At 43.8% G+C, this 57,671-nt stretch carries 47 protein-coding genes, 3 tRNA genes and 1 other RNA gene (1 of these 51 running past the window's edge); 29 read left to right on the forward strand and 22 right to left on the reverse strand.

What is annotated here, in order from left to right:
* Window positions 1–209 precede the first annotated feature (209 nt).
* The 6 genes from QVO99_RS05235 (at window position 210) to QVO99_RS05260 (ending at window position 7,818) form a co-directional block, all read left to right on the forward strand.
* Window positions 210–1,316 (forward strand): phosphatidylinositol-4-phosphate 5-kinase, encoded by a 1,107-nt coding sequence (locus QVO99_RS05235; RefSeq protein ID WP_022316550.1) that lies wholly within the window; start codon window positions 210–212, stop codon window positions 1,314–1,316.
* Window positions 1,317–1,526: 210 nt separating this feature from the next.
* The gene (locus QVO99_RS05240; protein WP_022316551.1) at window positions 1,527–1,970 is read left to right on the forward strand and encodes a YhcH/YjgK/YiaL family protein; all 444 of its coding nucleotides are present in this window, start codon (window positions 1,527–1,529) and stop codon (window positions 1,968–1,970) included.
* A 67-nt stretch (window positions 1,971–2,037) separates the two neighbouring features.
* The gene (locus tag QVO99_RS05245) at window positions 2,038–4,104 is read left to right on the forward strand and encodes an alpha amylase C-terminal domain-containing protein (protein WP_022316552.1); all 2,067 of its coding nucleotides are present in this window, start codon (window positions 2,038–2,040) and stop codon (window positions 4,102–4,104) included.
* A 1-nt stretch (window position 4,105) separates the two neighbouring features.
* Complete coding sequence (locus QVO99_RS05250) at window positions 4,106–5,260, forward strand: DUF6057 family protein (protein ID WP_022316553.1); 1,155 nt, start codon at window positions 4,106–4,108, stop codon at window positions 5,258–5,260.
* A gap of 170 nt (window positions 5,261–5,430) precedes the next feature.
* The gene (locus tag QVO99_RS05255; RefSeq protein ID WP_022316554.1) at window positions 5,431–5,997 is read left to right on the forward strand and encodes an L-threonylcarbamoyladenylate synthase; all 567 of its coding nucleotides are present in this window, start codon (window positions 5,431–5,433) and stop codon (window positions 5,995–5,997) included.
* A 27-nt stretch (window positions 5,998–6,024) separates the two neighbouring features.
* Window positions 6,025–7,818 (forward strand): chloride channel protein, encoded by a 1,794-nt coding sequence (locus QVO99_RS05260; protein WP_022316555.1) that lies wholly within the window; start codon window positions 6,025–6,027, stop codon window positions 7,816–7,818.
* Between the two features lie 242 nt (window positions 7,819–8,060).
* On the opposite strand, the gene fmt is transcribed toward QVO99_RS05260, so the two are convergent.
* From fmt to rfbA, 6 genes are all read right to left on the reverse strand, one after another.
* Window positions 8,061–9,038, reverse strand: coding sequence for a methionyl-tRNA formyltransferase (gene fmt, locus QVO99_RS05265; RefSeq protein ID WP_022316556.1), 978 nt, complete (start codon window positions 9,036–9,038; stop codon window positions 8,061–8,063).
* A gap of 4 nt (window positions 9,039–9,042) precedes the next feature.
* Window positions 9,043–10,893, reverse strand: a complete 1,851-nt coding sequence (glmS, locus tag QVO99_RS05270) for a glutamine--fructose-6-phosphate transaminase (isomerizing) (protein WP_022316557.1) — start codon at window positions 10,891–10,893, stop codon at window positions 9,043–9,045.
* A 170-nt stretch (window positions 10,894–11,063) separates the two neighbouring features.
* Entirely contained in the window at window positions 11,064–11,462 is a 399-nt protein-coding gene (locus QVO99_RS05275) for a GtrA family protein (RefSeq protein WP_316931792.1), read from the reverse strand.
* Window positions 11,463–11,537: 75 nt separating this feature from the next.
* Entirely contained in the window at window positions 11,538–11,972 is a 435-nt protein-coding gene (locus tag QVO99_RS05280) for a BT0820 family HAD-type phosphatase (protein ID WP_022316559.1), read from the reverse strand.
* On the reverse strand, window positions 11,972–14,482 hold the full coding sequence (locus QVO99_RS05285; protein WP_022316560.1) for a GumC family protein: 2,511 nt from the start codon (window positions 14,480–14,482) through the stop codon (window positions 11,972–11,974). The genes QVO99_RS05280 and QVO99_RS05285 overlap by 1 nt, the downstream gene beginning before the upstream one ends.
* Window positions 14,483–14,489: 7 nt before the next feature.
* Window positions 14,490–15,371 carry a glucose-1-phosphate thymidylyltransferase RfbA gene (gene rfbA / locus QVO99_RS05290; protein WP_022316561.1) on the reverse strand — a complete coding sequence of 294 codons (882 nt, stop codon included), beginning with the start codon at window positions 15,369–15,371 and terminating at the stop codon, window positions 14,490–14,492.
* A 204-nt stretch (window positions 15,372–15,575) separates the two neighbouring features.
* Here rfbA and QVO99_RS05295 point away from each other — a divergent pair, with 204 nt between their 5' ends.
* From QVO99_RS05295 to QVO99_RS05330, 8 genes are all read left to right on the forward strand, one after another.
* Window positions 15,576–16,199, forward strand: coding sequence for a hypothetical protein (locus tag QVO99_RS05295; RefSeq protein ID WP_022316562.1), 624 nt, complete (start codon window positions 15,576–15,578; stop codon window positions 16,197–16,199).
* A 72-nt stretch (window positions 16,200–16,271) separates the two neighbouring features.
* Complete coding sequence (locus QVO99_RS05300; protein ID WP_022316563.1) at window positions 16,272–16,565, forward strand: hypothetical protein; 294 nt, start codon at window positions 16,272–16,274, stop codon at window positions 16,563–16,565.
* 8 nt (window positions 16,566–16,573) lie between these two features.
* Window positions 16,574–16,870 (forward strand): cell division protein ZapA, encoded by a 297-nt coding sequence (locus QVO99_RS05305; RefSeq protein WP_042517564.1) that lies wholly within the window; start codon window positions 16,574–16,576, stop codon window positions 16,868–16,870.
* Between the two features lie 64 nt (window positions 16,871–16,934).
* Entirely contained in the window at window positions 16,935–18,467 is a 1,533-nt protein-coding gene (gene rny, locus QVO99_RS05310; protein WP_022316565.1) for a ribonuclease Y, read from the forward strand.
* Between the two features lie 253 nt (window positions 18,468–18,720).
* A complete protein-coding gene (gene metA / locus QVO99_RS05315) occupies window positions 18,721–19,638 on the forward strand; it encodes a homoserine O-acetyltransferase MetA (protein WP_022316566.1) in 918 nt (305 codons plus the stop codon).
* 9 nt (window positions 19,639–19,647) lie between these two features.
* Window positions 19,648–21,519: a peptidase U32 family protein gene (locus QVO99_RS05320; RefSeq protein WP_022316567.1), complete on the forward strand. Its 1,872-nt coding sequence runs from the start codon at window positions 19,648–19,650 to the stop codon at window positions 21,517–21,519.
* 301 nt (window positions 21,520–21,820) lie between these two features.
* Window positions 21,821–22,540: a zinc ribbon domain-containing protein gene (locus QVO99_RS05325; protein ID WP_353887829.1), complete on the forward strand. Its 720-nt coding sequence runs from the start codon at window positions 21,821–21,823 to the stop codon at window positions 22,538–22,540.
* Between the two features lie 120 nt (window positions 22,541–22,660).
* Window positions 22,661–25,099 carry a TonB-dependent receptor gene (locus tag QVO99_RS05330; RefSeq protein WP_022316569.1) on the forward strand — a complete coding sequence of 813 codons (2,439 nt, stop codon included), beginning with the start codon at window positions 22,661–22,663 and terminating at the stop codon, window positions 25,097–25,099.
* Between the two features lie 115 nt (window positions 25,100–25,214).
* Here QVO99_RS05330 and QVO99_RS05335 read toward each other — a convergent pair whose 3' ends face one another.
* Together QVO99_RS05335 and thrA are read right to left on the reverse strand one after the other, a co-directional pair.
* Window positions 25,215–26,492, reverse strand: coding sequence for a cofactor-independent phosphoglycerate mutase (locus QVO99_RS05335; RefSeq protein ID WP_022316570.1), 1,278 nt, complete (start codon window positions 26,490–26,492; stop codon window positions 25,215–25,217).
* Between the two features lie 59 nt (window positions 26,493–26,551).
* Window positions 26,552–28,981, reverse strand: a complete 2,430-nt coding sequence (thrA, locus tag QVO99_RS05340; RefSeq protein WP_022316571.1) for a bifunctional aspartate kinase/homoserine dehydrogenase I — start codon at window positions 28,979–28,981, stop codon at window positions 26,552–26,554.
* Window positions 28,982–29,249: 268 nt separating this feature from the next.
* On the opposite strand from thrA, the gene QVO99_RS05345 reads away from it, so the two are divergent.
* The 12 genes from QVO99_RS05345 (at window position 29,250) to QVO99_RS05400 (ending at window position 37,674) form a co-directional block, all read left to right on the forward strand.
* Window positions 29,250–29,624, forward strand: coding sequence for a RidA family protein (locus tag QVO99_RS05345; RefSeq protein ID WP_022316572.1), 375 nt, complete (start codon window positions 29,250–29,252; stop codon window positions 29,622–29,624).
* Between the two features lie 2 nt (window positions 29,625–29,626).
* Window positions 29,627–30,280, forward strand: a complete 654-nt coding sequence (gene queC / locus QVO99_RS05350; protein WP_022316573.1) for a 7-cyano-7-deazaguanine synthase QueC — start codon at window positions 29,627–29,629, stop codon at window positions 30,278–30,280.
* A gap of 635 nt (window positions 30,281–30,915) precedes the next feature.
* A complete protein-coding gene (locus QVO99_RS05355; RefSeq protein WP_022316574.1) occupies window positions 30,916–32,226 on the forward strand; it encodes an MFS transporter in 1,311 nt (436 codons plus the stop codon).
* 51 nt (window positions 32,227–32,277) lie between these two features.
* Window positions 32,278–32,826 (forward strand): bifunctional nuclease domain-containing protein, encoded by a 549-nt coding sequence (locus tag QVO99_RS05360; RefSeq protein ID WP_022316575.1) that lies wholly within the window; start codon window positions 32,278–32,280, stop codon window positions 32,824–32,826.
* A gap of 12 nt (window positions 32,827–32,838) precedes the next feature.
* Entirely contained in the window at window positions 32,839–33,573 is a 735-nt protein-coding gene (locus QVO99_RS05365; protein WP_022316576.1) for a 16S rRNA (uracil(1498)-N(3))-methyltransferase, read from the forward strand.
* 179 nt (window positions 33,574–33,752) lie between these two features.
* On the forward strand, window positions 33,753–34,988 hold the full coding sequence (locus QVO99_RS05370; protein ID WP_288176980.1) for a DUF4836 family protein: 1,236 nt from the start codon (window positions 33,753–33,755) through the stop codon (window positions 34,986–34,988).
* Between the two features lie 19 nt (window positions 34,989–35,007).
* Window positions 35,008–35,652 (forward strand): ATP-binding cassette domain-containing protein, encoded by a 645-nt coding sequence (locus QVO99_RS05375; protein WP_022316578.1) that lies wholly within the window; start codon window positions 35,008–35,010, stop codon window positions 35,650–35,652.
* Window positions 35,649–36,848, forward strand: a complete 1,200-nt coding sequence (locus QVO99_RS05380) for a hypothetical protein (protein WP_022316579.1) — start codon at window positions 35,649–35,651, stop codon at window positions 36,846–36,848. The genes QVO99_RS05375 and QVO99_RS05380 overlap by 4 nt, the downstream gene beginning before the upstream one ends.
* A 53-nt stretch (window positions 36,849–36,901) precedes the next feature.
* Entirely contained in the window at window positions 36,902–37,237 is a 336-nt protein-coding gene (locus QVO99_RS05385) for a cupin domain-containing protein (RefSeq protein ID WP_022316580.1), read from the forward strand.
* Between the two features lie 144 nt (window positions 37,238–37,381).
* Window positions 37,382–37,469: transfer RNA gene (locus QVO99_RS05390), tRNA-Ser, on the forward strand.
* A gap of 15 nt (window positions 37,470–37,484) precedes the next feature.
* Window positions 37,485–37,556, forward strand: a tRNA-Glu gene (locus QVO99_RS05395).
* Between the two features lie 43 nt (window positions 37,557–37,599).
* Window positions 37,600–37,674: transfer RNA gene (locus tag QVO99_RS05400), tRNA-Glu, on the forward strand.
* A 133-nt stretch (window positions 37,675–37,807) separates the two neighbouring features.
* On the opposite strand, the gene QVO99_RS05405 is transcribed toward QVO99_RS05400, so the two are convergent.
* Both QVO99_RS05405 and dnaB read right to left on the reverse strand, forming a co-directional pair.
* The gene (locus QVO99_RS05405) at window positions 37,808–39,145 is read right to left on the reverse strand and encodes a DEAD/DEAH box helicase (protein WP_022316581.1); all 1,338 of its coding nucleotides are present in this window, start codon (window positions 39,143–39,145) and stop codon (window positions 37,808–37,810) included.
* A 123-nt stretch (window positions 39,146–39,268) separates the two neighbouring features.
* Window positions 39,269–40,780 carry a replicative DNA helicase gene (dnaB, locus tag QVO99_RS05410; RefSeq protein WP_022316582.1) on the reverse strand — a complete coding sequence of 504 codons (1,512 nt, stop codon included), beginning with the start codon at window positions 40,778–40,780 and terminating at the stop codon, window positions 39,269–39,271.
* 437 nt (window positions 40,781–41,217) lie between these two features.
* Here dnaB and rnpB point away from each other — a divergent pair.
* From rnpB to QVO99_RS05425, 3 genes are all read left to right on the forward strand, one after another.
* An RNA gene (gene rnpB, locus QVO99_RS05415) (RNase P RNA component class A) lies at window positions 41,218–41,645 on the forward strand.
* A 175-nt stretch (window positions 41,646–41,820) separates the two neighbouring features.
* Complete coding sequence (locus QVO99_RS05420; RefSeq protein WP_022316583.1) at window positions 41,821–43,131, forward strand: YihY/virulence factor BrkB family protein; 1,311 nt, start codon at window positions 41,821–41,823, stop codon at window positions 43,129–43,131.
* Between the two features lie 160 nt (window positions 43,132–43,291).
* Complete coding sequence (locus QVO99_RS05425; RefSeq protein ID WP_022316585.1) at window positions 43,292–43,672, forward strand: YkvA family protein; 381 nt, start codon at window positions 43,292–43,294, stop codon at window positions 43,670–43,672.
* A gap of 297 nt (window positions 43,673–43,969) precedes the next feature.
* Here the strand turns inward: QVO99_RS05425 and QVO99_RS05430 are convergent, their stop codons facing one another.
* From QVO99_RS05430 to QVO99_RS05485, 12 genes are all read right to left on the reverse strand, one after another.
* Window positions 43,970–45,691 carry an AAA family ATPase gene (locus QVO99_RS05430; protein ID WP_022316586.1) on the reverse strand — a complete coding sequence of 574 codons (1,722 nt, stop codon included), beginning with the start codon at window positions 45,689–45,691 and terminating at the stop codon, window positions 43,970–43,972.
* A gap of 97 nt (window positions 45,692–45,788) precedes the next feature.
* Entirely contained in the window at window positions 45,789–48,296 is a 2,508-nt protein-coding gene (locus tag QVO99_RS05435) for a transglycosylase domain-containing protein (RefSeq protein ID WP_022316587.1), read from the reverse strand.
* Window positions 48,297–48,354: 58 nt separating this feature from the next.
* On the reverse strand, window positions 48,355–49,263 hold the full coding sequence (gene miaA / locus QVO99_RS05440) for a tRNA (adenosine(37)-N6)-dimethylallyltransferase MiaA (RefSeq protein WP_288176981.1): 909 nt from the start codon (window positions 49,261–49,263) through the stop codon (window positions 48,355–48,357).
* Window positions 49,264–49,397: 134 nt separating this feature from the next.
* Window positions 49,398–50,168: an acyl-ACP--UDP-N-acetylglucosamine O-acyltransferase gene (gene lpxA, locus QVO99_RS05445; RefSeq protein ID WP_022316589.1), complete on the reverse strand. Its 771-nt coding sequence runs from the start codon at window positions 50,166–50,168 to the stop codon at window positions 49,398–49,400.
* A gap of 16 nt (window positions 50,169–50,184) precedes the next feature.
* A complete protein-coding gene (locus QVO99_RS05450) occupies window positions 50,185–51,570 on the reverse strand; it encodes a bifunctional UDP-3-O-[3-hydroxymyristoyl] N-acetylglucosamine deacetylase/3-hydroxyacyl-ACP dehydratase (RefSeq protein WP_022316590.1) in 1,386 nt (461 codons plus the stop codon).
* A 30-nt stretch (window positions 51,571–51,600) separates the two neighbouring features.
* Window positions 51,601–52,641, reverse strand: a complete 1,041-nt coding sequence (gene lpxD, locus QVO99_RS05455; protein WP_022316591.1) for a UDP-3-O-(3-hydroxymyristoyl)glucosamine N-acyltransferase — start codon at window positions 52,639–52,641, stop codon at window positions 51,601–51,603.
* Window positions 52,642–53,125: 484 nt separating this feature from the next.
* On the reverse strand, window positions 53,126–53,728 hold the full coding sequence (gene rsxA / locus QVO99_RS05460; protein WP_022316593.1) for an electron transport complex subunit RsxA: 603 nt from the start codon (window positions 53,726–53,728) through the stop codon (window positions 53,126–53,128).
* Window positions 53,729–53,730: 2 nt separating this feature from the next.
* Entirely contained in the window at window positions 53,731–54,315 is a 585-nt protein-coding gene (gene rsxE, locus QVO99_RS05465) for an electron transport complex subunit RsxE (RefSeq protein WP_022316594.1), read from the reverse strand.
* Window positions 54,316–54,331: 16 nt separating this feature from the next.
* Entirely contained in the window at window positions 54,332–54,949 is a 618-nt protein-coding gene (locus QVO99_RS05470; protein WP_022316595.1) for an RnfABCDGE type electron transport complex subunit G, read from the reverse strand.
* A 1-nt stretch (window position 54,950) separates the two neighbouring features.
* Window positions 54,951–55,958, reverse strand: a complete 1,008-nt coding sequence (locus tag QVO99_RS05475) for an RnfABCDGE type electron transport complex subunit D (protein WP_022316596.1) — start codon at window positions 55,956–55,958, stop codon at window positions 54,951–54,953.
* Window positions 55,959–56,104: 146 nt separating this feature from the next.
* Window positions 56,105–57,457 (reverse strand): electron transport complex subunit RsxC, encoded by a 1,353-nt coding sequence (rsxC, locus tag QVO99_RS05480; RefSeq protein WP_022316597.1) that lies wholly within the window; start codon window positions 57,455–57,457, stop codon window positions 56,105–56,107.
* 3 nt (window positions 57,458–57,460) lie between these two features.
* Window positions 57,461–57,671, reverse strand: partial view of a Fe-S cluster domain-containing protein gene (locus tag QVO99_RS05485; RefSeq protein WP_022316598.1) — the 3' end only. The gene runs 692 nt beyond the window's last position; the window shows 211 of its 903 coding nt (coding positions 693–903); its start codon lies off the right edge, out of view; the stop codon is at window positions 57,461–57,463.

Genomic DNA, 57,671 nt, shown 5'->3' on the forward strand with positions numbered 1-57,671 from the left:
TTAACATAGAAAGCGATTTGGGTTAAAAGACAAACAAGATTCGTCCTTCCACAAGAGGAAGGCTTGTCGCTCCAAACCCCAAAGGCAGTCTGAAGCAAGGAGACGCAGCTCTAGTATCGACAGGACCGGCTATTATGAAAAAAGCTGAAAACATTTGGCTGTCTCGAAAATTATCATTACCTTTGTAGTAAATTTTAAAGCGACCTAAAGTGAAGAAAAAATTATACATACTACTGATATCCCTCATGCCGCTGGCAGGCTTCGCACAGAAGATAACGCTCGGCTCATGTGTGACCAAAGACGGAGGGCAATACAAAGGGGAGATGCTCGCGGGAAAACCCAACGGCAAAGGAAACGCCATATATAAGAACGGGGACACCTATGAAGGCGAATACGTGAAGGGAAGGCGCCAGGGATTCGGCGTGTACACATTCTCCGACGGAGAGAAATACGAAGGACAATGGTATCAGGACCAGCAGCACGGCAAGGGAACATACCACTTCATGAACAACAACAAATACGACGGACTCTGGTTCAGAGACTACCAGGAGGGGCATGGAGTGATGTACTACTACAACGGCGACAAATACGACGGAAACTGGTATCACGACAAACGTAACGGAAAAGGACGATACACCTACGCCAGCGGAGCATACTACGACGGACAATGGAAAGACGACAAGAAATGCGGCGAAGGGTTCTTCGACTGGGGTGACGGAACCACATACAAGGGAATGTGGCTCGACAACATGCGCTCGGGAAAGGGAGTGAACAAATACTCCGACGGAGACGTGTATGAAGGAGAATGGCTCGAAGACATGCAGAACGGCAAGGGAATATACAGATTCAGAAACGGAGACGTGTATGAAGGAGACTACCTGCACGGCAAACGCACAGGAGAAGGGATATTCAGATTCGCCAACGGAGACAAATACACAGGACACTTCAACGAAGGGAACATGGAAGGAAACGGCACCTTCGCATGGAAAAACGGAGACGTGTATGTGGGCTCATGGAAGCAAGACAAGCAGAACGGACACGGAAAGCTGACAAAGAAAAACGGCGACGTGTTTGAAGGCGAATTCAAAGACGGACTGCAGAACGGAACGATGATAATCCACTTTGCCGACGGAAGGAAATTCAAAGGAGTATACAAAAACGGAAAACGCAACGGAAACTCAATAGAAGTGGACAAAGACGGCAAAAGGACCGAAGGAGAATACAAGGACGACCTGAAAGACGGAAAGTTCATCATAAAAGACCGAAACGGAAACATCACCGCACAGGAGATGTACAGGATGGGCAGAAAGTCCTGACAATCAAAGAGCTGTAACAAAAAGGCACGGAAAACCGACTGCCGAAAGACTGAGTGACCAATGGCCGAAAGGAACAGGAAACCCAATGACTGGAAAGGCAAAGAGGCCGTCAGCCCGGAATGACGCAGCGCAAACGGAAAACGAACAACAACGGAGCCCCAAACACGGAGCGACGGACAAACGACAAATCTAATAAAAAAACAAAGCATCATGGTAATTGACACAATCGACAACCTGGAGAAGTACGCGACACTCAACCCGCTCTTCAAGGACGTGGTGGAATTCATCAAAGCAAACGACCTCAACACTCTCGAGGAAGGAAAGCACTTCATCAAGGACAAAGACCTCTTCGTCAACATACAGACCGCAAAGGGCAAGACAAAACAAGAGGCAAAGCTGGAGACACACAAGAGGATGATCGACATACAGATTCCGCTCTCGGCAGAAGAGACATTCGGATACACACCACTATGCAACCTGCCAGAAGAGGAATACAACGAAGAGAAAGATATCACGAAATACGCTATCCTCGCCGACACATATTTCACATGCAAGCCTGGGGAATTCGCAATATTCTTCCCGCAAGACGGCCATGCACCATGCGTGTCGGAAGAACCTCAGTTCAAGAAGGCTATATTCAAAGTGCTGGCATGACGCCTGCATACAGCGGAACAATGAGAGGAGGATAAACATCAACTAACGAAACAACTATCAGTAAATCATGGCAAGCAGAACAACGAAAGCCGATTCGCGGAAAACGGCAACGGCGAAAAAGGACCAGCCCAGACATATAGGCATCGTGCAGAAAGACCCGTATCTCGAACCATACGAAGACGCCATACGTGGCAGACACGAGCATGCGGAATGGAAAAAGAACCAGCTGACAAACAACGGAAAGAAGACGCTTGCCGCATTCGCCAGCGGACACGACTACTACGGACTACACAAGATGAAGCGCGGATGGGTGTTCAGAGAGTGGGCGCCGAACGCAACCGACATCTATCTCGTGGGCGACTTCAACAACTGGACGGAGGACGAAAGATACAGAGCCAGAAGAATAGAGGGAACGGGAAACTGGGAACTCAAACTCTCTGAAAAGGCGATGAAACACGGCGACCTCTACAAGATGCACGTGTATTGGCAAGGAGGCGACGGAGAGAGAATACCGGCATGGGCACAAAGAGTGGTGCAGGACGAAGAAACCAAGATATTCTCTGCACAGGTGTGGAACCCCGAACCTTATGTGTGGAAGAAAAACAAATTCGCCCCATGCAAATCGCCGCTACTCATATACGAATGCCACATCGGAATGGCACAGGATGCCGAAAAGGTGGGCACATACACGGAATTCAGAGACAACGTGCTGCCCAGAATACAGAAAGACGGATACAACTGCATTCAGATAATGGCAATACAGGAGCACCCGTATTACGGTTCCTTCGGCTACCACGTGAGCAGTTTCTTCGCACCGTCGAGCCGTTTCGGAACACCCGAAGAACTAAAGTCGCTCATCGACACGGCACACGGGATGGGAATTGCTGTGATAATGGACATCGTGCACAGCCACGCCGTGAAAAACGAAACCGAAGGGCTGGGAAACCTGGCTGGAGACCCCTGCCAATACTTCTACGGAGGCGACAGAAGGGAACACCCTGCATGGGACAGCCTGTGCTTCGACTACGGAAAAGACGACGTGGTGCACTTTCTGCTCAGCAACTGCAAATACTGGATGCAGGAATTCCGATTCGACGGATTCCGGTTCGACGGAGTGACCTCGATGCTGTACTACAGCCACGGACTGGGAGAGGCGTTCTGCAACTACGGCGACTACTACAATGGTCATGAAGACGACAACGCCATCTGCTATCTCACACTCGCCAACGAACTCATACACGAAATCAACCCCAAGGCTATAACAATAGCCGAAGAGGTGAGCGGAATGCCAGGACTGGCTGCCAAGGTAAAAGACGGAGGAATAGGATTCGACTACAGAATGGCGATGAACATCCCCGACTACTGGATAAAGACGATAAAGGAGAAAAGAGACGAAGACTGGAAGCCGAGCAGCATCTTCTGGGAGGTGAAGAACAGAAGGTCCGACGAGAAGACTATCAGCTACTGCGAAAGCCACGACCAGGCTCTCGTAGGCGACAAGACGATTATATTCAGACTCATCGACTCCGACATGTACTGGCACTTCAAGAAGGGCGACGAGAACGGAACCGTGGAAAGAGGAATAGCCCTGCACAAGATGATAAGACTCGTCACGGCAACGACCATAAACGGAGGATATCTCAACTTCATGGGCAACGAGTTCGGACACCCGGAATGGATTGACTTCCCACGCGAAGGCAACGGATGGAGCTATAAATACGCACGCAGACAATGGAACCTCGTAGACAACAAGGAACTGGACTACCACTATCTGGGCGACTTCGACAAGAGGATGCTCGAGACGATGAAGATGGTGAAGAACTTCCAGAACACCAGACTGCAGGAAGTCTGGCACAACGACGACGACCAGATACTGGCATACATGAGGGGTGACCTGCTCTTCGTGTTCAACTTCAACCCAGTGAAATCGTTCACAGGATACGGATTCCTCGTGCCGACAGGCTCCTACGACGTGGTGCTCAATACAGATGCAAAGGAATATGGGGGATTCGGGTTTGCCGACGACAGCATCACCCACCTCACAAATTACGACCAACTGTATGTGGACCAGCATAAAGAATGGCTGAAGCTATACATTCCGGCAAGATCTGCAGTAGTATTGAAGAAGAATTAAAATGACCAAAAGTATATTCACAAACAGAGGCAATGACACATGGATTGCAGAAATTGCATGTGCCATTGTCTTTTGCATTTTCACATTCGCCTACCTGTTTTTTTATCAGGCAGACCTCCTGACAATGGAGCAGCACGTATTGTCTGACGGACTGACAAAATACAACCGCACCATAGGAGCTGTCATCATCACGGCAATCCTGCTGCTGCTTCAGCAGGGAGTGGACGCGGCAACGAAGAGGACAATCAAGATGCCGGCACTCACCTACTTTCCCCCGGCGATGCTGCTGGCGATGCTCACCGACATCAGTCCGAGCATAGACCACGGCTACTCTATTGGCAAATGGGCATGGCTCGCCCCCCTGCTGCTCACGGCTTGGGGAGTAGCGGCGTATGTTTCGGCAAGACATAAAGACAGCGACAGCCCGAAGCAGAAAACCATAGTGCAGACTATATGGGAAAACATTCTGGCAATGTCAGCCCTATATATTTTCATAGGCGCCACGGCAAACACAGACAGAGTGTTCCACGAGAGGATGAAAATGGAAGTGATGGTGGCTGAAGGCAAATACAAGGATGCGCTCAACGTGAAGACAAGCAAGGCTGACAAAGACTCCACAATCACGATGCTAAGAGCCTACGCCCTGGCAAGAGAGGGCAAGATGGGCGAAAGACTGTTTGAATACAGAGTGTATGGAGGGTCGGAAGCACTGCTGCCAAACGGCACTACGGTGAAGAGTCTGCTACTGCCTAAATATGAAATATTCCGCTTCGTGGCAAAGCCGGCAGTAGAGAAGATGGGGGTGACACAGTATCTGAAATGGATGAAAAAACACAGATACGCCAAAAAGCCGCTCAGGGACTATCTGCTCTGCGCCTATCTTATGGACAGGAAGATTGACCTCTTCGTGAAAGAACTCGTGGACGACAAGGAAACGGAATTCGAAAAACTGCCGAAACACTACAGAGAGGCTCTGATATTATACAACCACATCAGGTCGAACCCCATGGTTTCTTACCACAACGACATCATGGACACCGACTACACAGACATGCAGAACATTCTGAGAAGCGTGACGAACAAGAAAGAGGCAATGTCGATGGCTGGAAAATCATACGGCAACACATACTGGTATTATTATTTCTCAGGAAAGTGAAGTGGAAAGACTGCATTTTCTTGAACAAAAATTTCAAGCATAAATAAATTTAGCTTAATTTTGCATATCTGCATCAGTAATGAATGTGTAGAGAAGAATGTTTAAACAACTAAGGAAGAACTGAAATATATAACGGAGGAAGGAAAGTAAAATATAACGGAGAAAAGACAATGAAAACGGAAGATGACATAAAGAAAGCAGTAGAAGTGATGAGAAACGGCGGGATTATATTATACCCCACCGACACGATATGGGGCATAGGCTGCGACGCCACAAACAGAGACGCCGTGGAAAGGATCTACAAGCTGAAGCGACGCGACGACCACAAGGCGATGATCTGCCTCGTAGACTCTGACGCAAGGCTGCAAAGATACGTGAGAAACGTGCCGGAAGTGGCATGGGACCTGCTTGAGCTGGCTGAAAAACCGACAACCGTGATATTGGACAATGCCGTAAACCTGGCAGACAACCTGATAGCCGACGACGGAAGCATAGCGATGAGAATTACCAAAGAACCGTTCTCCAAAGAATTATGCTACAGATTCCAGAAGCCGATAGTATCCACAAGCGCAAACATCAGCGGAGAACCCGCCGCACAGAATTACATGGACATCAGTGAAGAGATACTGAATGGCGTGGACTATGTGTGCTGGTCGAGAAGACAGGAGCACAAGCCCCACAATCCATCAAGCATCATAAAGCTGTCGGAGAACGGCGAGGTGAAAATCATCAGATAGAAAAGAGAAAGACTTGAGGAACAAATCATGCACGAAAAAATATCAGCGCTGCTGAACCAGGTCATTGAATGGCGCACAAGACACATTAACAACAAGCAGTTCACATTGATACTGAGCCTGGCTGTCGGTTTCCTTGCTGCAGTAGCAGCAAGCATACTACACACGCTCATCAAGCAGATACAGCATCTGCTCACGGTGGGATTCGACATCGACGGATTCAACTGGCTATATCTCATATATCCGGTGATAGGAATCTTCCTCACGTCGCTATTCGTAAGATACATCGTGAGAGACAACATCAGCCACGGAATAACACGCATCCTATACGCCATCAGCAGCAAGAAAAACAGACTTAAAGCCCACAACTGCTGGAGCTCCGTGATAGCGTCTGCCATCACCATCGGATGCGGAGGAAGCGTGGGAGCCGAGGCGCCTATCGTGCTAACTGGCTCAGCGATAGGAAGCAACCTGGGAAGGCTGTTCAAGATGGACAACCACACGCTGATGCTGCTCGTGGGATGTGGCGCGGCAGCTGCCATCGCAGGAATCTTCAAGGCGCCGATAGCCGGACTGGTATTCACGCTCGAGGTATTGATGATAGACCTGACGATGGCTTCACTCCTGCCAATACTCATAGCCAGCGTGACGGCAGCATGCTTCACATACATATTCTCGTCGGACGGAGTGCTATTCGATTTCCATGTTGACGGAACGTGGACTCTCTCAAGAGTGCCCGCATATATACTGATGGGAGTGGCTGGCGGAATAATAAGCCTGTATTTCATGCGCACGATGACAGCATGCGAGGGCGTGTTCGGAAAACTCAAGAACCATCCATACATAAAGCTGGCTCTCGGAGGAGCTATGCTAAGCACACTCATTGCCTTGTTCCCCGTGCTCTATGGCGAAGGATACCACAGCATCAACATTCTACTCAACGGAAGGACTCCGCAGGACTGGGACCAAATCCTCAACAACTCTCTCTTCTACGGACACAGCAACCTGCTCGTGGTGTATGTACTGCTTGTAATACTCACCAAAGTGTTTGCCACATCAGCTACCAACGGAGGAGGAGGATGCGGAGGAACATTCGCACCGTCATTGTTCATCGGAGCCTATGTGGGATTCTTGTTCGCAAGACTCTGGAACATGTATGAAATCGGAATTTACGTGCCTGAAAAGAATTTCGTGCTCCTGGGAATGGCTGCCGTAATGGCGGGAGTAATGCATGCTCCGCTCACGGGAATATTCCTTATAGCCGAAATAACAGGAGGCTACCAGATGTTCATTCCGCTGATGATTGTCAGCATCTGCTCATATCTTACAATCATCATCTTCGAACCGCACAGCATATACGGCATGCGACTGGCAAGGCAGGGAAAACTCATCACCCATCACACAGACAAGGCAATCCTCACGCTCATGAACATAGACAGCGTGATTGACAAGAACATCAGCCACGTGCCTGAGGACATGGACCTCGGAGCTCTCGTACACGCCATAAGCAGAAGCCACACCACCATCCTGCCCGTTCTAGACGAGGGCGGGAAGTTCATGGGAGAAATCGATATGTCGAAGATCAGGCACATAATATTCAGGACGGAACTTTACCACCACTTCAAGGTGAAGCAGCTAATATCCCAACCGCCATGTGTGCTCAGCGTGAACGACCCTATGGAGACAGTGATGAAGAATTTCGACCAAACAGACGCCGGAATGCTGCCTGTACTTGAAACCGACGGCACGTTGAGAGGCTACGTAAGCCGCTCGCATCTATATTCCACTTACAGGAAAATGGTGGCAGACATGTCGGCTGAATAACCGCAGAAACACACCTATAAGACAATAAAACCGCCGAATTGCTAACGCAAAACAAGCGACAAGCATACTACAAACAAGCGGTTGTCAGATGACAAACAACGATAAAAGCAAGCTAACGAGAAGACAAAACTTCTCTTAGCTTGCTTTTATCATTAAGACAAAAATGCGTTTATCCCAAAACGGTCATTAGGGCTTGCTATATATTACCAATCTGAGTCTACAGCTTAACCTAACAGACAGGTCTACAATTTCACTTTCCAACCCGAAACATCCTTACCATTAAGGAAATCGCGCGCCTCCATCCTCTTCTTGCCGCTAAGCTGGATGACTTCAAGCTGCAGCTTATAATCCGAAGCATTGACAAGCAGACGACCCTGGTCTACGGTAAACAGTCCTACCCCACCGTCGGAAGGGATTTCCGTCTTGGCAGCCTTATATATCTTGAGCACAGATTCCTTGCCCTTGTCGTCGAGCACGGCAGTCCATGCTCCTGGCACTGGTGAAAGACCACGAATGAAGTCATAAACCTTCTTTACAGGCTGATTCCAAGAAATATTACACGTATCCTTGAAAATCTTTGGGGCTGAATGCAAATCTGACGATGAAGCCACCATGTCGCTTTGAGCCATAGACTCAACATGGCCGTCGCCTTCCAACATCTTGTCGATAGTCTTCAGAGCGAGATTTGCTCCCAACTCCATCAGACCGTCATAAACATTCTCCACGTTGTAGTCGTCGTGGATGTCGAAGGTGTCTTGCATTATAATCCTGCCTGTGTCAATGTCGTGGTCGAGGAAGAAAGTGGTGACTCCTGTCTGTACCTCACCATTGATGACTGCCCAGTTTATAGGTGCTGCGCCACGATATTGCGGCAGCAAGGCGGCATGAACATTGAATGTGCCGAAACGCGGCATAGACCATACCACCTCCGGAAGCATGCGGAACGCCACTACCACCTGGAGGTCGGCATCATAGGCACGCAAGGCTTCAACAAACTCCGGGTCTTTCATCCTGACGGGCTGCAGAACAGGGATGTTCTTGCTCATCGCATATTGCTTTACAAGCGAAGGCTGGAGCGTGTCTTGATGACGGCCCACGGGTTTGTCGGGCTGGGTCACCACGGCAACGACGTTATAGCCACCCTCCACGAGTTTGCTCAACGTACCGACGGCAAACTCCGGAGTACCCATGAACACTATACGTAAATCTTTCTTTTCCATTTGATTATTCAACAGTAACTGATTTTGCGAGGTTTCTTGGCTGGTCCACATTAAGGCCCTTGAACACGGCTACATGATAGGCTATCAGCTGCAACGGCAAGACAGAGAGCAATGGTGCCACTACAGGCAAAGTGGCAGGAATCTCAATTGTGGCCTCGGCAATGTTTTTCACCGCTTCATCGCCTTCTGTGACAATTGCGATGATTCTGCCATTACGGGCTTTCACCTCCTGGATGTTGCTCAATATCTTCTTGTATAGCTGATGGTGGGTGGCGACGAAAACCACTGGCATATTCTCATCAACCAACGCAATCGGGCCATGCTTCATCTCTGCTGCCGGATAGCCCTCAGCATGGATATAACTGATTTCCTTAAGTTTCAGAGCTCCCTCAAGAGCTACAGGATAGTTGAAGCCACGACCCATATAAAGAGCATTGCGGGCATAGGTCAGAGTGCGCGAAATGTCTTTTGTCAAAGCATCCTGCTCCAACACCTTCTTCATCTTCTCTGGTATGAGAGACAACTCTGTAACGTATTTCTCAAACTCCATCTGGGAAATGCTGCCCAGTTCATGACCCAGAGCCAGGGCAAAGAGGGTAAGAACCATCACCTGACCGGTAAACGCCTTGGTTGAAGCAACACCAATCTCCGGACCGACATGAGTATAAATACCTGTATCGGAGGCACGGGCTATACTTGAACCTACTACATTCACGATACCGAAACACAGGGCACCTCTTTCTTTTGCCAATTCAAAGGCGGCAAGGGTATCTGCAGTCTCTCCACTCTGGGAAATGGCTATGACGACATCTCCTGGCTGAATGACAGGCTTGCGGTATCTGAACTCTGAGGCATACTCCACATCAACGGGAATCTTCGCCCATTGCTCTATCATCTGCTTGCCAATCAGACCAGCATGCCATGAAGTGCCACAGGCTACGATAATGAAACGGCTGGCACGCAAAAGCCTGTCGCGATGCTGGTTTATCGCACTGAGCACAATCTTCTTCTCATCTGCCAGCAATCTTCCTCTGATACAATCGGAGATACAGCGTGGCTGGTCATAAATCTCTTTGAGCATGAAATGTTCATAACCTCCCTTCTCAAGAGTATCGAGATTTACGTCCACTTCCTTGATCTTAGGGTCTACATCCTCATTGTCAAGTGTATGGATCTCCATTTTCTGTCCTACCTTCAGCAGAGCCACCTCTCCATCATTCAAATATACCATCTGCTTGGTGTATTCCACGATAGGCAGAGCGTCTGAAGCAAGGAAAAATTCCTTGTGGTCTTCACCAATTCCGACTACAAGCGGACTTGACTTTCTTGCCACTACGATTTTGTCTGGGTTCTCCTTGTCAACCACAGCAATGGCATATGCTCCCGTTACTCGACGCAAAGCCGAAACTACGGCACCTTCCAGATCCTTGCCGTACTCATCCTGTATGAACTGAATCAACTGAACAAGCACTTCGGTATCTGTAGAACTCTTGAAGGTAAAACCCTTGCCCTCAAGAAAAGTCTTCAGATTGGAGTAGTTCTCGATAATGCCGTTATGAACAAGGGCCAGTCTGCCATTTTGTGAGACGTGGGGATGAGCATTCAATGTAGAAGGCTCTCCATGTGTAGCCCAACGAGTATGGGCAATGCCGATATGGCCGGATATGTCTTTAGAGGCAGCAGACTCTTCCAGATTGCTGACCTTACCCTTATACTTATAAATGTTCATCTTATGATCGCCGGCAAGAAGAGCAACGCCTGCCGAGTCATAACCACGATATTCCAGACGATGCAAACCTTTTATCAAAATCGGATAAGCATCTCTATATCCTATATATCCTACTATACCACACATAATTTATCTAATTAAAAATTGTTGTTAAAAAACTAATCCGTATCGAATGATATTTGTACGCAAAGGTAACAAATAAAAATAAAACAATAGAAGATTTTCTATCTTTTATGTAATTGAGAACCAAGACTGGATTCCTATTCAATACATAATACCCAATGAAAGCAAGGACGTCATTTCACCTTATTGAACACGAACCTTACGATGATGAAATTGACTGGTATTGATATTGCATACGCAGGAATCGGCGCCAGAGCTTTATGAATTCCTAACCAGACAAAAAAATTGAGCAGGCTTACTTGCAGCATGAAATTTATACAATGAGCAATTATAAAGCCCATGCCATTACGCTTCGTGGTCTTCTTCTTGAACGTGAAATACGCCGACATCAAATAATTGAACACGAAACTCAAAAAATAGCCGACGGCAAAAGCCAATGACATATTGACCGACAGCAAAAGCAGTACAAAATATATACCATAATGCAACGCTGTAGCCAACCCGCCTGTTATTATAAAGCGGAAAACCTCTGATTGGGTGAACGATCTGATATTTGCCATTAAAATATTCATCACAAGAAATGTATCAAAAAGCCGGCCTCCCAAAAGGAAGACCGACTTCTTAAGAAATTGATCAGGATATTAAAATCATTTTCTTGACCACCAATGCTTTTTCTTTGGAGGTTCCTGATTCAAATCAGTCAACATACTCTCCTTCAACACTCTGCGGTAACTCTTGCCGCTACATATCATCTGATATATCAGCCCCCATTCCGGTAGACCGCCGATGTTTCTGTCATCAATGAATATATCAGCCTTGATTTTCCTGCTGAAATGGTTGTTGTTCTGAGCGCCGTTCTCTTCGGGATAATCCTTGTTTACTGCCCAGAATTCCACGCCCCTTTCCCTGCACCACTCCACGGCTTCATCCAGAAGTTTGCCTTCTCTTACTGACCATAAGATCAATTTATGCCTGTCAGCAATGAGCTGTTTGAGGGTGTCGGTGGCAAAAGGTATTTCTTCACCGATCTCAGGATAACGATGTTCTACAATCGTTCCGTCAAAATCAACTGCTATCGTCATTATTTCAACTTCAGAGAGTTATCGTTTTCATTGCCATACTTGTTGCCATAGGTGCCGTAGGTTCCATATCTAGAAGAGCTGTATTTGCCATAGCTTCCATATTTGCCATAAGAACCATAATAGCGGTATTTACCGTATTTGCCTACACCGTAATAGTAGCCGTATTTCTTCTTCGACATGTCGATGCCATTAAGTACAATAGACATGTTTGGAAGTTTCTTCTCGGCATTCAACTGGTTGATGAGGCCGAATGCAGACTTAGGAGTATAGTCGGCACGACAAATGAAGACAGTAGCGTCTGAAACCTTTCCAACCTGGAGAGTGTCTGTGACCAGACCTACTGGAGCAGTATCGATAAGTATGTAATCGTAATGCTCCTTAAGCTGATCGATAACGGTGTAGAGGGAAGGACGTGTCACGATTTCTCCTGGGTTTGGAGGAATAGGACCAGCCATAAGCAAGTCAAGATTAGGATTAATCTCAGAGGGGAGTATTTCCTTTTCCACATCAGTCCAAGTAGGGTTGTCTTTCATCAGCAACTTGGTTATACCGTTATGATGGTTGTCTATCTCGAACAGCTCAGCCAATCTTGGCTTACGGATGTCAAGACCTACGAGAATTACTTTCTTTTCAAGCAAGGCGAAACTTATTGCCAGGTTTGCAGCATTGAAGGTCTTGCCCTCACCTGATGTTGAAGAGGTGAACATGATTACCTTCTGTCCCTCCTTAAGCATAAACTGAAGGTTTGTTCGCATAGAACGGAAAATCTCTTCCATCTGGTTGTTCTGGTTTTCATGCACAACGATATCCGCACGTGTCTTCACAGCGTCGTTGGCTACGGCAACGTCAGCGATAATAGGAAGATCGGTAAGCGATTCAACATCATCATGACCTTCAATACGATAACGGAAGAACTGGATAACATACAGAATTCCGGCAGGGATACACAGACCGAGAACAAAGCCAATAAGCATAATCATAATGCTCTTTGGACTGATTACACCGGCAAACTGAGGCAACTCGATAAGTTTACCCTTATCTGCCGTAGCTGCCAGTGAAATGGAGTTTTCCTCTCTCTTCTGCAGCAACATCAGATACAGGCCGGACTTAACCTCCTGCTGACGTCCTATCTGTGTCAGTATCCTTTCTTGCTCTGGAGTTCTTGCCACTTCACTGTTATACTGACCATATTGTGAAGCCACAGCATCGCGCTGGATTTCAAGATTACGTTTCGCCTGTCCGAGCGCCATCTTGATGCTCACGCTGATGTCATTAAGCTGAGAGGTCAGCTCCTCTACTACAGGAGAGCTTTCGGATGCAGTGCGCAGGAGTCGGTTTCTCTCCAATGCCACCTTATTATAATCATTGATCAATGAAGTGGAGGCAGCATCCTGCAGACCGACGTTTGAAGGAATTACCTGATACTTATTGCCAGGACGCTCCACGAACTGTATCAAACTGTTCAAGAGAGAGATTTGGGTTCCGGCATCTTTAAGTTTCTGCTCATAAGAAGAGAGGTTAGTAACGCTATTGCTGGCACCTGTCTTGATGTCAACGAGTCTGTTGCTTCTCTTATAGTCCTCGAGAGCCCCCTCAGTAGTACTCAATTCGGCATTGATCTTCTCAAGTCGTTCATTGACGAATGCCTCAGTACGCCTTGCTATCTCATTCTTGTCTTCGTTAGCCTGTCTGTTATAACAGATAGCCAACTGGCTCAGATAATCAATACCGCGCTGGATATTCTGGTCATTGAGCTGGAGATTCAACGTTGAAGAAGAAGCACTGGTCTGGGAAACGGCAAGCGAAGCACTGTATTTGCCAGCCATAGCCATAGGAGAACAGATTGAAACGATTTCTTCATCACCGTCATTCATCACACGTGTGGCGTTTCTTGTAAGATAAATCGTGCCTGCCTTGGTACGAATTGTAGCAGGCAGCATCTTTACTGTCGTGTTTATCTCATATGGTCCTGAATACATGTTCTCACCAAGCGAAACGAAATATGTTCCATTAACAACATAACTGTCTCCATCTCTCTTGATAGTCATGTTTACAGGCTGGTTCAACTTCTCTACATGAGCAGGATCCATATCAACGTTTACTGCCTGGTCTTTATAAAGGATGTTGTTCTTGAAACGGCCCTTGTTCCAATATGATACATAGAGCTTAAGATCTCTCACAGCCTCGGCTGCAAGGGTCCTCGTCTGAAGAATTTCCATCTCATTCTCCAAGCCATAGTTATTGGAGATAATACCAAGGTTCGCCATCTCACTAAGTCTTCCACGTCTTCCATTATCACCATCATCTTTGACAAGCAACTTGGCAACAGTGGAATATACAGGCGTAGAATATCTAAGATACAGATATGACGCACCTATACAGATGATAAGTGATAGTACAAACCATTTCCAATTCAGAAGGAACAAAGTGAATATTTTCTGAAAATCGAAAGAAGATTTTTCGTTGTCTTCATCGATAGAATAAAGATTTTTTTGTTGTTCAACCACCATATGATATTTAATTTTTATTGTCTACTAAATTATAGAGATACTGCCCATAATTATTCTTCATCATAGGCTTGGCTGTTTCAAGAAGCTGAGCATCCGTTATCCATCCTTGTTTATATGCGATTTCTTCAAGACAAGCCACTTTCAGTCCCTGGCGTTTTTCTATCACCTCTATAAAGGTACTGGCCTCCGACAAGCTGTCATGGGTTCCTGTATCGAGCCATGCGAAACCTCGCTGAAGAGTCTTTACTTTCAAATCGCCACGTTTCAGATATTCCTGGTTGACGGTGGTTATTTCAAGCTCGCCCCTTGCGCTTGGTTTAATGGTCTTGGCTATACGGACGACATCATTGGGATAGAAATACAATCCGACTACAGCATAATTGCTTTTTGGGCATTCCGGCTTTTCTTCAATACTCAGGCAGTTGCCTTCTGCATCAAATTCCGCCACGCCATATCTTTCAGGATCATTGACATAATATCCGAAGACTGTTGCCTTTTTCTCTTTCTCTGCAGTCTTCACACTATCTTTAAGCAGACCGGTAAAACCGGATCCATAAAATATGTTGTCACCAAGCACAAGACACACGTCGTCATTTCCGACAAAATCTTCACCGATTATAAAAGCCTGCGCCAACCCATCGGGGGATGGCTGTTCCGCATACTGGAAGCTTACACCGAAATCCGATCCGTCACCCAGAAGCCTTTTGAAACCAGGCAAATCATAAGGAGTAGAAATTATAAGAATTTCCCTTATGCCAGCCAACATCAGAACTGATATCGGATAATAAATCATTGGCTTGTCGAAAATAGGTATAAGCTGTTTGCTGATACCTTTTGTTATAGGATAGAGGCGTGTTCCGGACCCACCTGCCAAAACGATTCCTTTCATTTTAGTGCCGTTTAAATAATTAAATTCTAATTTAATCGCAATCTCATATTGACATAAGAATATCTTATTATGGACTGCAAAGGTAATAATAAAAATTACATTATTCAATTTTTATTTTGATTTTTGCTGAAAATCAAGTACATTTGCATAAACTTTTAATTCGACATAACAACTTTATCATATAAAACATTAAAATCAATCATAATGAGCATATTCAGCAAGTTATTTGGACACAAAGATAATGAAGAGCAAAAGATAGGCGGAATGGAAGACTACATGACCCTGATCAGAGTATATTTCCAGGCAGCTATCGCAGAACGAGTCGGCATCACAAACCTTAACGCCCTACCCGACCTCAGACAGTTCAAGACTTCACTCCACATACCTACAGTCAACAATAAATTAGGTATAGGAGAAAAATCACACTGCAAAAAAATGCTGCGTGACATATATGGCACCGAAGACTATTTCTTCAAAGAAATCGACCAAAGCATCAGAAAAGGATGTTCGAAGATGCAAGACGTGCAGGTTTACCTTTTGCAGTTCCAGAATTTCACACAGAATCTCATGATGCTTACCGGCAACTTGATGAAATTCAAATTGAGACTTCCTTCTATATTCAAGAAGGCATTATATTCTATGACGGAAAAAACCATTTCCGACATCTTCAACAAGAACAATTACACGGACCAAAGCGTACTGAAAGCGGTTGTTGAAGTAAGACAATACGACAAACGTTTGGGATTCAGCCAAAAATGGACAACAGACTTTGTATATCAGGTAGTCATGCTGGCAAAAAAGGAGAAAAAGCCTCAAAACGAAGAATAAGACAAGGCTTTTGTACGAAAAATTTGTACGATAAAACAAAAAACATTAAATTTGTAGGCAAAATAGTATCTGATGGCTGACAATGATAAAATCATAACACTTTTTACAACGCGCATAAGGCAGATGATTCTCCAATATAAAGAAACCAAGAAAGAGAATGAAGAGCTTTATGAAATGGTTGATGCCAAAGAGGCAGAAATCAAGCAGTTGAAATTAGAGTTGGAGCAGGCACAGAACAACTACAAAAGCTTGAAGACAGCCAGAATGCTGGAAGTTGCTGATGGAGACATCGAAGAATCAAAGAAAAAGATAGCTTCCATGATCAGGGATGTCAACAAGTGTATCACACTGTTAAGCGGAAAATAACCAGAGTGATGGCAGGAGAAGAAGAAAAACTACATATAAGATTGCATATCTACGATACAGACATGCCGGTCGTGATTGACCGTGCAGATGAGTTTACGTATCGGGAAGCGGCAAAAGATATCAACAAGGCCATAAACGCTTATTCTGAAATTTTCAAAGGAAAGAAAAGCGATAAGGAGATTTTGTATATGGCACTTATTGATATCACTTATAATTATGAGGTGGAGAAAATGAAAAATGACACCACCCCCATAAATGACATTCTCTCTAAAATCACGACTGAAATAGAGGATGCACTCAAATAGCTGCATCTGTTTCGCCAACAGTAACAATCTGAAAGAGAGAATAATAACTTAAAGTAATAAATAAATGATAACAGCAGCAATAGTAGTGGCCGCCCTTTTTGTGGGTGGACTATGCGGATATTTTGTTTTCCGTTACATAATAAATGGAAAATACAAAGAATTGATGGACACCGCACAAAAGGATGCGGAAGTTTTGAAAGAAAAGAAAATGCTTGAGGTAAAGGAGAAATTCCTGAACAAAAAAGCAGAACTTGAAAAAGAAATCCAGTCAAGAAACCAGAAAATCCAGCAAAGCGAAAACAAACTCAAGCAAAGAGAAATAAGCCTCAACCAAAGACAGGAGGACATGGCTCGCCGCAAGCAGGACGTTGAGCAGCAGCAGCAGCGTATCGACAACGAAAAGAAACTCCTCCAGATCAAAGCTGACGATCTTGAGAAGATGCAACAGCAAGAGCGCGAGAAACTGGAGGAACTTTCCGGTCTGAGTGCAGAAGAAGCGAAAACGCGATTGGTTGAAAGCATGAAAGACGAAGCTCGCACAGCAGCTGCAAGCTATATTAATGAGATAATGGACGAAGCCAAACTTAACGCCAACTCACAAGCAAAGAAAATCGTCATACAGACAATACAGCGAGTAGCCACTGAAACAGCCATAGAGAATTCCGTCAGCGTATTCCATATCGACAACGACGAAGTGAAAGGCCGTATCATCGGACGTGAAGGAAGAAACATCAGAGCTCTTGAAGCTGCTACAGGTGTAGAAATCGTTGTTGACGATACTCCGGAAGCTATTGTCATCTCTGCCTTCGACCCTATTCGTCGCGAAGTCTGCAGATTGGCACTACACCAGTTGGTGGCTGACGGCCGTATCCACCCGGCACGCATTGAGGAAGTTGTGGCAAAAGTCAAGAAGCAACTTGACAATGAAGTTATCGAGACCGGTAAACGTACAGCCATAGACTTGGGCATCCATGGTCTGCACCCTGAATTGATCAGGATTGTCGGTAAGATGAAATACCGTTCTTCATATGGTCAGAACTTGCTCCAACATGCAAGAGAGACTGCTAATCTCTGTGCCGTTATGGCTTCAGAGCTTGGACTTAACCCAAAGAAGGCGAAGAGAGCTGGTTTGCTACACGACATTGGAAAGGTGCCAGATGAGGAAAGCGAACTGCCACACGCTCTTTATGGTGCCAAGATTGCTGAAAAATACAAAGAAAAGCCAGACATCTGCAATGCTATCGGTGCCCATCACGACGAAATGGAAATGAACACGCTGCTTGCACCAATCGTTCAAGTATGTGATGCGATTTCGGGAGCACGTCCAGGTGCACGCCGTGAGATTGTTGAGGCATACATCAAGCGTCTGAACGACCTTGAGGCTATTGCCATGAGCTATCCTGGCGTTACAAAGACATACGCTATTCAAGCTGGACGTGAGCTACGCGTCATCGTCGGTGCTGACAAGATGGACGACAAGGAGTCTGAGGCATTGTCAAGCGAGATAGCAACAAAGATACAAAACGAGATGACTTACCCTGGACAGGTCAAGATTACCGTCATAAGAGAAACTCGTTCAATTGCTTACGCTAAATAAAGGAAAAAACTTTCCACATAAACCGAGACCAATCATTTACTTAAACTGTAATGGTTGGTCTTTTTCTTATATACCCATCACCATATCATCCGACAATGCTTTTAACCACAATCGGACATTAAGATTATCTGAAATTATGATTTCCACATTCCTAATCTAGAATAGAAATACGCCTGGCAATACTTAAATGACATCCAATTATTTGGTCGTAAAAGCTAAAAATGGTAATTTTGCAACTGTAAAATCATTAGATATGCCACTAAAAATTCCAGATACCCTACCAGCTGTTGACATCCTGAAAAAGGAGAACATCTTCGTGATGGATGACACAAGGGCTCATACGCAGGATATTCGTCCTCTGAAAATAGTAATATTAAACCTTATGCCCCTGAAAATAACCACGGAGACAGATTTAATAAGACTATTGTCGAACACTCCTTTACAGATTGACATCACCTTCATGAAACTCAAGAGCCATACGCCCAAGAATACTCCAATTGAACATATGATGATGTTTTACAAGGACTTCGACAAGATAGAAAAAGAAAAATTCGACGGGATGATTATCACGGGAGCCCCTGTAGAGAATTACGAATATGAAGAAGTGACTTATTGGGATGAAATCAAACGGATATTCGAATGGTCGAAATCCCATGTGACGAGTACGCTATATATATGCTGGGCAGCTCAAGCTGGATTATACTACCACTACGGAATACCTAAATATCACCTGAAAAAGAAGATGTTCGGAATTTTCGAGCAATACTGCTTAGATGCGAAACTACCCATTTTCAGAGGGTTTGACGATATCTTCTTCATGCCACACAGCAGGCATACGGAAATAAGGAAACAAGATATTCTGAATGACAACAGGCTGAGCCTCATTGCTGAATCCCAAGAGAGCGGCGTCAGTATCGTGATGGCGAACAATGGCAGAGAATTCTTCATTACCGGACATTTAGAGTACGCCCCTTATACACTTGACCAGGAATATAAAAGAGATTTGGGGAAACGAGATGATGTTGATATGCCAAAGAACTATTATAAGGACAATGATCCAGAGCTTCCACCGGTAGTGCGCTGGCGAGCTCACGGCAATCTGTTCTTCACAAACTGGATAAACTATTATGTTTATCAGGAGACACCATTCGATATAAGTGAAATTAAATAAAGATAGAAAATGAGGAAGCTGGAACTTCTCGCTCCTGCAAAGGATTTAAAATGCGGAATTGCCGCAATAGACTGTGGTGCTGACGCCGTTTACATCGGTGCTGCCAGATTCGGAGCCCGACAGGCAGTAGGCAACAGTATTGATGACATAAATGAATTATGTGAATATGCTCACAAATTTGGCTGCAAAGTATATGTCACGGTCAACACTATAATCTATGACAACGAGCTAGAGGACACGCAAAAACTCCTCAATGAGCTTGGAAGGATCGGCGTTGACGCAATACTCGTACAAGACATGGGAATCACCAAGCTGCAGCTTCCTCAAAATGTAGCCCTCCATGCAAGTACGCAAACAGACAACCGCTCCGCAGAGAAAGTGGAATGGCTGGCTCGGCACAACTTCGACCGGGTTGTTCTTGCTCGCGAACTTTCACTTGAAGAAATAAGAATCATCCACCAGAGAGTGCCACAGACAGAATTGGAAGTATTCGTTCATGGCGCACTTTGCGTAAGCTATTCCGGCGTTTGCTATGCATCGGAATACTGTTTTGGGAGAAGTGCCAATCGTGGTGCTTGCGCACAATTCTGCAGGATGAAATTTGACCTGACCGACAAAGACGGCAATGAGATCATCAACCAGGCACATCTTCTTTCACTTAAAGACATGTGCAGAATAGATTCATTGGAGCTATTGGCAGATGCCGGCGTGACTTCCTTCAAGATTGAAGGAAGACTGAAAGATATCAACTATGTGCGCAACGTCACCGCAGCATACAGCAACCAGCTTAATGAGATAATATCAAGAAGAGGCTCAGAATACGAGAGAGCTTCTTCTGGTGTATGCGATATCAGATTCACACCCAACTTGAACAAGACATTCAACAGAGGATTTACAGACTATTTCCTGAATGGAAGGACTAGCGACCTTGCTTCATTCTACACGCCAAAGGCGATGGGAGAATATGTGGGAAAAGTGAAAGAAATCAGAGGAAACTCTTTCAACGTGGCTGGAACCACTTCATTTGCCAACGGAGATGGCCTTTGCTTCATAAACAGCAACAACGAACTTGAGGGATTCAGGATAAACAGAGCCGAGGGCAACAGATTATTTCCACTGAGAATGCCACGAGGTTTAAGAAAGGGGATCGCTCTATACAGAAACAGTGACCAGCTGTTTGAAAAGGAACTCAACGGAGATAACGTACAAAGGAAGTTAGGCATACGGATTAACATAAAAGCGTCTGCAGAGGGATTGCATATAGAAGCCAAGACTTGCGATGAGAAACTGCACATCAATCTTCAAAAAGACATTTCTCTTGAGAAAGCACAGAAATCCCAAGTAGACAACATCAAAAGACAGATTTCAAAATTCGGCAATACAATATTTACAGTAGAAGACGTAATTGTAGAGCCGACGGACTTCCCTTGGTTCATACCGAACAGTATTTTGGCTGAAATAAGACGCCAGGCTGCAGACGAACTGATGGGCAGACTGTCGGAGATGTCAGAGAACCAAAAAGATACCAAAACGAAGGATCAAGCACAGCAACTCCCTGACAATGGGAAAGTCTCGTTCCATAGCATATCGTCCTATCAGCAGCCCTATATGTACAACATTGCGAACAGACTTGCGCATTCATTCTATGAGCAAGAAGGCATGTCTGACATAACTCCTGCATTTGAAATCAAGAAGCCCTCTTCGCCGCTTGTCATGCAATGCCGCTATTGTTTGAGACACGAATTGGGACAATGCAAGAAGAGTCATAAACAAAGCGGACTATTAAAAGAGCCCCTACATCTGAGACTTGCAGACGGACGAACATTCAGACTTGAATTCGACTGCAAGAAATGCCAAATGAATATATATGCCGATGAATAAAAAAGATTCCAAGAAACATAAAGGTATCAGTAATGTCATAATTTTATTATTGACAGCAGTTATCGTGCTCTCTGGATGCTACCACAGGAAGACATTCAGCGGCAAAAGACACATTGCCACAACTGAACTCACCCAGGAGCAACAAGACTCTTTGAATTTTGTACACACTCACCATTATTCCCAGAATTTCAACTTCATTGTAAAACAAGACTCAATTGTACTTCTGAAAGGACAACCAGAAGAAATTATAAGCAATCTTCCTACAGATTCTATAATCGTTAAAAAGGGAGAACGCATCGCTGTGGCTGAAATAAGGATGATGAGTTCAGATTCCACCGACTCCGTATGGGTGCAACTTGCTCGTGACCAATACACATTCGGATGGACAAGAGAAAAAACTCTTCTGCAGGCAGTAGTACCCGACGATCCTATATCACAATTCATATCAACATTCTCTGACACACACATTCTCATATCACTCATAATAATAAGTATCATCTCGATGGCTTATCTCTTGAGGAAACTATTCAGGAACAATGCAAACATCGTGTTGTTCAACGACATAAACACGTTCTACCCTACCCTTCTGACACTAACAGTTTCAGCGTCAGCCACATTCTATTCAAGCATACAACTGTTTGCTGCAGACATATGGCAGAATTTCTACTTCCATCCCACATTGAACCCGTTCTCTGTAACTCCAATACTATCCATATTCCTTTTCTCCGTATGGTTCATGGTAATCTTAATGGTGGCTGTAATCGATGAAGTGAGGAAACAGCTTCCCTTCAGTGACGCTATTCTTTATCTATGTAGCTTGTGTGGAATATGCGCCATTTGCTATATCGTTTTCAGTATCACTACATTATATTATATCGGCTACCCTTTATTGATAGCCTTCTACATCTATGCGCTGCGGAAATTCTACAATTCATCCCGTGCTCCTTTTATTTGTGGAAACTGCGGAGAACTAATAAGACACAAAGGCAAATGCCCTAAATGCGGAGCGATGAACATATAACAACAAATAACTTCAGATTCAAGAGGCATATTCATTCTGACAAAAAGTACAACCGTTTCGGCATAAAATCATAACATATTAGGATTGCACAATGCAAAGACATGAGGTAACTTTGCACCCATGAAATATATAAAAACAGTATTTACAACAGTATGTTGTGCCATTGTATATCATTCTGAAGCAAAAGGAATATACACAAGTGAGAATTCAGACAAAGAAAGTATCTACGTCAACAATGCAGACTCATCTAGAATCCACGACCTAGACGAGATAATCGTAGTATCGCAGCCCAAAGAAAGCACATTGCTACGATATCAGCCTATGGCTTCGAGCATGTTTTCATCTACCGAAACTGAAAAGCTCGGCATTCATGACATCAGCGAACTGTCAAATTATGTTCCTGGCTTCCAGATGCCATCATATGGTTCAAGGCTAACATCCTCTTTCTACATACGAGGAATAGGCTCAAGAATCAACAATCCGGCTATCGGTGTTTATTTGGATGGAATGCCATTGCTAACCAAAAGCGCCTTCAACCAGCATATATATCAGATAGACAGAATAGACATATTAAGAGGACCGCAAGGAACTTTGTATGGAATGAACACCGAAGGCGGACTCGTTAGGATTTATTCCAAAAACCCATTGGCGTATGACGGTACCGATGTCAAAATCGGAATCGGCAGCAGACTATACCGCAACTTCGAAATTACAAACTATCTGAAGTTGTCTGACAATTCAGCAATTTCATTTTCCGGGTTCTACAATGGGAATAACGGTTTCATACGCAACCAGACCACAGGGAAAAGAGCTGACGACATCAATGAAGCAGGTGGCAAGATCAGAATTGTAAACCAATATTCTCCAAGACTCACCTATGATTTCATTGCCGACTATCAATACGTGAACCAGGCAGGATTCCCCTATGGCGAGCTTGATCTGCAAAACGGTCACACCGCCTCACCTACAATGAACAGAGACTGCAGCTATCTAAGAAACATACTGAACTCCGCATTGAATATAAGATACACATCTGGAGACATAACATTCAACTCCACTACAAGCTACCAATTCCTTGCCGACAGGATGAACATGGACCAGGACTATACGGCAGCCGATATGATGCATCTCTCACAGAAACAGCTACAAAACGGCATAACACAAGAATTCGCCCTAAAAGGAAGAATAAATAAGAATTGGAAGTACACTACAGGACTGTTCGGCACATACCAATGGCTACGAACAGAAGCACCGGTTTATTTCGACAAGGATTTCACCACAATGATGGCAAACAACATACAGTCTGCCATATATAATGCCATAACAGAATCCATGTCTGGCAAATTCATGTCAATACCAGGAATGACCGAAGAAAGAGCAAAAGAAATGGCTCAAGCCACAATAAACAAGGCTGGAGGCATAGAGGTTTCAGACCTGTCTATGTCTGTACCCGGAATGTTCCACACGCCACAATTCAACCTTGGCGTTTTCCATGAATCACAAATCGACCTGAACAAATGCCTGACGATGACCATCGGACTGCGTTATGATTACAGTCTCGTAAAAGTGAAATACGAGACAAGTGCCATCATGGCAATGAATGCAAGTGTAATGGGAATAACGGCATCAAGAAGACTAAGTTCAATTCTCACCAACACCAAAAGCAACAGCTTCAACCAAGTGTTGCCGAAATTGGGATTCACATGGCGAATCAACGACAATGGCAGCAACATCTACGCATTGGTAAACAAAGGCTACCGCTCTGGAGGATATAACATACAGATGTTCTCTGACATACTCCAGACTGAACTGATGGCTAACAGCAAGGAAGCCATGAAATCCGATTATGACATCCAGCATACTGATGAGGATTATGCAAAGATAAACAACACTATTTCATACAAGCCGGAATTCAGCTGGAACTATGAACTCGGTAGCCATATCAACCTTTTTGACGGTTCTCTTCAGACTGACATCTCAGTTTATTACATGAAAATCAGGAACCAGCAACTTTCAGTGATGGCAGGCACATACGGTTTCGGCAGAATGATGATAAATGCAGGAAGGAGTCACTCATGTGGCATAGAAGCCTCAATGCGCGGAAAAGCAATTGACAACAGATTGTCATGGAGCGCAACATACAGTTTCACGAATTCAAGATTTGACAACTATAAAGAGGAGAGCAATGGCATCACGACAGACTATAAGGGAAAGCACATACCCTATATTCCGCTACACACAATGAGCGGCGTGGTAGACTGGACGATGCCGATCAAAGGACACTGGGCAAAAAGCGTAACTATAGGAGCAAACGCAAACGCTCAAGGGAAGACTTATTGGGATGAGGGAAATACCTATAGTCAAAAGCTGTACTGCATCCTTGGCTGCCATGCAGACATCATGTCTGATTTCCTCAAAATATCAATATGGGGCAGGAATCTTACTTCCACGAATTATAACACCTTCGCCCTGAAAAGCTCTGCTACAGGCAAGCCGCTATACCTGTCGCAGAGAGGAGCCCCATTCCAATGCGGCATAGACTTATCCTTCCACATATAAAAACAGAGCCGGTCATTAGAACGTAAAACAAATCATCAGGTAATCAAGTAATTACGTTCTAATGACCGATTTGGGTTAAAGGAAAACGAGCCATCGGAAATCCCAACGAACATCATCATTTTATCTTCATTATCTCTTCCATAAACTCCTGCAATCGCAGAAGACCGTAACTCCCTGACATACAACTCTGCTCGTCGTAACAAGAAACCGAATCCGGCTTTATCCCGGGATAATAGACCAAGAATGGAACAGGCTCATCTACATGAGTCCTCAGCTCTACAGGTGTAGGATGATCTGGCAGCAGGGCGATGCAGACCGGTTCCTTCCAATCGGAAAGTTCTGAACATATCGTCCCCATTACGCGAAGATCAATATCTTCAATCGTCTTCAACTTCAACTGTAAATCTCCATCATGGCCAGCCTCATCACTCGCCTCTATATGAAGGAACACAAAATCATCAGTCCGCAAAGCATCGATTGCCGCTTTTGCCTTGCCTTCATAATTGGTATCCGCAAACCCTGTAGCACCATCAACATCGACAACTTTCAATCCGGCATATTGTCCAATACCCCGAATAAGATTGTCTGCAGAAACCACAGCGCCGCTTCTTACTTCAGGATATTTCTCACTTAATGTCAACATAGACGGACGATACCCTCCACCCCATGGCCATATAAGATTTGCAGGTGGCAAACCACAGAAGCGTCTGTTTATGTTGACTTTATGCTTTTCCAACAATCCTTGAGATTTGAGAATCAAGTCGTTCAGGATGTCCGAAGTTTCCTTCGGACTCAAGCGCTTGTGCTTCACCCCCAAACTGTCAAAATAGCAATCATCGCCAGAATGTTCATAACCTTCTTTTGGCCTTACCAACAGGCCATGCCAATTTTTGTTGATGGAATCATGAGGCAACGCGCATTCTATATGTTTGTTGCCACCTTTTATCACAAGCAGATGCCGGTATTGCGAACCTGTATGGAAATGTAATCTCTCGTCAGCAAGTTCTGCATTGAGACAATCAATAAGCTGAAAGGACTCTTGTGTAGTAACATGTCCTCCATGATGATTTACTATTCGTCCACGTTCGTCTACAGAAATCAGACTGACTCGAAGCGCTAAATCACCGGGCCTCATTTCATATCCTATGCTTGCAGCTTCGAGAGGACCACGCCCTTCATAAACTTTCTCCTGGTCATATCCGAGAATCACGCTATTGGCAACATCACTCCCCGGACTGAAACCATCAGGTATCGTTACCAACCGACCAGTACGCCCATTACAGGCAAGCGCATCCATATTGGGCACATCGGCAAACTGCAAGAGAGTCTTGCCTCCGAGCCTTTCAACTGGATGATCAGCCATTCCGTCGGCTACGATTACCAGATGTTTCATTCCAAATTCAGATTATAGCTTTCCTATATGTCATCTTTTTGCCAGTTTATGAAAAAGAATCATATATTGGCAATAGACATGATGTTTGCAAACACGCCAGCCGCCGTCACACCTGCTCCAGCTCCATATCCTTTTATCTGCATCGGATATTCATGATATCTTTCTGTAGTAAGGAGTACGACATTGTTTGAACCTTCAAGCATATAGAACGGATGCTGCTGGCCAACTGCCTCAAGAGAGACGCTCGTCTTGCCATGGTTCATCTTTGCCACAAAGCGCCAACGCTTGCCTTCGTTCTGAAGTTCCTCACGTTTCTTCTCGAAGCCGGCATCCAACGTCGGGAGATTCTTCCAGAATTCTTCAACTGTACCATTGAAAAAGCCGGACGGAATGAAAAGGTTCTTCTCCACATCCTCTTGCTCAACCTTATATCCTGCCTCACGTGTCAGGATGACAAGTTTGCGTATTACATCCTTGCCGCTCAAGTCGATGCGTGGATCCGGCTCACTATAGCCTTCCTCTTTTGCTCTTCTCACAGTTTCGGAGAAAGGAACGTCTGCTGATATTTCATTAAATATAAAGTTTAACGTACCGCTGAGAACTGCCTCTATCTTAAGTATCTTATCTCCAGAATTACACAAGTCCTTTATCGTGCCCAATATTGGCAATCCTGCTCCGACATTCGTTTCATAAAGGAATTTCACTCCACGACGCAAAGCCGTCTCCTTAAGTTTCAGATAGCTGTCATAATCACCCGAAGCTGCCACCTTGTTTGCAGCCACTACGGAAACGTTATGTTCGAGAAGCTCCTGATACAGCGCCGCCACGTCGGCACTAGCCGTACAATCCACGAAAACGCTGTTGAAGGTATTCATACTTATGATCTCATTCTTCAGCTTCTGAGTGTCGCTTTCTGCTGATTCTTTCAGCAAAGTCTGATAGTTGTCCAGGTCAATGCCGTTGTGGTCAAAGATTGCCTTATGGCTTGAAGCGATACCCACGACATTAAGCTTCAGCCGCTGCTTTTCCATAAGCTCCGTGTACTGCGATTTTATCTGTCCTATCAGGTTTCCGCCCACCGTGCCGACTCCACAGATGAAGAGGTTCAGCACCTTGTACTCGCTGAGGAAGAAAGAGTCGTGAATTACGTTCAATGCCTTATACAATGATTTCCCGTCCACCACGAATGAGATGTTTGTCTCTGAAGCACCCTGTGCACACGAAATGACACTTATACCGCTTCTTCCGAGAGTGCCGAAGAGCTTACCGGCAACTCCTGGCGTATGCTTCATGTTCTCGCCTACGATGGCCACTGTTGCCAGTCCGCTTTCAGCATGCATCGGGAACATGGCTCCAGTCCTGATTTCCTTTGAGAATTCATTGTTGAGCACAGCTACAGCTTCCTCCGCATCCACGTCTCTGACACCGATAGAAGTGGAATTCTCTGATGAAGCCTGTGACACCATGAATACGGAAATGCCATTCTCTGCCAAAGCCGTGAATATTCGGCGGTTGACACCAATGACACCAACCATCGAAAGTCCTGCAACGGTAATCAGTGTCGTTCCCTTGATACTCGAGATACCCTTGATTGGCTTTGAATCATTCTCCACATGGCTCAGAATCGTTGTTCCCGCACTATCGGGATTAAAGGTGTTCTTCACCTTTATAGGTATGTTCTTGACACATACCGGATAGATAGTAGGAGGATACACTACTTTTGCACCGAAATTACAAAGCTCCATAGCCTCAACATAACTGAGCTCGTTGATAGTATATGCAGTATGTATCACCTTAGGATCGGCCGTCATGAATCCGTCGACATCAGTCCATATCTCCAAGACTTCGGCATCCAATGCTGCGGCGATGATAGAAGCCGTATAGTCGCTTCCTCCTCTGCCGAGATTAGTAATTTCTCCAGTATTTCTGTCTGTGCTGATGAATCCTGGCACAACAGACTTCTGTGTCCTGTTTCTGAACGTTTCCTTCACGGCGTTGGCGGTAACCTCGCTGTCGAGCACGTTCTTGCCATGTTTCTTGATAGTCTTTATGAAGTCCAGAGAGTTGTACCTCTTTGCGCCATTTACCAGCGTCGCCACGATATGGCTGCTAAGTCTCTCTCCGTAACTCACGATTGCAGCCTGGATTTTGGGACTCAGGTCGTGTATCAGATATACTCCATAGTAAATGGACTTAAGTTCTTCAAACAATCTATCTATGGTATGGAGAAGTCCGCTCTTTTTTTCTTCATCATCAATTATTGCGTCAACCATTTCATAATGACGCTTCTGCATGAATTCAAACTCCGCCTTATACGATTCATCTCCACCGAGGGCCAACTTAGAAGTGGCTATGAGTTTGTCAGTGATGCCGCCGAGAGCGCTTACAACAACGATAACGTCATCATTCTCCCCCTCCACGATTTTCTTCAAGCTCAAAATACTTTCAACAGAACCGACCGAGGTTCCGCCAAACTTCAATACTTTCATACCTTAATTTCTGATATCTATTGTTATGCTATATTTCTTTTTAAGACTGCAAAAGTAATAATAATTGTTTTGGTACACAATATATCAGGTATCAAAAAGAGAATCTACGACTACAATATCCCGTATAAATCCGGACAAATATTTGTGCAATGAAAAAAAATACGTAAATTTGCATCGTAAATAAGATTTCTAACGCCGTCTGCAACCACAGAAGGCGCAATGAGACTTAAAGCAAAATTATTATCATACAACTTAAAACTTTAAATTTATGAAAGCATTAAAAACAGACAAGGCTCCTGCAGCCATCGGTCCTTACAGCCAGGCAATTGAAGTAAACGGTTTCGTATTCGCTTCCGGTCAGATTCCTCTCAACCCAGCAACAGGTGAATTCGTTGAGGGTGGCATCAAGGAGCAGACCCGTCAGGCTTTGAACAACGCTCGCGAAATCCTCCGCTCTGCTGGTCTCGACCTCAGCAACGTTGTCAAGACATCTGTAATGCTTGCCGACATCAAGTATTTCGGCGAGATGAACGAAGTATACGCCGAGTTCTTCAACGAGCCATTCCCTGCACGCTCTGCATTCGCAGTGAAGGACCTTCCAAAGGGTGCCCTTGTTGAAGTTGAGTGCATAGCTGCAAAATAAGAATGAAAGACAGCATAATCATCGTGAGCGGCGGAATGGACAGCATTACGCTGCTCTACGATTTTAAAGACCGCATAGCGCTCGGCATCTCCTTTGACTACGGCAGCAACCATAACGCCAAAGAGATTCCATTCGCAGAGATGCATTGTCAGAGACTTCGCATCCCACACATAACGATTCCTCTAGATTTCATACACAAATATTTCAAGAGCAGCCTCCTGGAGGGAGCAGAAGCCATACCCGAAGGCCACTACGAGAATGAGAACATGAAGTCTACAGTAGTACCTTTCAGAAATGGAATCATGCTCTCCATTGCCGCAGGAATAGCCGAAAGCTGGGGCCTGGACAACGTCTTCATAGCCAATCACGGCGGAGACCACGCCATATACCCAGACTGCAGGCCTGAATTCATCTCTGCCATGTGTGAAGCGACTAAAGCCGGTTCATACAACAACGTGATGATTTCGGCACCTTATACCAACATCACGAAGGCAGACATCGCAAGAAAGGGAAAAGAACTCGGCATCGACTACACCGAAACCTGGTCTTGCTACAAGGGCGGAGAGAAGCATTGCGGCAAATGCGGGACTTGTGTCGAGAGAAAGGAAGCCCTTAAAGACGCAGGAATCACAGACAATACCCAATACGAAGAATAGGGGCAATTCTTCTCAAATACGCATTTCAGAATATTAATTCCAAGGGAATAATATCAAAGTATCATTCTCACAAGAAAAATCAATGACAAACCACTGAAAGTCAACAACTTGTGAGAATGATACTTTTTAGATTATTTTACATAAAAGTATCACGGAAGTATCACAGAAGTATCATTGGCATCTTTTGAATAATGAACTGTGCCACCCTCCAATATTCCACAATTCAGACAAAACTTGGGCGGTATCTTAAAAAAAACACCGCAGCAGCCATATTCACCCTGCGGTTTGCGCATGACAAACCACCGTGTTTCAAGACAAAACCCTATAGGTTAACGAAGCCAAACAGCCAATTTACACATTCACAAACACCTATAAGACAACATTTCTTTCCTCAGAAAAGCATTACCATAGAATGATAAAAACAAAGATAATCAAGAAATTGATTATTTATCTTTGCCAGTTGGCTTTTTTATCCTATCTTTGCAAATTAAGATAAGCAGCAGCCCGGCATGACATTCACACAGGCTTGATCTTGTGCATTCGGTCTGCATCATCTATCTTCCACGAACCGACTGAAGCCGGAAATCTGGATGTTTGAGACAAAAGGAATATAAAACAACTAAAATGTAAATACGATGAACTTGAAAGTGCGTCTGGCGATAATGAACTTCCTGGAATTTGCGGTCTGGGGAGCATACTTGACCTCTATGGGCCAATATCTTGGCAAAGCAGGAATGGGAACAGAAATATCATGGTTTTATGCCATCCAGGGCATAGTGTCCATATTCATGCCCACATTGATGGGAATCGTTGCCGACAAATACATACAGCCACAAAGGCTGCTCGGACTTTGTCATCTGGCAGCAGGATTAGGCATGGTGGCATTATGCATGATTGGAGAGTTCAACGCAATGCCAGACAAGGTAGTCTTCATGACCGTATACACATTGAGCGTGGCTTTCTACATGCCTACCCTGGCATTGTCTAACACCGTAGCATTCAAGATTCTACAAAACCATGGACTTGACACCGTGAAGGACTTCCCCCCTATCAGAGTGTTGGGAACAGTAGGGTTCATAATCACCATGTGGTTTGTGAATTGTGCCGCGATAAACGATGGAGCATTCACTCTGACTATCGCCGAAAACAGCAGCAAATTCCAATACACCCATCTGCAGTTCCTCGTGTCGGGCATTCTAAGCATCGTCCTCTTTGCATACTGTTTCTCACTGCCCCAATGCAAAATCGAGAAGCACCAAGACAACAAAGGCAAGAAGTCGATGGCAGAAATCCTCGGACTCGATGCTTTCAAGCTGTTCAAGTCAAGAAGAATGGCAATGTTCTTCATATTCTCAGGCCTTCTCGGAATGTCGTTGCAGGTGACAAACGGTTTTGCCACTCCTTTCATCACACATTTCAAGGCAGATCCGGCACTTGCCGATACATTCGCGGCAAACAACGCCACCCTGCTCGTGTCGATTTCTCAAGTAGCTGAGGCATTCTGCATTCTTCTGATACCTTTCTTCCTGAAACGCTACGGAATAAAGAACGTGATGCTCTTGGCTATGCTCGCCTGGGTACTGAGATTCGGATTCTTCGGTCTCGGTGGTCCTGCATTCCCTGGAGTGACGCTCCTGATTCTTTCGTGCATAGTATACGGCATGGCTTTCGACTTCTTCAACGTTTCCGGCGGACTATTCGTCAATGCGGAATGCGACAAAGAGCTACAGGCATCAGCACAAGGACTGTTCATGCTAATGACTAACGGACTCGGTGCTACAATCGGCACTATACTTGCCGGTATGATTGTGAACCACTACTGCCATTGGACAGAAGACGGATTCCTTGTAGGTGAATGGCAGACATGCTGGTTCATTTTCGCAGGATTCGCTCTTGCCGTAGGTATAGGCTTCGCCTTGCTGTTCAAGGAGAGAGAAACGAAATGATACAAATAGCTATCGGCTAAACAAACGGTAAAAACAAACTTGAAAGCTGATATGGACAAAACAAGACTTATATTCGACAATGCGACAGAAATAGCCGGCAACAAGGAAATTGGCATCTTGTCACTTACAGACCTTGACAAGACACGCCAATTATCCATAGTCTGTGAGCGTAACGTGGCTTTGGAAATAGACAAGAGAAAGTCGCCAGAACCTGTAAATGACAATTTACTGCCTGAGGTTCTCGTGAAACTGCTGACCAAAAACACGAACAGCATTTTCGAAATCCTCATCACAGACATCGTTGACGGACAATACAAAGTCTACGTGTTCAACGCCGACACCCTCGACTACACGCCAATAAGAGCGAGCGACGCTGTGTTGCTCTCAATGGTTGCCGACATTCCGATATTCATCTCTGAAACACTCATGAGACAACAGTCTGTAGAATATACAGGAAAAAAGACAGGAGTTACGGTACCCATCAACGCCATAAGCATACCAATGCTCGAAGAGTCCTTGAAAAAAGCAATAGACTCGGAGAATTACGAAATGGCGTCGAAACTGAGAGACGAGATTAACAAAAGAAAAAAAGACTCATAAAGCTTTACTTACATGAAAGAGGCAAGATACTTTTTTGTTCCAGATGCAGAATCATCCACCGAACTGCCTGCTGAAGAGGCTATGCACGCATTAAGAGTTTTGCGGCTGAAAAGCGGCGACGATATGTTTCTGATGGACGGCAACGGCAATTTCTTCAAAGCGAAGGTGACTCTGGCTGCGACAAAACACTGCATGTATGAAATCACAGAAAAGATGCCACAGGAAAAGACATGGAACGGAAACATCTGCATTGCCGTTGCTCCTACCAAGATGATGGACCGTATAGAATGGTTCGCAGAAAAAGCCACCGAGGTAGGCATCGACGAACTTGCTTTCCTGAACTGCCAGTTTTCTGAAAGAAAGGTATTGAAGACACTACGTCTGGACAAAATCATAATATCAGCAGTAAAACAAAGCCGCAAACCATACAGGCCACAACTCACACCACTCACACGCTTCAATGATTTCATAAAAAAAGAAAGAGCCGGACTGAAATTCATAGCCCATTGTTATGAAGAAATACCCAGCGTAGACTTCTTCGACACGGCAAGCAAAGAGAAAGAACAGGCTTCGAGCGATGGCATCACGGTACTTATCGGACCAGAAGGCGACTTCTCTATCGACGAAGTGAGAGAAGCGATGAAATACGGTTTTACACCCATATCGCTTGGCAAAAGCAGACTACGCACAGAAACAGCAGCCTTGTATGCCGCGATGTGCGCCCAACTGATTTGCAGAAAAGATTAAAGAAACATAGTTCAATAGGTAAATAAATTACTGGTAAAATGAAACTGACAGGAAAATCATTTATGCATTTACTCGTTTTAATGTCGTGTATTTGCATCAACTTGTCTTGCTCAAACGATGACTATACAAATGCCATCCCGGCAAACAGCAAAGCGATAATATCAATAGATGCCGGAGAAATGGAGCCAACAGACGGCAATGACGGCAAAGGTATTATATCGGCACTTTTCAAAGACTGCGGGATAGATGAAAGCGGACTGGACTTGACAAGCAGGATATATCTCTTCGAAACGGCAGAAGGCAATCTTGGAGCATGCATGAAGGTGGACGACAGCGACGACCTCAACACCTGCTTTGAAAAGCTGAAGGAAAAGGGGATATGCGACAAAGTCATTAAAAAGCGCGATTTCAATTTCACTCTGCTCAAAGGCTCATGGGCTATCGGCTACAACGACAAGGCCATGCTGATACAAGGACCGATACTTCCCGCCCAACAAGCTGATGCAATCAGAGCAATCGGAAGGTGGCTGAAACAAGAAGATGACGATGGTATAAAGAGTTCACCCCTATTCGAAAAGCTGAACAGCATCGAAGGCTCTATGACAATGGTGGCACAAGCTGACGCACTTCCAGAAAAACTCTCCATACCATTCACCATAGGACAGCCAAAAGGCTCTGACGCTTCACAAATACTCATAGCAGCCTCGATGACTGCGACAAAAGACGGATGCCTGTTGATAAACGGAAATACGTTCTCGCTAAACAAACAGGTGGATGAAGAACTACAGAAATCAACTGGGAAATTAAGGAAAATAAACGGCAGATACACCAACAATATATCAGGGAAATCGCTCTGCAGCATATTCATGAATGTCAACGGACCGGATTTCGTTGATATAGCACACAACAATCCTGCACTCGGAGCACTTCTGGCTGGAGCAAATACCGCAATCGACATGGATAATATCCTAAGATGCGTAAACGGGGATTTTGCAATCAGCATCGGATCATACGACGAAAACGACATGAAAATTTCGATGGTCGCACAACTGGCAAACAGGAATTTCCTCAAAGACGTGGATTATTGGAAAAAATCATGCCCTGCAGGAACACAGATTGAAGATTGCGGCAAAGACTATTTCCACCTTAAAGGCAGCGAGACATCGCTCTGGTTTGGAGCATCAGACAGCAACGAATTCTTTGCAAGTTCAGACAACGACATTGCCACAAACATACTGAAGCCAAGCCTTCACCCAATACCGCGATCTATCACTAAACACATACAAGGCAACCGATTGTGCATGATTCTGAACATATCAGAAGGTTTTGGTGACAACAAGGCGCTTTCAAACGCTGCCGACATCATCAAGCCGATATTCGGAGACATCAAGACTATAATATATACTCTGAAATAAAGTCACAAGACAATATAAAATGAAGACAATAACTTTTGACAAAATCATTCCCAACGTATTTTCCAGCCAACAAGACATCGACTCTGAAATATGGAATTGCAAAGCCGAATTTGAAAAGGGCAAGCTGTATCTTGTTGAAGCAGAAAGCGGAAAAGGCAAAAGCACATTCTGCAGTTACATCCTCGGCTACAGACATGACTACGAGGGAACAGTAAGATTCGACAATGTCATCACTTCAGAATTCAAAGTGAAAGACTGGACTGAAATACGCAAGAAGCATATCGCATTTCTATTCCAGGAACTCAGACTATTCCCAGAGCTGACCGCATGGGAAAACGTGCAGATAAAAAACGACATAACCAAATTTAAGACAGAAAAAGAAATTAAAGAATGGTTTGAAAAATTGGGAATATCAGACAAGCTTGAGAGCAAAGCCGGAAGGATGTCATTCGGCCAGCAGCAGAGAGTGGCAATGATCAGAGCTCTTGTACAGCCATTCGACTTCATTTTAGCCGACGAACCCATCAGCCACCTCGACGACAAGAACTCTGAAGCAATGGCAGAAATAATGATGAATGAAGCCCGAAGACAGGGAGCCGGCGTAATCGTAACAAGCATCGGCAAACACATGGAATTAAATTACGATAAAACATACAGATTATGAAACTCGTTTGGAAACTTCTAAGACAACATATCAGCATCCCACAATTCATCGGATTCTTCTTTGCAAACCTTTTCGGAATGTTCATAGTATTGTTGGGATTCCAATTCTACAATGATGTTCTGCCGGTCTTCACGTCACAAGACAGTTTCATGAAGGCTGACTATCTGATAATAAGCAAGAAAATCGGAGCTGGCAGCACTCTGTCTTCATCATCAAACACATTCAGCAATTCAGAAATTGAAGAACTAAAGGAACAAAGTTTCACAAAGAAAACAGCAGCCTTTACATCTACTGAATACAAAGTAGACGCGAATATGGGCATAAACGGACAAACGATTCTGAACTCAGAACTTTTCTTTGAGAGTGTTCCTGACGGCTTTGTAGACGTGTCGCTACAAGACTGGAAATACACGGAAGGCAGTCACGAAGTGCCGATAATACTACCACGCACATATATTAATATGTATAACTTCGGATTTGCCCAGTCTCACTCTCTTCCCAAAATAAGCGAAGGGTTGATGGGAATGATAGACTTCAAGATCTTCATACACGGCAATGGACACAAAGATGAATACAAAGGAAAAGTGATCGGATTCTCAAGCAGACTGAACACGATACTCGTTCCGCAGAAGTTCATGGACTGGAGCAACAAGCTCTACGCTCCAGAACAACACTCAGAACCATCCAGACTGATAGCAGAAGTGGGAAATCCTGCAGATGAAAACATCTCTCAATACTTGGACAAAAAAGGCTATGAAGTGGATACGGACAAGCTGCAAGCAGAAAAGACAACATATTTCCTCAGAATGATAGTGACGCTCGTCATGTGTATCGGATTGATAATAAGCGCTCTGAGTTTCTATATACTCATGCTCAGCATATACCTTCTGGTTCAAAAGAATTCTTCGAAGCTAGAGAACCTGCTCCTTATAGGATACAGCCCACGCAAAGTTGCCATGCCCTACCAGATACTTACGATAGTACTCAACATCACGGTATTGGCAATAACATGGACGATACTATACTTCGTGCGCAACTATTATATGGGCATTATAGAAACACTTTTCCCGCAGATTGAAGACACGACGATGATAAAGTCTATAACACTCGGAATAATACTTCTGGTGTTCGTTTCTGCAATCAACCAAATCGCCATCCACAGGAAAGTGATGAATATTTGGAAAAGGAAAGAATAAGGACAAGCGAAAATACAAGATAACATTCATATTTAAAATTAAACAAAAACATTATGGTAATTGATTTTGATAAAATAGGAAAAAACTCCATCCTTAACTTCAAAGGGGGAGAAGGCGAACTGATAACCCGAAATTTTGTTGACGACGACAACAAAATCATGTTCAGCATCCTTAAACCTGGAGCATCAACAGGATACCACCTACATGACGGCAACTGTGAGATTATTTATATAGTAGAAGGAGAAGCCACCTTCAATTACGACGGAGAAACTGAAATCGTAAAAGCAGGAAAAGTGCATTACTGCCCAAACGGACATTCGCATTCCATGAAAAACAATACTGATAAAGATATGGTCTATTTTGCAGTTGTCACGGCATTAGCAAGATAAATAATGGCAAAAACAGCGTAATTCTGTATAGAAAAAGCAAAAAAACAAGCATTTTGGAAAATTATACGCAAAAAAGTTTGGTATTAAAAAATAAAACGCTACCTTTGCACCGCATTAAGAGAAATGCTGATAAATAAATTGCTTGGAAGTTTGGGTGAGTGGCTGAAACCAGCAGTTTGCTAAACTGCCGTACGTGTTTAACGTACCGGGGGTTCGAATCCCCCAGCTTCCGCAATTTAAACATGATGGTGGATTCATCTAATGGTTAGGATACAAGATTCTCAATCTTGGCATAGGGGTTCGATTCCCCTATCCACTACAGAATGTTTTTATCAACAATCTCTTCAAAGCAATCATAAGATGGTGGATTCATCTAATGGTTAGGATACAAGATTCTCAATCTTGGCATAGGGGTTCGATTCCCCTATCCACTACCAGAATAGAGTTACAGAAATGTAACTCTATTTTTTTTGCCACACCTATAAACTCTATGGAATATTCAGTGGGCGAATTTGAAAATGGTCTACGTCTCAAGAGACGCAGACCATTATATATTACAAGAAAACAAAATCAACTGTTACTATTGCCCTTAAGCTTGAACTCCGTTTTCACGCCTTTAATCTTCTCACCATTTGCCAACTTAAGCACCTGCTTTGCCTTATTGCGAGCAACGGCGACATAGCAATAACGGTCTGCCACATCAATACGACCTATCTGATTTGAAGTGAGACTGCATTTCTTACACAAGAAGCCCAACACGTCACTCTTTGAAATCTTGTCTTTCTTGCCCTTTCCGATATATATAGTAGCCATGCGAGGCTGTGGAATATCTCCCAAATCATCAGGAATGGCATATTCAGGAAGTTCCTGGTCAACAAATTCCGGCAATTTCTCTTCAGGCCCTAAAAGAACAAAGGCACGGCCGACAGCATCCCAACGGGCAGTTCGACCTACCCTATGAGTATATTCCGCCTCACCCTGCGGCAAATGATAATGGATTATATTATCAACATCCGGAATATCCAAGCCACGAGAAGCGAGGTCGGTGCTTACAAGAACCGTAGACGAGCCGTTACTGAACACATAAAGGTTGTCCTCCCTGTCCTTTTGTTCAAGACCACCATGATAAGTGCTCGTCACAAAACCCTGTTCGGAGAGATATTTAGCAGTTCGCTCCACACTATCCCTATAGTTCAGGAAAACGATGCTGCTTGAGTTTCCGAAACTACGCAACAGTCTCGACAACGTTTCCAACTTATCCTTCTGCGGACTTCTGACTACAAAGTTTGATATACGGTCGGAAACACTGATTCCGGAATCCGGTTCGGTATAGTCTATTTCACTCACCTTATCGATATTTACGAAAAGCGGAATTTCGTTAGAACGTGTTGCCGACAACAAGATTCTTCTTTCCAACAGCGGAAGACTCTTGAACACCTGCTTCATCTCTTCCTCGAAACCCATCTCCAGACACTTGTCGAATTCATCAAGCACAAGGAACCTCACGCTTCTCGGATTGATATTCCCTTTTGACACATGGTCATTGAATCGACCAGGAGTGGAAAACACGACATGCGGCAGCACTTTCTTGATTTCCTTATGCTCTTCCATCGCTGTTCTACCACCATAAAGGGCAAGGCCGCGCAACGGAACACCCATTGAACGCAGGACTTCAACAGACTGTTTTGCAAGTTCTCTACTCGGAACAATAACTACCGCCTGAAGAAAATCCACGGTTGTGTTGAGTTTGAAAACAAGCGGCAAGAGATACGCCAACGTCTTACCACTACCCGTAGGAGAAAGGATAACGACATCATCTGATGTTGTACTCATCGCCTTCGCAACATCAAGCTGCATTTTATTGAGCGACTCTATATGCAGTTTCTCAAGAATGGAATCAATATTCATAATTATATAGGATATTTGTTAAACGAGATAATATATCATGTCGGACAAGCGACACGCCAAAACCTCTGTCTTTTTATTTAATGGTATTTTTACCTTACCGCTTAATCCCCAAAGGAAAGACAATCAGAATGGCGGTTCAGAGACAGGTATCACCCCCGGATCAATAAATGGAGGGGGCACATCGTCACCGCCATTCAGGCGGCTACCCACAATCTCCCCGCCGATATCTCCAGCATTTGACATGCGGCTCTCATCGGGATTCTCAAATCGCGTGAATGCACCCTTGAAAGTAAGCGTGACATCTCCTGTGGCGCCCTTACGATGCTTTGCGATAATCACCTGTGCCATACCTCTCAAATCATTGCCATGATCATCCTGGTAAATATGGTAATACTCTGGACGATGCACAAAGAGTACCATATCGGCATCCTGCTCAATGGCTCCAGACTCACGCAAGTCGCTCAACTGAGGACGCTTGCCGTCAAGTCCATCTCTGTTTTCCACAGTACGGTTGAGCTGTGAAAGGGCAAGGATAGGGATGTTCAATTCCTTTGCAAGACCTTTCAGCGAACGGCTGATAGTAGACACCTCCTCCTGACGGCTTCCGAAACGTGCACCATTGGCATTCATAAGCTGCAAGTAGTCGATCATTATCACCTTGACCCCTTTCTCTCTCACAAGGCGTCGCGCCTTGGTACGCAACTCAAAGATTGACATACCGGCAGTATCATCTACATATATCGGCGAATTCTGCAATTTTCCTACGTTAGCATCAAGTCGTTTCCACTCCTCATCATCCAGCTGGCCATTAAGGATTTTGCGTCCCTCCACCTCACATACATTCGAGATAAGACGGTTGACCAGCTGCACATTGTTCATCTCAAGAGAGAAAAAGGCAATCGGTATATTGTAGTCTACCGCTATATTCTTTGCCAGAGAGAGGGCAAATGCGGTCTTACCCATGGCCGGACGACCGGCTATGATTACAAGGTCACTCGCTTGCCAACCAGCCGTTATCTCGTCCAACTTGCGGTAACCCGTCGGCACACCGGTAAGTTCACCTTTGTTTTCAGCCGCTTTCTGCAGAATTTTGATAGCCTCCTTCACAACAGGATCTACTTGAGTATAATCCTGGCGAAGGTTCTTTTGAGAAAGTTCAAAAAGACTCGACTCGGTTTCCTGCATCAGCTCATCCACGTCTACGGTATCATCAAACGCCTTTGTCTCTACAACGCTGGCGAAAGAAATCAGCTGCCGGGCCATATATTTCTGAGCCAGGATATGAGCATGATACTCAATGTGTGCAGAAGATGCCACATGTGAACTCAGTTCTATGACATAAGCCTCTCCTCCCACTTCTTCGAGAGTGCCTTCATGTTTCAGTTCCTCTATGACAGTAAGGATGTCTACAGGTCGCTCGTCAATATTAAGCTTTTGTATTGCGCTATAAATCTTCTGATTACGTGGTTCGTAAAAAGTTTCGGGATGCAATATCTCACCAACTATGGTGAAAGCATCTTTATCTATCATCAAAGCTCCAAGAACAATCTTCTCAATATCCGGAGCCTGAGGCTGCAAATGACCATAATTATTATCTATCGGTCTATGTTGCGGACGTTTCGGTTGATTAGCCATATTTTGAATTTAATGAAATGTTTGCTATGATAATGCAAAGGTACAATAAAGTTTCACTCCCACAAAATTTCATTTCATACAGAAAATAACACTACTTTTCATTAAGGCTTATCTATATAAAGCCAACAAATCGCAACAAATACTAAATAATAATGTAATATTGATAGCACAACATTGATGAAATTAAACTAATTTTAATTATTTTCCTTAATTATTTTACAGATTGAAACTAATCTATCTCTTTTGTAAACATACGTACAAAACAAGAGTTGTAAACACACAAATAATCATACAATAAAATGATGTCAACATAATTATCAGGAACAAAAAGTAAGAAAATCTTATCGTCAATGCCAAAAAGACAAGCATATTTCAAATTATGGAATACAAATCCAACATATTCCAATTTTTATTTGTAACTTTGCATTGAAAAGAATGCAGCGTCCCGGCTCTGCCGCTGGTAGCATCTGGCTACGAGAGGAAAGTCCGGGCAGCATAGGGTGCTCCGCTTCTGAAAATGGAAGCTATTGGCAACAGTAGGATACGACAGAAGAAAACAACCGCCATCCTTTGATAATAATGTGAGGATTCGATTCTTCACTATATTATCCAAAACAAAAGAAGGATGGTAAGGGTGAGAAGGTGGTGTAAGAGACCACCAGTCGCTGGGTGACCAGCGGGCTGTGTCGTCCGGAGGCTGCAAGTTCATGTAAACCATCGTTTGAGGATTGCCCGTCCGACTAACTCCGATGGAGGGTAGAATGCTTGAGACATGGGGTGACTCATGTTCTAGATAAATGGCAGGCGCCGGTATCGTCGAGAGGCATTACCGGAACAGAACTCGGCTTATAGGGACACTGTTTTCTTTTTCATTTTTATAATTCATCCCAAATCAGCCATCAGGATCTGCTTGAAAAACGAAAAGCAACAATTAAGCAAAAACCGACTAAACAATATGGTGTGTAATGGCTGGTGGAGATTATTGCATCCGATATCTGGCATAATCAATCTTAATCAAAAAAAACGCACAATAGCATCAAATGACAATAAAAGACATAACTGATTTCTACAAAGTAGGAATTTGGCGAGACTACAGCAACAAACCTCAATCACAACGGCTGATCATCGCATCCTTTAGAATGCTGATACTGACCATTGAGAGTTTTACAACAAAAAGAATGATAAACAACGCTGCCGCACTCACCTACTCCACTCTCCTGGCAATAGTCCCTATCCTGGCAGTAGTCTTCGCTATAGCAAGGGGGTTCGGCTACAACAAATACATAGAAGAATGGTTCAGAAATGTATTGTCGAGCCAGCCACAGGCTGCCGAAACGATAATCGGCTTCGTCAATTCGTATCTGATCCACACCAAGAGTGGAATCATACTCGGTATCGGACTTGTTTTCATGTTATGGACAGTAACGATGCTTATCAGGAACATCGAACTGGCCTTCAACAATATATGGCAGGTGAAGAAACCGAGAAGTTTCTTCAGGACTGTGACCGACTATATGGGAATGTTTATCCTTGCCCCTATCATCATTGTCGTCACATCAGGTATATCAATATTCGTAGCTACGGTGACAAGCCAGACAGAGGGCATGGAATTGTTTGCCCCGATGGTGAGGATATTGTGGGATATCATGCCCTTCGTTTTGATGTCAGCCATTTTCATAGCCCTTTATGTATTCATGCCAAACATAAGGGTAAAACTGAAATGCGCCATTTGGCCGGGAGTTTTGGCAGGCGTTGCCATGCAGGGACTACAGCTATTCTATATCCATTCGCAGATTTGGGTAAGCAGCTATAATGCAATCTATGGTTCATTCGCAGCCTTGCCGCTCTTCATGCTCTGGGTGCAGATATCATGGTCGATATGTCTTTTCGGCGCAGAGCTATGCTATACGAGCCAGAATATGGAAGAGTATGCCTTCCGCACGGAAACATACGAAATCAGTCCGCGATACCGCATGATAATGAGTATGCTGATCATGAGCATGATATGCAAGCGTTTTGAAAAAGGAGAATCACCGTACACGGCCCTTGAACTGAAGCTCAATACGAACATCCCCATACGCATAACACAAAACATACTATATGAGCTCATCGATCTCGGACTCATCAATGAAATATCAGGCGATGAAAAGGGAGACGTCAGCGTATATCAGCCGGCGCAAGACATATCAAGACTCAGCGTAGGGCGACTTATCGACAAATATGAAACAAAGGGGAAATGGGAACTTAAACTGAATATGTCTGAGGCGAACCATGAAAAATGGAACAAAGTAATTGCTGAACATTCGGCATATCTCAAGAAACAAAGAGAGATATTGCTGAAAGACCTGTGATTTAGCATAAGAATTACTAAAAATAAGAAGTAAACAAATGATGAACAAATGTATCATTTGGGACATACAAGTTTTTTTTGTAATTTTGCCATCATTAAGACGATTACATTATAAAGGTGTGGCGTCAGACAACTAATTAGAAACGTAAAATATAATAAAAATGGAATTACCTGATTTTATGTCATACTCCAACAAATTCACAAATGGTGAATTCTTGGAGAAAATAGCGAAAATAGCCAAACGTGCCGGTGCTAAACTTGTATACATCGCACTCGTGCTATATTACACCTTGCAGAGCGACAAAGTGTCTATCAAGGACAAAGCCATCATTGTAGGAGCTTTAGGCTATCTCGTCAGTCCGCTTGATGTAATACCGGATGCAATTCCAATCGTAGGTTTGGGAGACGATTTGGCAGTATTACTATATGTAATCGGCAAAATAGGCGATGTTTCTGAAGAAATCAAGGAGAAAGCCAAGAGCAAACTGACAAAATGGTTTGACGAGGACGAAATGGAAGAAATCAACGAGCTGAAAATGTAAAACCACAGACGTTAATCCAACAAATCATATTCTGATATTCCATCATCAACAAGTATTAGTCTTGAACCCAAATCGGTCATTAGGCCGTTAAATGTATAATTTTAATAACTGCTTGCAGTCTTTTGCTTTTTATAAGGCGTCTTTTGTCTGTTTTTAATTCGCAATAGCTCGCTATTACTCATTAAAAGTCAAACAAAATCCACTCTTCTAAAATATCAAAATTCAAGCAAGCCCTAATGACCGATTCGGGTTGAAGCATTCATAAAACATGCTTAAAGACTAATACTTTTATTTCAATCATTTCTGCAACCTTTTCAGGCGACGCTTGGCTTCAGGAATATCAGGGCAAAGCTTCAGAGCCTTCTTATAATTGGCAATGGCTGCATCGTTCATTTTTTCCTTTTCACATTCCTTGCCAAGCATGACGTATTCTACAGCCAGACGCTTCAGGAAATCATCTTTTTCTTTCTTCTCTTCCAATAGACGCTGGTTTTCAGCACGCAACTTATTTACCACATTCAGTTTGCTACGGATAAACCGCCGGGCTAATGGCTTCTCTATATCATAACGACTATGTATAGCCTTGAAGAAGTTGTCGAGAAAGGATTCCATATCACCCTTGTCAAATGCCTTGACCGCATCATGATACTCCCTGTCCGCCTTAGATTCAGACAAAGCCTTGTTGATAACAAGAGAATCGTTATAATTTCTGGAAAAGGCAACTACCTCGGGGCGCACGAAAACATCACTCCTACGTATTGGCTCTTTCAGAGTTATTCCCTCCAAAGAAGTACAACGTGAAAGTGCGACATAAGTCTGTCCACCGGCAAACACCCCACCAGTAAAGTCTATGTTGACATTCCTGAATGTAAGTCCCTGGCTTTTATGAACAGTAATAGCCCATGCCAAACGTATCGGGTACTGAGTGTAAGAACCTATCTCCTCTTCTTCTATCTTCTGTTCCTTGTCATTATATGTATAACGCATATTGCTCCAACATGCCCTCTCTACCTCCAATTCTCTGCCATCCTCGGAAACGATATATATAACGCCTTGCCCTTCGTCTATGCCCTCAATGACTCCTAAGGTGCCATTCACCCAGCGTTTGTCCAAATCATTCTTTATGAAAATGATTTGGGAACCGACTTTAAGGTCTAGTTGCATAGGAGTAGGCAGACTGCTTTCAGGGAAATCCCCTTTTATATCACCATAAAAAACTGATGCTTCGCCTGGCAATTTATCCAACTGGCATTGATTGATGTAATCAACTGTATCACGCCGTGTAGAGAGTGTTATCGACAGACCATTACTATCTGATGGGGAAACTGCCGCCACCCTATTGTTGAGAAGTTGCAAATCATTTGCAGTCACCATATTAGTCCGTATATGATCCAATATATTGATGAATGTAGAATCGGACTGGCGGTATACTTTTCTCAACTCTATGCTCACCAATTTGAAAGAACGGAAAACATGTGCATCAAAGAAATAAGGTGATGGATAAAAAGGGCGCAGGAACTGGCGGTCTTCTTCTTTCACCACGGGTTCCAACTGATATATATCACCTACAAAAAGCAACTGCTTCCCACCGAACGGTTCCCTCATATTTCGTGTATAGATTCGCAGAACCTTATCAATAAAGTCGATAATATCTGCACGAACCATGCTTATCTCATCTATAATGACAAGTTCCACCTCACGTATCAATTTTCTTTTCTCTCCATTATACTTGAGAGTTTCCTTGATATTCCTATTCGAAAAACGAGAATCCGTCGGAATCAATGGATGGAATGGCAATTTGAAAAAACTATGAAGCGTTGAACCACCAGCATTAATAGCGGCAATACCTGTAGGTGCAAGCACTACATGTTTTTTCTTTGTATGCTGGCATATATATCGTAGGAAAGTAGACTTACCCGTCCCCGCCTTTCCTGTAAGGAAAAGCGAACGACGGGTAAAGTTAACTATCTGAAGAGCCTTCTTGAACTCCTCGTTTTCAGTATCAATGATATCTTCCATTTCGAGACACCTTCTCTTTCTCATAGAGGCTTGAAGAAGACTTCAATCTCTGAATATGGCAAATGAAAAGGCATTTATCCAATTCGTAAAATCGTCATCAGAAATCATCCAACGACATGTTGTGGTTCTTCGGTTTGCTGTTCTTTGGCTCAGCTTCACTTTGAGGCTTGGCATCCTCTGCCTTAGAGCCTTTATGCTGAGATTCTGGGCTCTGAATTATATTTCCATTTTCATCCAGGAACACTTCATCTTCCATAATGACAGCCGTACTGTCTGTCTGGGTCGTATCCTTCTTTACAGCAACATAACTTGAACAATTGTACATTCCGTAAGAAATGTCAGAATCTTTCGGTTTGTCGAAATGTCCATGATATCTTGAAAAATTAGGATCATTCATGACAGACTGCATGAAATAGCCACATACAGGCAATGCCGTTCTGCTACCCTGACCTAATGCTCCAGTACGGAAATGAATACATCTGTATTCGCCACCAACCCATGAACCGGCAACAAGCTTTGGACTTACACACATGAACCATGCGTCAGAATGGTTGTTTGTCGTACCTGTCTTACCGCCGAAATCCGTATCCTTGGCATTGCCTACGTATCCCCATAGACTCTGGGATGTTCCACCAGGTTCTCTCATTCCGCCCATCAAAAGCTGCTGCATGAAGAATGCGCTCTTATAGGGTATTGCCTGTTGCTCCTCTATATTCTCCTGATAAACGACTTTACCTTCTCTATCTACAATCTTCGTAACTAATGAAGGCAGCACATGCTTACCATTGTTTGCAACAGTACAATATGAATTAACCATATCGAGGAGTCTCACATCAGAAGAACCCAAAGCCAATGATGGGGCGTCATCAAGTTCATTTGTAATACCCATCTGATGCGCTGTGTTTATCACATTCTTTATGCCCATCTCCTGCCCAAGCCTTACGGCAATGGAATTGATGCTTCGGGCAAATGCGCTCTTCAACGGAATGGAGTCACCTGAGAATCTGCCGTTTGCATTGCTTGGAGTCCAAATCGTATTCTCATGCTTCACCTTGTCATACACTTCCATTCTGATGTATTCATCACGGCGCTTGTCGCATGGAGTGAGTCCTTGATTCATCGCTTCTGTATATACAAACAGTTTGAATGTAGAGCCAGGCTGACGGTCAGCTTCCACCTTGTCATATTTCCAGGTGTCAAAGTCGATATCTCCTACCCAAGCCTTTACAGCACCGGTCTGAGGTTCCATCGCAACAAAAGCGCAATGCATGAACTTAACCATATAACGAATGGAGTCAACAGTACTCATCTCCTTCTCAATCATTCCTTTTTCATAATCGAAAAGTTTCACCTTATGTGGTTTGTTGACATAATAACTCACTGAATCCGGACTGTTAGGGAAACGTGCAAGAAGCTCTTGATAATAAGGTTGCTTCTGCAATATTCCTTCTATGAATCCTGGTATTACATTACCATTTTCATCGCGCCATGGCTCCTGGTTACCCCAATGACTGTTGAAATTCTTCTGTACCTGACGCATCTGTTTGGTAACAGCCGCCTCGGCATATTCCTGCATCTTGGAATCTATAGTGGTATAGATCTTCAATCCACTATTATATAGGTCATAGCCATTCTCCTTACACCAGTCTTTCAGATGTCTTGACACAGCCTCTCTGAAATACTTTGCCTGTCCGTCATAATTCTCTTCCTGATTGAAATCCAACTTGATCGGAAGTGCCGAAAGTGAATCGCAGACACTTCTAGACAAATCGCCATGCGTCACCATATTGTTGAGAACAACATTACGACGGTTCTTGCTATTCTCCGGATTAGACTTCGGATTATAGAATGTGGTAGCCTTCAACATACCAACCAACACTGCAGCCTGTTCAGTCTTCAAATCTTTCGGGGTCGTGTTGAAATAGGTTTTTGCAGCCGTTTTGATGCCATACGAATTAGAACCGAAATCTACAGTATTGGCATACATCGTGATTATTTCCCGCTTTGAATAAACCGTCTCAAGTTTAACAGCAATAATCCACTCCTTGCTCTTCATTATCAAGATGCGAAGACCCGGTATCTTGCCGAGCAGGCCAGTAGAATAGTTCTTTCTCACTCTGAACATATTCTTTGCCAACTGCTGGGTTATAGTAGAAGCACCACGCGCACCATGATGAGTGGCAGCATCTTTCACGGCACCGAACAAACCGATAGGATCGATACCAAGATGCTTATAAAAACGCTCATCCTCTGTATCAACCAATGCTTTGAAAAAGGACGGGGCCACTTCATCATACTTCACTGGAGTACGATTCTCATTAAAGAACTTTCCTATCATCTTGCCATCAGCACTATAAATCTCGGAAGCCTCGCTTACCTGAGGATCGAGTATTCCGGAGAAATAGCCAGGCGAGCTACCAAAAAGCCATAAGAAGTTTATGTCTACCATTCCAAGATAGATGATAAATGCCACTATACTGGAACAGAAACCTAGTATGGTCTTTGTGTACCATGCCCTACCTTTATAAAGGTTCTTATACCATCTGAAGAAAGCACCAAGCTTCTTAATGACAAGAACAAAGATTTTTCTCAACTTATCAAGCATATAATGTCTACATTTATTTAACAATTACGTAAATTCAGAACAAAAGTACAAATTTACTTTAGATATATATCATTGTTTCTATATATTTTATGATTTCTTCAATATTGTCCGGGTGGAACCACTTGATTTGCGGATCTCTTCTGAACCAAGTAAGTTGTTTGCGGCAATACTTACGACTGTCACACTTTATACGGAAAACGGCTTCATCCAGAGTGCATTTACCGTCAAAATATTCGAACAACTCTTTATATCCAACTGTATTCAACGAGTTGAGATGGCGGAAAGGATAAACTTCACGTGCCTCCTTTTCAAGTCCCGAACCGACCATCTCATCCACACGCTTGTTAATACGTTCATAGAGTTCGTCTCTGTCTCTATTAAGACCTATTTTAATGATATCAAAGGGACGTTCTTTTATTTTGTTTTTCCTGAATGAAGTATATGTCTTGCCTGTCATATGACATATTTCCAAAGCATGAACTATTCTTTTGGGATTCTTCTTGTCAACAATTGAATAATATTCAGGGTCAAGTTCCTCCAATTCAGCACACAAAGGCTCCAGCCCTTCGGTCGTATATCTGTCTTTCATCCATTGACGAGTTTTATCGTCAATGGTAGGTATATCGTCTATCCCGTTACAAACAGAGTCTATGTACATCATGCTGCCGCCAGTCATCAAAGCCAATTTTCTATCGCTGGAAAAATAACCAGACAGGAAATCCATCACGTCTTCTTCATATCTTGAAGCACTATAATAATCACCAAGCGATAGGTTTCCAACGAAATAATGCTTCACGCGTTGCTGTTGTTCCGAGGTTGGAGCAGCTGTACCTATAGGAAGTTCCCTAAACAATTGTCTGGAATCGGCATTGATAATTGGAATACGGAAATGCTCGGCTACGCGAAGACATAGTTCCGTCTTGCCTACACCTGTAGACCCAAGAATAACGAGAAGGGTATTTTTCATGAATACAAGAATGGAGTATACAATGTTTTTAAACGAAATGTGTTTGGCGAGCAACTTGTAAAGAAGCCAACCAAACACTATTTTAACACTATTAATTCCAAATCATCAACAAGATTTGGGTTAACTTCTCTTCATCAACGGATAATACCACGTTTAGAAGACTGTACGAAATCAATGATATAATCTATCTCCGGACAAGAAGGCAATGTTGAACGTATTTCAGCTATACCTTCAGAAATCAGTCCCTTGGAATACAATATTCGGTAGGCATCATGTATCATCTGGATTTTCTCATTGCTAAATCTGCGGCGACGTAAACCTATTAGGTTTATTCCGCAGTACTTGGTAGGATCCTTGCCAGCAATAATATATGGGGGAATATCCTGACTGAAACGGCTTCCGCCCTGAATCATGACATAGCCACCGATACGACAGAACTGATGACACAACACGGTACTGCTGACAATGGCATTGTCGTCAATAACTACTTCACCTGCAAATTTAGTAGCATTTCCTATAATACAACCATTACCCATGACACAGTCGTGAGCCACATGAACACACTCCATAAGCAGATTGTTGCTGCCTACTATTGTGGTACCCTTGGAGGCTGTACCACGCGAAATAGTAACATTCTCGCGGATACTGTTGTTGTCTCCTACGACGCAAGTAGTTTCCTCACCGACAAATTTCAGGTCCTGTGGTTTGGTGCTTATACTTGCACCAGGAAAAAATTCATTTCCATTCCCTATGCGAGCACCCGTATGTATCGTAACGCCGTTTTGGAGAACATTGTTATCTCCTATGACTGTATTCTTGTCAATATAACAAAATGGGCCAATTATATTGTTATCCCCAAGTTTCGCTTCAGGATGAACAAAAGCCAACTGACTGATTTGATTCATATTATAATAATGTTGTCTATTTATTCTTTACTATCTGTGCGGTAAATGTAGCCTCCGACACGACTTTGTCGCCGACAAACACGTATCCCTTCATAGAGGAGATGCCATGTCTTACAGGAGCCAAAAGGTCTACCTTAAACAACAACGTGTCACCAGGCACCACTTTCTGACGGAATTTCACATCGTCGATTCTCATGAAATATGTAGACCAACGCTCTGGTTCTTCCAAAGTGTTGAGAACAAGAAGGCCACCGCATTGGGCCATAGCTTCAATCTGCAGGACTCCCGGCATAACAGGCTCTTGAGGGAAATGTCCTGTAAAGAACGGTTCATTGCTCGTGACATTCTTCACTCCTACAATACTGTTAGCCCCAAGAGAAATCACCTTGTCTACAAGCTGCATCGGGTAACGGTGTGGAAGCAGCTCACGAATTCGGTTGACATCCATTACTGGCGGCTCATTGCAATCATAAATCGGAGCCTGTATCTCATGCTTACGGATTTCGCGACGCATAAGACGGGCAAACTTATTGTTGATGGTATGTCCTGGACGAGTTGCGATAATACGTCCTTTGATAGGACGACCGATAAGAGCCATATCACCGATGATATCAAGAAGCTTGTGGCGAGTACATTCATTTTCCCAAACCAAAGGCTTGTGCTGAATATAACCAAGCTTTGTGGCATCAAGACGTGGAACCTTCAAGAAATCAGCAAGCTGGTCAAGCCTCTCCTGAGTAGTCTGACGCTCATAGATGACAATGGCATTGTCCATATCACCACCTTTGATAAGATTTGCCTTCAACAACGGCTCAATGTCTCTTACGAAGACAAACGTTCTTGCAGGCGCGATCTCTGTTGCATAAGCATCCATATCGTCCAATGTAGCGAATTGGCTGTTGATGAACTTGGACTCAAAAGAGCACATTGTGGTAAGGCTGAATCCTTCATCCGGAAGAATCGTTATACAAGAACCTGACTCCTCGTCTTTGATCTCTATCTTGTGTCTGATTATATAATAATCCTTTGGAGCATTCTGTTCTTCTATGCCGATTTCGTTGATTTTGTCCACATACATGGAAGCAGAACCATCAAGAATCGGGAATTCCGGACCATTAACCTGGATAAGACAGTTGTCTATGCCCATGGCATACAATGCAGACATTCCATGTTCTATGGTAGAGACCCTGACATCTCCCTTGCCTAAGACGGTACCACGTTGTGTATCTACTACATTTTCAGCTATAGCCTCTATAACAGGCTGGTTTTCCAAATCTATACGCTGTATTTTATAGCCTGAATTCTCTGGCGCCGGATTAAAAGTGACCGTCAGACTGAGACCAGTATGCAGTCCTTTGCCACAAAGGGCAAAACTACCTTTAAGCGTTTTTTGTTTAGACATAATCTTCTATTATTATTCTTTAATAAATCGTTAAGCTTCAGACTCACCCTTTAGCTTAGCCAATTCTTTTTCCAATTCATTGATTTTGGCATACATTTCCGGCAAACGGCGGAAAATGGCCTGAGACTTGAAATATTTCTTAGGTTCCATTGGTGGAGTACCGATGAGTGTCTGGTCGTCTTTAATGTTTCCCGGCACACCAGACTGGGCTCCCAAAAAGACTTTATTGCCGATTTTAATATGCCCTGCGAGACCGACCTGACCACCGAACATACACCAGGAGCCAACTTTCGTACTTCCTGCGATTCCTACCTGTGCAGACATTACGGTATTCTCTCCGATGTCGGTATTATGGGCTATCTGTACCAAGTTGTCAAGTTTTACGCCCTTGCGCACGTATGTGCTTCCCATGGTAGAACGGTCAACACAGGTATTGGCACCGATTTCAACATTATCCTCTATGGTGACTATGCCTATCTGAGGGATTTTGTCGTAACCTTCTGCATTAGGAGCGAAACCGAAGCCGTCAGCACCAATTACAGAACCAGAGTGGATTGTAACACTATTGCCAAGTTTGCAACCATGATAAACAGAAACATTTGAATAGAGGATAGTGTTTTTGCCTACCTTCACGCCATCACCGATCGTGACATTCGGATAAATCTGACAACCATCTCCTATCTCAACATTGTCTCCGATACAAACAAAAGGCGCAATATAGCAATTCTCACCTATTTTGGCGGAAGCAGAAATGCTCGCCAACGAGCTGACGCCTGTCTTCTTTGGCTTCATAGACTCGTATAACTGCAGGAGCTGTGCCACCGCCTCATAAGCACTTGGCACTCGTACAAGAGTACAAGGAACATCCTGTTCCAGTTTCAAATCATTATTAACCAGAACGATACTAGAATTTGTAGAATACAAATAGTGAGTATATTTGGGGTTTGCCAAGAACGAAATTGCTCCTTTTTTTCCTTCTTCTATTTTTGCAAAAGTATTTACAGTAGTATTGTCATCACCTTCAACGCATCCATGTACGAATTCGGCAATTTGTTTAGCAGTAAATTCCATATTTATATTAATATTTCGTTTCATTTGCAAATATAGTAATATTTATTTGTTAGATGAAATATTTGATTGTTTTTTTAATAAATTGACCATATACAACCATTAATCAAATTAACGTTCTGAAAATTTCAGACAAATGAGGAATTGAAATGATGTAGTACGAAAAGACAACCTTCTTTAAAAATTATCCCCCGATATCACATCGGAGGATAACAACAACACAAACACAAATACAACATGCCTTGTTAAAGGACATGAGTTTATCTTTATATTAAAAAAATATATTCTTATATTGTGATTTCATAATTTAGTGCTGCAAATATAGCAACTATAATTTGAATTACGAAAATATAACTGCTCATTTTTTAAATAAATTCATATTTAACAAGAAAATCCATTGATTTTCCGCATTTCGTCATATAAAAACCACTTATATGAAATGGGAAACCAATGGATTCAGATATCAAAAACAAGTTATTTCTTATGCTTAATTCAAGCCAAAGAGAATCTTAAGACCGCCATCAACTCCTGAGAAACCCATGAAGGCAAGACTCAGCAGTCCGGCAGTAACAAGGACAATTGCCATGCCTCGCATACCTTTAGGCACATTTACAAATGCCAGCTGTTCACGCAATCCGGCGAACACAGTAAGAGCAAGGGCAAAGCCAATAGCTGTGGAAAATGCATATACAACACTTTGCACAAGCGAGAACTCCTTCTGGATGACCAAGATCGCTACTCCCAATACTGCACAGTTTGTGGTAATGAGAGGAAGAAAAATTCCCAAAGCCTGATAAAGGGCTGGAGAAACTTTCTTCAAAACTATCTCTACCATCTGCACCAAGGCAGCAATTACCAGGATAAACGCAATGGTCTGAAGATACTGAAGGCCGAAAGGCTCAAGTATAAACATTTGCACCAGATAGGTTACTATCGTGGCAAGCGTCAACACGAAAGCTACAGCAGCACCCATTCCCAATGAAGTAGTTACCTTTTGTGATACTCCCAAGAAAGGACAAATTCCCAAGAACTGGGACAGCACTATATTGTTTACGAATATAGCCGAGATAAATATCAAAATATATTCCATGATTACGCTTTCTTAAATTTGTTTACAATAGCAATTAGATAACCTAATGTGATGAACGCTCCTGGAGGGAGGATGAAGAGAAGCATGTTGCAAGTTTCAGGCAGAAGACCTATTCCAAAGATAGAACCTGCACCCAGGAGTTCTCTTACTGCACCCAGCAATGTCAATGCCAAAGAGAAGCCCAATCCCATACCAATACCATCGAAGATACTCTGAAGAGGACCGTTCTTACAAGCGAAGGCCTCGGCACGGCCAAGTATGATACAGTTTACCACGATAAGAGGGATATACAAGCCCAATGTAGCATAGATAGCGGGTACAAAAGCCTGCATAATCATCTGAAGTATAGTGACGAATGAAGCTATGACAACAACAAAAACAGGAATACGCACCATATCAGGCGTCAGATTCTTGATCAGGGATATAACCAGATTTGAGCAGATAAGCACAAACATAGTGGCCAATCCCATAGACAATCCGTTAATTGCCGAGGTTGTCGTGGCCAATGTAGGACACATACCGAGGAGAAGCACAAACGTAGGGTTCTCCTTGAATATTCCGTTAAGTAATATCTTTATATAATTCATATTCTCAACCTTTCATTTATTTGTTATCATTAGAAGCTACATTCTGAGAGCCTGCCGAGCTTTTCTTATATGCAGAATAAGCATTGTTCACAGCCTTGAGGAAGGCGCGGCTCGTGATAGTACTTGCCGTTATGGCATTCACTTGGCCACCGTCCTTGCTTACCTTGAGTTCTGCGGACGGATTCATGCCGATGATGCTTCCTTTGCCATCTTTCTGAAACCACGTCTCAGCCTTTGCACCGAGTCCAGGAGTCTCGGCAGTCTGCAGAATTGTGTAGCCAAGGATGTTGCCATTGGAGTCAAATCCTACCAACACTTTCAAGTCTCCACCGAAACCGACAGTAGTACTCTCGACTGCTGCTCCCAAATCCTTACCCTGAGCATCGTTCACCTTATGTATGACGTAAGTGAGCTCTTTTCCGTCAACTGTCTGACTATAAGGGTCACTTCCCGTTACGGTAATTTCTCCGCCACCCATCACTTTTTTGATACCGTCGGTCAGAGTCTTCTCTGCCTGTTCCTTGATAGGACCCGTGGTGATATGGTTGACATATGCAAGAATTGCACCTGTTATAAGCGCCACTCCAACAAGAACAATTACCATGTTCGTAATTGATGATTCTAATTTCTTCATACTATTTATCCTCCTTCTTTATTACCTCACCAAAACGTTTTGGCTTAATATAAGCGTTGATAAGTGGAGTGAATGCGTTCATTATCAAGATAGCAAACGACATACCCTCAGGATAAGCTCCCCAGTTACGGATAACAACGGTAAGGAAACCGATTGCCACACCATAAATCAATTGACCTTTATAAGTCATTGGAGAGGTAACATAGTCAGTAGCCATGAAGATGGCACCCAACATAAGACCACCGCTGAGAAGCTCGGCTACAGGGGATGCATAAACAGGGTTTGCCAGATGGAGAATACCGCTGAACACAAAGACCGTAGCAATGATGCTGACAGGAATATGCCAAGTGATGATCTTCTTCCAAAGCATGAAAGCAAGACCTAGGAGCAATGCCAAAGCACAAACCTCTCCTACCGTACCTGCTCCGTTGTTCAGTCCCGGATTTCCAAGCAGCATAGACATGGAATCTGGAAGTTGGTTGAGACAAGAGGCATCTCCGGTCTTTATCGCATTCTTCATCACACTGAGAGGAGTGGCAGCTGTGGTTGCATCCGTATACTTAAGGAGCTGACCTGCTACAGGCCATGACGTCATCTCTACCGGGAATGAAACCAAAAGGAAGCAACGGCCAACCAATGCCGGGTTGAAAGGATTACAGCCCAGACCGCCGAAAGTCATCTTTCCTACTCCTATGGCTACGAGCGCACCTATGAGAACTATCCATACCGGAAGGTTTGAAGGAAGGTTGAATCCAAGCAGCAGACCTGTAAGTATGGCTGATCCGTCAAGAACCGTGGACTCTTTCTTGAGCAGATACTTTGTTATTGCCCACTCAAAGAACATACATGCAGCTACGCTTGTCAAGCATACTATTGCAGAGCCGATGCCGAAATAGAAGAAAGACACGAGAAGAGCAGGTACCAAAGCCAATATGACTCCGTACATATTGCGCTCCACACTATCCGTACCATGGGCATGCGGCGATAATGATACTATTAAATTACTCATTTTATTATTTGATTGTTAGCTTAAACTCTGCTGGGAATCCAAAGGGTCAAGTTCCTCTGCTTTATCAAGAACAGGAATCATACTGTAGGATTTCGGACCTGACCAATATTTGACTTCCCAAGAGTATACAACTGTTATTACCTTAATTACTTCTTTGCATTCCTTGCTCTGATGATTCCCATCACAGTAGTCTTTCCAAGACGGATATTGTCAAGAAGAGGTCTGTGGGCAGGGCAAGTGAATTGACAGGAGCCACATTCTATACAAGAGGTAATGTCTTCCTGTTCCACTTTCTCCCAATTATGCATAGAGCTTGCCGTAGCCAAAAGGAATGGTTCCAGTCCCATAGGACATACGCTGACACATTTTGCACAACGAATACAAGCCTGTGGCTTTTTGCGGCGTGCGTCAGAATCGGTCAAGATTGTTATACTGTTAGTTCCCTTGCAGACAGGTACTTCAGTAGAAGTCAAAGCCTTACCCATCATTGGTCCACCGGCAAGGACTTTGTTGTCACCCTCTGGCATTCCGCCACAGAAATCGATAAGTTCTTTCATCGGAGTACCCATTCTTACGAGGAAGTTGCCAGGATTAGCCACTTTCTTACCTGTCACAGTAGTGTAGCGTTCAAACAACGGCTTGTTTTTCATCACAGCCTGATATACGGCAAAAGCAGTTCCAACGTTCTGAACGATGGCACCCACGTTGACAGGAATAGCAGGAGGCGCAGGAACCTGACGGCGAATAACTGCGTCAACAAGCTGCTTCTCACCACCCTGCGGATACTTCTTTGCCAAAGGCACAATCTCCACATTAGGATTGTTGGCTGTCTTTTCTTCCAGCAGGCGGATAGCCTCAGGCTTATTATCCTCAATTCCGATGTAACCCTTATCCACTTTAGCTGCCTTCATGAGCAGGTCAAGACCAACGAGAATCTCATCCGCATGTTCCATCATCAGTCGATAGTCAGAAGTGATATAAGGCTCACATTCCACTCCGTTGATGATCACACACTCTGCCTTTGCTCCAGGAGGAGGACAAAGCTTGATGAATGTAGGGAAGCCTGCGCCACCCATACCTGTAACACCTGCCACCTTGATACGGTTTACGATTTCTTCCGGCGTCAGTTCAGGATGAGCCGCAACAGTCTCAAGTTTGTCAGATCTGTCTATAGACTCTTCCCACTCATCTCCTTCCACCTTGACGATGATACATGGTTTGCGATAGCCTGTAGCATCTACCGCATTATCAATTTTGAGTACTGTACCCGAAACAGATGAATAAATAGGAGCTGATACGAATCCGCCGGCTTCGGCCAACAAAGTACCTACCTTCACCTTGTCGCCTTTTGCCACAACAGGCTTGGCAGGAGCTCCTATGTGCTGCGACAATGGGAATATCGCCTGTGTTGGGAGAGCAGCCACCTTTGTCGCCACCTCTGCCGTTATTTTGTTTTCCTCTGGGTGAATACCACCTATTCTAAAAGTTCTCAACTTCATTTCTTATGCCTCCTCTTTATTTTCTGAACCATTTTTAGCTGCAGTAGCAACCTCAACACCAGACTCAGCCTTAGGCTTGCGAGGAGGGAAGTTAACGGCAACGATAGCTCCTGTAGGACAAGCAGCCTCACACTTACGGCACATACGGCATTTGTCCGGATCAATATAACTCAAATTATTCTCGACAGTAATTGCTTCGAACTTACATTCCTTC

The sequence above is a fragment of the Prevotella sp. CAG:592 genome (assembly GCF_000436015.1).
Lineage (GTDB): Bacteria > Bacteroidota > Bacteroidia > Bacteroidales > Bacteroidaceae > Prevotella > Prevotella pectinovora.

What these genes read in the sequence shown, in the direction of transcription:
- rsxC (WP_022316597.1), bottom strand. Translation starts at nt 57,457, where the DNA reads ATGAAGTTGAGAACTTTTAGAATAGGTGGTATTCACCCAGAGGAAAAC.
- QVO99_RS05250 (WP_022316553.1), top strand. Translation starts at nt 4,106, where the DNA reads ATGACCAAAAGTATATTCACAAACAGAGGCAATGACACATGGATTGCA.
- QVO99_RS05305 (WP_042517564.1), top strand. Translation starts at nt 16,574, where the DNA reads ATGGCAGGAGAAGAAGAAAAACTACATATAAGATTGCATATCTACGAT.
- QVO99_RS05360 (WP_022316575.1), top strand. Translation starts at nt 32,278, where the DNA reads ATGGACAAAACAAGACTTATATTCGACAATGCGACAGAAATAGCCGGC.
- dnaB (WP_022316582.1), bottom strand. Translation starts at nt 40,780, where the DNA reads ATGGCTAATCAACCGAAACGTCCGCAACATAGACCGATAGATAATAAT.
- QVO99_RS05385 (WP_022316580.1), top strand. Translation starts at nt 36,902, where the DNA reads ATGGTAATTGATTTTGATAAAATAGGAAAAAACTCCATCCTTAACTTC.
- QVO99_RS05375 (WP_022316578.1), top strand. Translation starts at nt 35,008, where the DNA reads ATGAAGACAATAACTTTTGACAAAATCATTCCCAACGTATTTTCCAGC.
- QVO99_RS05435 (WP_022316587.1), bottom strand. Translation starts at nt 48,296, where the DNA reads ATGCTTGATAAGTTGAGAAAAATCTTTGTTCTTGTCATTAAGAAGCTT.
- QVO99_RS05380 (WP_022316579.1), top strand. Translation starts at nt 35,649, where the DNA reads ATGAAACTCGTTTGGAAACTTCTAAGACAACATATCAGCATCCCACAA.
- QVO99_RS05260 (WP_022316555.1), top strand. Translation starts at nt 6,025, where the DNA reads ATGCACGAAAAAATATCAGCGCTGCTGAACCAGGTCATTGAATGGCGC.
- QVO99_RS05425 (WP_022316585.1), top strand. Translation starts at nt 43,292, where the DNA reads ATGGAATTACCTGATTTTATGTCATACTCCAACAAATTCACAAATGGT.
- QVO99_RS05245 (WP_022316552.1), top strand. Translation starts at nt 2,038, where the DNA reads ATGGCAAGCAGAACAACGAAAGCCGATTCGCGGAAAACGGCAACGGCG.
- rfbA (WP_022316561.1), bottom strand. Translation starts at nt 15,371, where the DNA reads ATGAAAGGAATCGTTTTGGCAGGTGGGTCCGGAACACGCCTCTATCCT.
- QVO99_RS05300 (WP_022316563.1), top strand. Translation starts at nt 16,272, where the DNA reads ATGGCTGACAATGATAAAATCATAACACTTTTTACAACGCGCATAAGG.
- QVO99_RS05345 (WP_022316572.1), top strand. Translation starts at nt 29,250, where the DNA reads ATGAAAGCATTAAAAACAGACAAGGCTCCTGCAGCCATCGGTCCTTAC.
- queC (WP_022316573.1), top strand. Translation starts at nt 29,627, where the DNA reads ATGAAAGACAGCATAATCATCGTGAGCGGCGGAATGGACAGCATTACG.
- QVO99_RS05450 (WP_022316590.1), bottom strand. Translation starts at nt 51,570, where the DNA reads ATGTCTAAACAAAAAACGCTTAAAGGTAGTTTTGCCCTTTGTGGCAAA.
- QVO99_RS05370 (WP_288176980.1), top strand. Translation starts at nt 33,753, where the DNA reads ATGGAGCCAACAGACGGCAATGACGGCAAAGGTATTATATCGGCACTT.
- QVO99_RS05355 (WP_022316574.1), top strand. Translation starts at nt 30,916, where the DNA reads ATGAACTTGAAAGTGCGTCTGGCGATAATGAACTTCCTGGAATTTGCG.
- QVO99_RS05405 (WP_022316581.1), bottom strand. Translation starts at nt 39,145, where the DNA reads ATGAATATTGATTCCATTCTTGAGAAACTGCATATAGAGTCGCTCAAT.
- metA (WP_022316566.1), top strand. Translation starts at nt 18,721, where the DNA reads ATGCCACTAAAAATTCCAGATACCCTACCAGCTGTTGACATCCTGAAA.
- QVO99_RS05255 (WP_022316554.1), top strand. Translation starts at nt 5,431, where the DNA reads ATGAAAACGGAAGATGACATAAAGAAAGCAGTAGAAGTGATGAGAAAC.
- QVO99_RS05430 (WP_022316586.1), bottom strand. Translation starts at nt 45,691, where the DNA reads ATGGAAGATATCATTGATACTGAAAACGAGGAGTTCAAGAAGGCTCTT.
- lpxA (WP_022316589.1), bottom strand. Translation starts at nt 50,168, where the DNA reads ATGAATCAAATCAGTCAGTTGGCTTTTGTTCATCCTGAAGCGAAACTT.
- QVO99_RS05330 (WP_022316569.1), top strand. Translation starts at nt 22,661, where the DNA reads ATGAAATATATAAAAACAGTATTTACAACAGTATGTTGTGCCATTGTA.
- fmt (WP_022316556.1), bottom strand. Translation starts at nt 9,038, where the DNA reads ATGGAAAAGAAAGATTTACGTATAGTGTTCATGGGTACTCCGGAGTTT.
- QVO99_RS05420 (WP_022316583.1), top strand. Translation starts at nt 41,821, where the DNA reads ATGACAATAAAAGACATAACTGATTTCTACAAAGTAGGAATTTGGCGA.
- rny (WP_022316565.1), top strand. Translation starts at nt 16,935, where the DNA reads ATGATAACAGCAGCAATAGTAGTGGCCGCCCTTTTTGTGGGTGGACTA.
- QVO99_RS05365 (WP_022316576.1), top strand. Translation starts at nt 32,839, where the DNA reads ATGAAAGAGGCAAGATACTTTTTTGTTCCAGATGCAGAATCATCCACC.
- glmS (WP_022316557.1), bottom strand. Translation starts at nt 10,893, where the DNA reads ATGTGTGGTATAGTAGGATATATAGGATATAGAGATGCTTATCCGATT.
- rsxE (WP_022316594.1), bottom strand. Translation starts at nt 54,315, where the DNA reads ATGAATTATATAAAGATATTACTTAACGGAATATTCAAGGAGAACCCT.
- thrA (WP_022316571.1), bottom strand. Translation starts at nt 28,981, where the DNA reads ATGAAAGTATTGAAGTTTGGCGGAACCTCGGTCGGTTCTGTTGAAAGT.
- lpxD (WP_022316591.1), bottom strand. Translation starts at nt 52,641, where the DNA reads ATGGAATTTACTGCTAAACAAATTGCCGAATTCGTACATGGATGCGTT.
- QVO99_RS05295 (WP_022316562.1), top strand. Translation starts at nt 15,576, where the DNA reads ATGAGCATATTCAGCAAGTTATTTGGACACAAAGATAATGAAGAGCAA.
- QVO99_RS05240 (WP_022316551.1), top strand. Translation starts at nt 1,527, where the DNA reads ATGGTAATTGACACAATCGACAACCTGGAGAAGTACGCGACACTCAAC.
- QVO99_RS05275 (WP_316931792.1), bottom strand. Translation starts at nt 11,462, where the DNA reads ATGAATATTTTAATGGCAAATATCAGATCGTTCACCCAATCAGAGGTT.
- QVO99_RS05285 (WP_022316560.1), bottom strand. Translation starts at nt 14,482, where the DNA reads ATGGTGGTTGAACAACAAAAAAATCTTTATTCTATCGATGAAGACAAC.
- QVO99_RS05470 (WP_022316595.1), bottom strand. Translation starts at nt 54,949, where the DNA reads ATGAAGAAATTAGAATCATCAATTACGAACATGGTAATTGTTCTTGTT.
- rsxA (WP_022316593.1), bottom strand. Translation starts at nt 53,728, where the DNA reads ATGGAATATATTTTGATATTTATCTCGGCTATATTCGTAAACAATATA.
- QVO99_RS05475 (WP_022316596.1), bottom strand. Translation starts at nt 55,958, where the DNA reads ATGAGTAATTTAATAGTATCATTATCGCCGCATGCCCATGGTACGGAT.
- QVO99_RS05335 (WP_022316570.1), bottom strand. Translation starts at nt 26,492, where the DNA reads ATGAAACATCTGGTAATCGTAGCCGACGGAATGGCTGATCATCCAGTT.
- QVO99_RS05320 (WP_022316567.1), top strand. Translation starts at nt 19,648, where the DNA reads ATGAGGAAGCTGGAACTTCTCGCTCCTGCAAAGGATTTAAAATGCGGA.
- QVO99_RS05280 (WP_022316559.1), bottom strand. Translation starts at nt 11,972, where the DNA reads ATGACGATAGCAGTTGATTTTGACGGAACGATTGTAGAACATCGTTAT.
- miaA (WP_288176981.1), bottom strand. Translation starts at nt 49,263, where the DNA reads ATGAAAAATACCCTTCTCGTTATTCTTGGGTCTACAGGTGTAGGCAAG.